Raw genomic sequence first — 56319 nt, forward strand, 5'->3', positions numbered from 1 at the left:
CTCCGACCCGAGCCTCCAGATCCACATAGGAAAACAGCGATCCAGAGCGCTCATCCGACCCGCGCATCAAATGCCCCCAGCCAACTCCTCAAGCCGAGTGAATCACGCCAAACGCCGCCCCGCTACAGACTTTTTCAACAGCCTGCTAGAACTCCGCTCCTCATCCCGACTGCACCGAACCGGCGTATGGACGCCAACGCCGTAAGCCGAGTTGGGAATTCACGCTCTCGCTCCGCGCGGACGGTGGAGCGCGGCGCACGGACATTCTGTCTGGCCATGACCGTCTTGACCCTCGCCGGCCTTCCCTTGGTTCGCCGGGCCTATCGTGGCGTTGCCATCCGTCCGACGACGGCCAGGGCGAATTCCACGAGGTAGGCGTTGAGCATCAGCGACGCCGTGCTGGCTGCGGCCACATCCCTGCTGGCGATGCCCTTGAGGATCTGCTGGTGGAGCCGCTTGCCGCGCGCGATCTCCTGCTGCTCGTCGCGCACATGCATGACCCAGAAGCGCCGCGACAGGGACTGCAGCGGCGTCATCAGGGCCGCGAGATAGGGATTATGCGCCGCCTCGATGATCAGCGCGTGAGTCAGCCCGACCGTTTCTGAATAGTCTTGCAGCGTGAATTCGCCATCAAGCACGGCCGCCAACTTTTCAATCGCGGCAATGTCCTTCTGCGTTGCGCGCGCGCAGGCAAGCTCCACCGCGAGCAGTTCGTTGGCGCGCCGCACCTCCAGGCCGCTGAGCTGATCCTCGATCGAGATGCCGGGGATTTCGATGCCTTTGTTGGGGTGGATCCGCACCATGTAGCTGAGGGCGAGGCGCTGGATCGCCTCCCGCACCGGCGTCCGGCCGAGCCCGGTCAACTCCATCAGATGACGTTCCGAGACCATCGAGCCGGGCTTCAATTCGCCCCGGACGATCAGGCGTTGCAGCACGGCGACGGCTTCTTCCGACTGGTTCATCTCACCCTTCCGCGCCGTGCTGTGTCGCTGCGCAGATCCGCAGCGGCGTTCGATTCCGCCTACCTCATCCGCGCCGGCTTTCCAAACCATTATTCATCCGATATATCGGTCGCATATTATCGATGTTCAATGTCGTCGCCGGAGGAATGATCCTTGAAATACGCCCCCCATCTCGAGCCCAGTCCCTTGCCGTTTTCGCCCTTCAAGAGCTGCACGGTGCCGCGGCCGATCGGCTGGCTGTCGAGCGTCAGCGCGGCCGGCGTCGAGAACATCGCACCCTACAGCCAGTGGCAGAACCTCACCTTCGACCCACCGATGGTGATGTTCTCAGCGAACCAGTATCCAGACGGTCGCCGCAAGGACACGGTCCTCAATGCCGAGGAGACGGGCTGGTTCGTCTGGAACATGGCGACCTTCGACCTGCGCGAGGCCGTGAACATCAGCGCGATGGCCTTGCCCGCGCATGAGAGCGAGTTCGATCGCCTGAACGTCACTCGGGACTATGCCGATAACGCCCGCATTCCGATGGTCAGGGAAAGCCCGGTCAAGTTCGAGTGCAGATATGTCAGCACTCACCGGATCAAAGGCAATTCTCCCGTCGGCTCCATCGATATCATCTTCGCCCAGGTCGAGAAGATCCATATCGATGACGCCGTCATCTTGCCGAACGGAAAACTCGACATCGAGAAGATCAAGCCGATCGCTCGCCTCGGCTATTTTGATTACACGGTGGTCAATGACATCTTCGAGATGCGGGTTCCGGGCGCCGACGGAGACGCGCGGCAAGGGCTGGAAGGACGCTCCACCTTGCGCTGACGGTTTCACCGATTTTTGAACCGAAGAACCAAACAATAAGAGGGGAATTCCATGTCAACGGCCGAGCTATCCCTGGCGGATCGCGCCCCGACTTCACGTCGCATCAAGGATCTGATCGCAGTCAATTTCGGAAATACGCTGGAATGGTTCGATTGGGCGATCTATACGATCTTCGCTCCCTATTTCGCGCTTCAATTCTTTCCGTCGAACGATAAGTCGGCCGCGTTGCTCGCGGCTCTGGCCGTATTCGCGGCCGGTTTCCTGACCAGGCCGCTGGGTGGCCTGATCTTCGGGCTCTATGCCGACCGCGTCGGCCGCAAGCGCAGCCTGACGCTCGCCATGCTGGTGACGGCCGGCGGCAGCGTCGTCATCGCCTGCGCCCCGACCTATGCCTCGGCCGGCCTGTTTGCCTCCGTCGTCCTGCTGGTTGCACGCCTCGCCCAGGGCATCGCCCATGGCGGCGAGATGGGCACATCGGTGACCTATCTGGTCGAGCGCGCACCGGCGCACCTGCGCGCGCTCTATGGCAGCACGTCGTGGATGAGCGTCGTGCTCGGCACGATGATCGCGACCTGCACCGGTCTCCTGCTCAATGCCAATCTCGAACGGGCGGCCCTGGAAAGCTGGGGCTGGCGCATCCCCTTCGCGATGGGGGGCCTGCTCGGGCTCTACGGCCTGTACCTCAGGCGCAAGCTGACGGAAACGGCCAGCTTCGAGAAGAAGCAGAAGCAGGCCGCCAAGACGACGGGCCTGGCCCCGCTTGCACGGAACTGGCGCGGCGTCGCCGTGGTCTTCGGCCTCTCCGCCGGCGGCTCGATCATGTTCTACACCTGGCTGATCTACAGCCCGACCTTCGCCCAGATCAGCCGTGGCCTCGACGCAAAGTCGGCATTGACGGCGAGCCTCATCGCGCAAGCAGTCTTCTTCGCCGCGATCCCGCTGGTCGGCTGGCTCGCCGACCGGTTCGGACGGCGGCCCTTCATCATCCTGTTCGGGCTTGGCTTCATCGCCCTGACCTTCACCCTGGACGGCATGATCACCAACCAGTTCAGCGGACTGCTCTCGGCGATGATCGCGGCACTGCTGATCCTGGCCTGCCTGTTCGGGGTGAACACGGCGGTCTGGGCCGAGGTGTTTCCCACCGAGATCCGGGCGACCGGGGTGAGCGGGCCACTCTCATTGGCGACGGCGATCTTCGGCGGCACCGCGCCTTATGTGAACACCTATCTCGCCCAGCAGGGCCAGCATTCGCTGTTCCTCGTCTATCTCATGGTCGTGTCTGCGATCACCTTGCTGACCGGCTTCCTGATCCCGGAAACCCGGCATCTCGATCTGGACCGGCCGGACACCGGACGCCTGGCCAACAGCCCGCGAGAATGATCCCGGCGATACCGGCCCTGGCCGGAGGGCCAAGGTGAACAAGAGGAGGGCCGCCGATCGCGTGGCCCTCTGCACCGTCTCCGACCAAGCCATCCCGGCCATCGGCAGGCTGTTGCTCACCCCCAACTCAGGAGGCGGGGGCAGGGCGGCCCGACCGAAATCCCGGCACCGCCCGGCTTGGCGATGCGCGCCTTGGGCCGCTGCTCAGGCCGACAGCGTCAACGGAGCCAGCCGCCTGATGAAGTCGGCCTGCGAGCGGCTGCCGGTTTTCGCCAGCACCGCCTTGACCTGGCCGCGAACCGTCTCCCGGCCGACCCCGCGCGACAGCGCGAGCTGCTCGACCGTGCGGCCCTCCAGGAGCCCGCCGGCGACGGCTGCCTCCGCCCGGGTCAGATCGTAGAGCTCACACAGCAGCGAGGCTTCGATCCGCAGGCCTCGGGCCGTCGTCGTGATGACGAGCAGGGCCTGGGCGCGCGAGAAGATATCCCGCGCCAGGCGGCGGACCGGCAGCACATGGACGATGAACGCGGGGCGATCCCCCCGGCAGGGCACCGGGATCGAGCGGGTGTCGCCAACCCGGTCCTGCCCGAGATCGGCGAGCGCCTTTTGCAGCAGCGCGTTCGCACGGGTATCCTCAAGCGCGATCTTGTCCCTTGCCCTGACGACGATCTGCCCGATCAGCGCCTCGAAGCCCGGATTGGCTGCGCAGAGCGCGCCGCCGGCGCCGACCAGGGCAGCCGGAGAACCGGCCTTCTCGAAGGAATCGAGGCTGACCTGGGCGCGTTGCATCTGCAGCTTCGAGGCCAGAACCGCGGCCCGCGCGAGGTGCGGGCGGACGCTGTCGAGCAGTTCAGTCTCGCGGCGGGAGACCGGGCCCAGCTCGAATTTGCGCTCCAGCGTGAAGACGATGGTCTCGCCCGAGGACGAACGCACATGGGTTGCCGTGCCCCAGCCATAGCCCTCTGGCCGCAGGAAATCGCGGTAGAGCGCGGTCTCGGCCAGCTCGTCCTCTGTGAAGAGGTCGTGATCGGTCACGAACCCGGTCCCACCATGCGCCAGAAGGCCGGCCATGCGGGCGTTCCGGTCCATCCAGCCCTGATCCAGGAAGCGCTGGAAGACCGACGAAAACTCCTTGGACGCGACCCAGTTTGTGCCCTGTCGGGAATGCACGAAGAGAAGCCCCCCGGTACAGCCGGCGATCTCCGCCAGCCGCGCGATCGCCGTCGGCCAGACCTCCGGAACGGCGGCGGCCTCATAGAGCATGGCGACCGCATCCCCAAACTCGTTCGCATCCAGCATCGCCGTCCATCCCCCCGCCAACAAGAGTGGAACAGTGCGGGCCATTCCTCAATCGTCTTGGCCGAGACCTGTTGTGGACGCAGATGACGGCCAGGCAGATCGCTGGCCGACAGGACGAAACCTTAGCAGGGAAGACCCCTAATCTGGTCGCGAGAGCGGTCCTCACCTTATTGTGGACGTTGAGATATCGCGCGTAAGGGACTCTGCTGATTCATGTATTCGCATGGCTGCCGGACATGCCTGCAGGTTTGCGGGCCGAACGCTTGCAGCTGACCTTGCGATGCTGGTGGGCAAGCGCTGTGGGCACTTGGCCGAGAATAGCAATTTATTGGCGTGAAGGCGCAAATTGCAGCGCGAAGCGCTGTGTTAGCGCAGCTTCGACAATGAAAATTTACGCTGCGGTCTGTCCGATTTCGCCTGCGCGGATGATCGCGTCCTCAGCCCAAACGATGGACGCGACGATGTTCAACGAGTTTTCCCGTCGGTCGAAGGCGACCAAGATTGCTGGCCGGCTGGAGGCCTTCATCAGCATGCTCAACTCCGCCGCTGAAATCAGCGCCGCGTCTGGTCATGGCGATGCCCGCCGCATGTTCGACAACACGCTGGCATTCTACGCCGCTGTCTGGGCCGCGGCGGATGCCTTTGGGCAATTGCTTCGCGCATCGCCCCAGGAGACGGCGGAGGCCGTGCGGCTGCATATTGGGCGCGTCGCCGATGCCGGCGAGACGTTCGAGCTGATGAAGATGGCCTTCTCGCTGCCGGAGCTTGCCCCGGTTGTTCAGGCCACTGGCTTTGCGATCTTCACGAGCCCTTCCGCCCCGGTTGGCGGTATGGTTTCGCATCGGCTGATCCCGCTCGCCGAGCTGATCGCCAATTTCAAGGGGCGCCCTCGTCTCTCCAGTTGATCCGGTGCCCGGGAACGACGGCACGGCAGGAGGGATCGGAACCTCGGCACCAGGCTGTTCATTCTCGGGGCCACGGCACCGGTGGCAGAACGGGAACTCCATGGCTCGCGGGAACCGCTCCAGCGCGCGCAATCCACTCGGGGGCCAAAGGCGCAGGCGCTACCGCAAGTCGTCTCGCGGTGACGTCCACTAGCCTGCTGGCAGGTGCTGCCAGTATTCGAGGAGAGCGACCGTGAGCACCCCGAGTGTCGCAGACATCACGTAGGACGACTTCAAGACGAGCGGGCCCCTATCGCCCCGAAGCGTGTAGACCACCGCCCCTGCCGCAAGGACGTATGGCACGAGAATGGGCAGGGGCGCGTCGATCAGCCCATAGGCGAACCACAGGAACGGGTAGATCAGGCCAATCAGCAGCTGGACGGCCAGCGCGAGCCCTCGCGATCGAATGAGGACGACCAGCCAGGCCACGGCCAGGATCAAGGCAGGCAGTTCAACCGAGCGATGCATGACGAATCCTGGATGTGCGCGGCGTCAGGCCGGTGCGAACCACGGGGGCTTCATCGTTACAGCAGCGGAACAGGCCCTCACTTTCTCCCCGGTTACTTGGAATTGTCGAGACGATGCAGCGGCCACCGGCCGCGGCTGGTTCGTTCGCCGATATCGGCCATGCTGCCGGCGCACCCCCGCCTATTCGACCGGGGCCCAGCTGCTGTCGGGGTCGTAGCGCAGCAGGCGTTCCGCCATCGCGCTGGTCTTCGGGCCGAGATTTTTCTGCAGCACGACCCCGTTATGTCCGCAGATGAAGGTCATGACGCCGGTCTTGCCCCATTCGGCCGGCCAGGCCACGAGGCCGAAGCCAGCGATCATGTTGCCGTTGACGACATAGGAATGCGCGCCGCCAGGTGCCCAGGGTCCTTGTGCCTTGAGGATGCGAAAGCGATAGCCGGCATAGGTCCGGTTTCCGCGATCCAGCAGGGCCTCGCTCAGGGCGCCCTCGAGGGGGCTGACATCGGCCTGCCCGGTTCTCGGCCAGTACAGCCCGTCCTGCGTGCCTGGCGTCGAGATCAGGTTCTGGGCATATGCGCGCACCTGGTCGCCATCATGGTCCGTGCGGAAATACTCGCGCTGGGCGCCGATATAGGCTTGGCAGGCCTCGATGGCGCGCAGTTCGTTCTCGCCGATGGTGCGGTTGAGGATCTCGTCCCGACCGGCCGCGACATCGAACATCCAGGCCTCGCCGCGCCGCACGATCGGGATCGGGAACTCGAACTTGCGCTTCCCAAGCGTCAGGATCCGATCGGCGTCGCCGCGCGGTGTCAGCGTGACGGATTCCGCCGCAGCCTCGTTGAACCGGTCGAGTCGCTCGCGGTCCAGCGTGGCGTCGCCCGTGCTCAGCACGTCGCGGGCCCCCGGCCCGAAGATCCGATCGAGCACGCCGGGCTCGCGCGCCCGCGCCGCCTCGACCAGCGCAGCGGACGCCGCATCGGGTGAGGGGAAGCTCTGCTGGGCTGCGGCAGAACCCGCCATCAACAGGACAGCGAGCGAGACCGGGACTGAAAACCGAGCGTGATGTGCCATGATCATGTCCCCCAATCAGCGCCGTCCACCGCGACCGCCACCACCGCCCCCGCGGCCACCGCCGCCGCCGATATGTCCACCGCCGCCACGGCCGCCGCCGCCGATGTGAGCGCCGCCGCCGCGACCTCCGCCGCCGATCTGTCCGCCTCCGCCGCCGCGGCCCGCCGGCATGCTGATCTGCCCACGGCTGGCTGCGCCGCGATTGCCATAGGCCGCCGCGCCGCGGCCGGCATCGATGCCGTCAAAGGCGGTCCGGCTTGGTGTCGGGCGAGGTCTCGCGCCCTGCGGCGCCGCAGGGCGCGCCTGTGCCGTCGGAGGCCGGGCCGAGGGCCGCTCGGGGCCCGATGGTCGCGTGGCGGGTCGGCCTGCGTCGGCCTGCGGTCGCCCCTGTCCGGCCCCGCCCTGGGGGCGATCCTGGCCGGGCCGCGCATCGGGACGGTCGGGTTGCTGGGACGGACGCTGGCCGATCATCCCAGCCGCCGCGCCGCCGATCGCGCCTGCCGCCGCACCGCCCAATGCTCCACCGACGCCGCCCGGGCCTCCTGGGCCACCGATGCCGCCAACGCCGCCTGGGCCCCCTGGACCGCCGACGCCACCGATGCCGCCGGGCCCTCCGGGACCACCAACGCCGCCAGCCGGCCCGGGGCCGCCAATGCCGCCAACGCCACCCGGGGCGCCTGGCCGGCCAACGCCGCCTGGGCCTCCCGGTCCGCCAACACCGCCTGGGCGGCCTGGGCCGCCGGGGCGGGCGAGGCCGGGCTTGGAGCCCTGCCCGGGCCGATACCGGTCAGGGTCGGGCCGCCACGGCTTGGTGTTGCCGATGTTGTTCCCGCTGCCGATGGTGTTGCCGCCGCCGATATTGATCTCGTTGCCGATATTGATGTTTCCGCGCCCGGGTGCGCCGGGATAGCCGGGCCGGTAGCCGGGATAACCCGGCCAGCGCGGCGGATAGACCGCGCCGGTGCCCCAGTTCCACGGGTTGTTGTACATCACGGCGCCGACGGCGATGGCCGTCCCGAAGGTCAGGAGCGCGCCCGGGACGGCGGAGGCGACCGGCTCGTAGACGACGCCGGGGTCGTAACTCGGAACATAGATCACCTCCGGTTCCGCCGGCTCGATATAGATGACGTTGCTGGATCCCTCGGTCTTCTGGACGACGGTCTGTTGCGGCGTCGACTTCAGGGCTCCACCCTTTGCCGCCTGGGCTCGGAGATCCTGGATGACGGCCGCGACATCCGTCGGCTGGTAGACGAAGGCGTCGCCGAGATCGCTCGTCCAGTCGAGGTTCTCGTTCATCTGCTTGATCAGGTCGGGAAACCGGATCAGCGCCTTGACGCTGGCATCCCAGTTCATGGCGTCGGCTGCCGTGAAGTCGGCCTTCTCGACGGCCGCCTTGTTGCGCTCGATCCAGCGCGCCGCCTGCACGATATCGAGCGGATAGGCCGAGGCCGGCAACAACTGGGCGAGCAGCGGGTCGGGGTAGAGCGCGATCGGCTTCACCAGCGGCTCGATCTCCGCACGGGTGAAGACCGTGTCCGCTGCCTGCGCCGGTGCAGCCTGTGGCGCTGGTGCGGCCTGCTGGGCGAATGCGGCGCCGAGGCCCGGGAGAAAGACGCTGGCCGGAGCCAGCGCCAGCGCCATTGCGGATAGGGCGATCATTCCGTGTCGCATGCCGTCCTCGCGCTCAAGTATCTGCAACCAAGCCGGTCCATCACCGTCCGGCCCCTATCTGAAACGACCCACATTCACGATCCGGACGCGGGTTCTTCCTCTGACGATCGTCTCCCCGCTTTCGGTCGGTAATTCCTGCTTTCACTGTTCTGCCCGCCCTAGGGGGAGGGCAGAACAGTGAACGTATCCGAAGATTCAATTCACTCAAGTGTTTGGGCGATTTCAAGTGAATCCGGCGTTCTTGCCACGGGCAAGCGCCGGTAGGGGATGAGTTGGTCGATCAGCGTGAGCACGAAGACATCTGGGCCGCCGGCACCAGAACATGTCGGCAGCTTGCGGATTTCGTCTTGGCGGGAGGCTGTCCGGACAGTAGCCAGCCCCCGGGGGGGCGAAACTCGGTCTTCGTTCTGCGAGATTGGGTAGAGGCAGAAACAGGCCGGGGCGCTGCGCCGGCCTGTTTGCAGATCCAGAGTACCCGGCTCAGAACTTGTAGTTCACGCCGACGCGAACGATGCCGCCGCCGCCACCGCCACTGGTGGTCGCGGTATAGATTCCGGCCGGGAGCACGCCGCCCGCGGGGTTTTCGAAGACCCTGGTCTGTCGGCCCTCGCCGGTATCGACGTAGAGACCTTCGAGCTTGACCGTCCAGTTATTGGTGAAGGCGTATTCGACGCCGCCACCGATGGTCCAGCCGGCGTTGCTTGTCGTGTTGCCGGTCAGGGGGTTGCTGTTCAGGCCGCCATAGGCCAGACCACCCGTGATGTAGACCAGGGTCCGATCGAAGGCATAACCGATGCGGGCGCGCACGGTGCCGAAATAGCCGCCGTCACCACCGCCATTATTTGCCCACCAGGTGAATTGCCCCCAGGACATACGGCCGTTCGATCCGACATACTGGATATCGGTCTCGAGACCGTAGACCCATGCGCCGGACTGCCAGTTATAGCCGATCTGGCCACCGCCGACGAACGCGCCGTCGCCGCTATTACCGCCCAGAATTCCGGAAGAGCCAGCTGTCGGCCCGGTAACGGTGATGTTACCCGAGTCGGCCCAGCCCATGCCGGCGTTGAGGCCGATGTAAAATCCGGCCCAGGTGAAGACGGGAGCGTAGACGATCGGGGGAGGCGGCGCTTGGCGGCTGGGAAGATCGGCCGAGAGGGCCGACGTCGCCAGGCAGGTTGCAAGGACGGCGGTGGATACAAGTCCTAATCGCATGGTGTCCTCCGAGGTCAGGGATAGGCCAGTCTATCTGTTGCACATCAAATTGCGGCGGTGAACCCGAGTGGTCGGCCTAATTTACTGATGTATGTCAAATATTCCCGATAGCGACAATTTGATCACTTAGCCAATTATGAACGCGAATGTTCGATGACGTCAGGTCAGTCGATCCGTGATCTTGCCTTAAGGGTCATCGGGGCGGGGATGCTGGAGTGTCTCTGATATCGGCGGTCGCGCAATTCGTATTCGGAGCGGCGATGATTGGTCGAAATGGGGTGGGGTCATCGGGCGCGTGCGAATAATCTTGTGCGAGACGCTGGCCGGGCCCATAACCGGCCTGCCATGAAAGACGCGGACGGTTGTCTCGCCTCAGGCCGCGGCCGCAGGCGGGCCGTGCGTCAAACATGGTGTTCTGGAGCGGCAGGGGGGGCGGCCAGGGGTGGCCAAGGGGGCAGCAAAGACGGTTCATCGATCCAAAGGAGTTTTGCCATGAGCGAAGTCTTCAATCCGGACGTGATCTCTCGTCGACATGCCCTTTCCTTCTTGTGGTCGGCGGCTGCACTGGGCCTCGCAGGGGCTGCCACAGTCCTGACAAGTTCACCTTCCGAGGCCGAGACCGCGGGCATGGATCGACGCGGCGACAGGCGCACCGGGCGCGGGGAGCGACGCGACGTTCGCCGCACCGGCCGCACCGATCGGCGTGAGGAGCGCCGCCAGTGAGTGGTTGCTGAAGGTACAGCGGAAGAGCGGGATACGATGGCGGCCCCTCTGCGCACCATACCTGTGTAGGGATGTGGTCGCCACCGTCTCGCGCGCCATTTGAATCTCAAGCCCGGTGCGGCGCCGCCGCTCACGCCAGCGACGGAAGGTCCTCCGCAGTGCGCGTCACTCTGCCAGCATGATCTCGGCCGCACGCTCGCCGACCATCATCGCCGGAGCGTTGGTGTTGCCCGAGGGGATCGTCGGGAAGATCGAGGCATCGGCGATGCGCAGGCCGCTGAGGCCATGCACCCGAAGGCTGGCATCGACAACCGAATCCGCAGGATCGGGCCCCATCCGGCAGGTGCCGCAGGGGTGGAAGACCGAATAGGCTTGCTGCCGGATGGCGTCGAGCTGCGCCTCGTCATCGGCGCAATCCGGCCCCGGACGGATCTCGCTCTCGATCAGGGCGGCGAAGCTAGGCGCCGATGCCAGGCGGCGCAGGAAGCGTGCACCGGAGAGGATGTCGCGGATATCCTCCGGATCGGAGAGATAGTTCGGCTCGATCACAGGGGCGATATGGGGATCGGCCGAGCGGATCGCGACATGCCCGCGGCTGCGTGGCCGGCAGGGCGAGACGCTGGTGCTGAAGCCGGAGAACGGATCGGGCTTCATCAGGGCGCGTACACCTGGCAGGGCGCGCTCATAGCTCAGCGGCGAGAAATAGAGCTGCATGTCCGGACGCTCGAGCCCCGGCCGCGTCCTGAAGAAGCCGCCGCCCTGATTGACGCTGAGCGAGAGCGGGCCGCTGCGGTGAAGCGCATAGCGCAGCGCCATGCCGATGCGGCCGGGCCAGGAGAGCAAGGCTTCGTTCAGGCTGGGCCGCCTGGACCGGTAGACATGGTCGTAGCAGAGATGGTCCTGGAGATGGGCGCCGACCGCCGGCAGGGCGTGCAAGGGCGTGATGCCATGCTGCGCGAGAAGCGCGGGCGCGCCGATGCCGGAGAGCTGCAGGAGCTGGGGCGAATTGATTGCGCCCGCCGCGACGATGATCTCGCCGGCGGTGCGGAAGCTGACGGGCCGGCCGTCGCGTTGCCCTTCGACGCCGACGGCGCGGCGCCCCTCGAACAGGATGCGCGAGGCGAGCACGCCCGTCTCGACCTTGACGCGCCCGGTCTTGCGGGCCGGGTGCAGATAGGCGCGTGCCGCCGATTCACGCAGGCCGCCGCGCGTCGTGATCTGGTAGATGCCGGCGCCCTCGCAGCTTTCGCCGTTGAGATCGGGGTTGAAGGGCAGGCCGGCCTCTTGCGCCGCCTTGACGAAGATCGGGGTCAGCGGGTGGACGACCGAGGCGATGTCCTCGACATGCACGGGGCCGCCCGCGCCATGCCACTCTGACGCGCCGAGCGCATGGTCCTCCATGCGGCGATAGGCGGCGAGCACCTCGCGCCAGCCCCAGCCGGGATTGCCCATCGCCTCCCAGCCGTCGAAATCCTCGCGCTGGCCGCGCATATAGACCATCGCATTGATCGCGCTCGACCCACCGACGACCTTGCCGCGCGGCTGGTAGATCTGGCGGCCGGCGAGGGCGGGCTGGCTTTCCGTCCGGTACATCCAGTTCAGGCGCGGGTGGTAGAAGGTTTTGCCGTAGCCGATCGGCAGATGCAGCCAGGGGCTCAGGTCGCGCGGCCCGGCTTCCAGCACGAGGATGCGGCCGCGCCCGGCCAATGCGAGGCGCCCGGCCAGCGCGCAACCGGCCGAGCCCGCGCCGATGACGATGACATCCCATTCCTCCAAGATGGACTCCCTGCCGCTTCCGGCGCTGCCTGAACATCAGGCTCGCGATGTGTTTGCATCGGCTTTCCCCGAAAACCGCGATCCACTTTTCGGGCCGATGTCTTAGGTTGGATTGGGCTTGTCGCTAAGGACCATTCTGTTCGAAGCGCCAGTCCAATCGGTGGGGATCAGACCGGCGATCAGGCCCAGGGTCAGGTCGAATTGAGATCGTCGATCGCCTGGCGCAGGCCAAGCACGCCGACCTGGATCTGCGCCGGCGTGAAGCCGCTGAAGCCGAGCACGAGCCCGTCGCGCTCCACCGGCTCCAGGCTGAACCGGCTGATCGGCGCCACCGTGATGCCGCGCCGGGCGGCGGCCTGCGTCACCGCAACGGCATCGAGCCCCTCGCGCAGGAAGCCGATCGTGTGCATGCCGGTATGGGTGGGCACGACGGTGAGAGCGCCCGCCAGATGCGCATCCGCCGCAGCGATCAGCGCCTGGTGGCGCTCCTGGTAGAGCTTGCGCATGCGCCGGACATGGGTGGCGAAATGACCCTCGACGATGAAGTCGGCGACGATGCCCTGCAGCGCCGTCGGCACGCCCGGCGAATAGGCGTCGAGGCAGATGCCGATCTGCTCGGCGAGCTGCGGCGGGGCGACGAGGAAGCCGAGGCGCAGCGAGGGAAACAGCGTCTTCGAGAAGGTGCCGACATAGATCACACGGCCGGTCAGATCGATGCTGGTCAGCGTCGCCATCGGCGCGCCCTGGAAGCAGAACTCGCCGTCCCAGTCATCCTCGATGATCCAGGCGGAACTCGCCTGCGCCGCCTCGAGCAGGGCCAGGCGCCGTTCCAGGCTCATCTTGGCGCCGAGCGGCTGCTGGTGCGAGGGTGTGACGAAGGCGAGCTTGAAATCCGGCGCGCGGCGCAGGCCTGCCTCGACGATGAGCCCGGCCTCGTCGACCGGCACCGGCACGATATCGGCACCCGACAGGATCAGGCTGTTGCGGGCGCCGATCGCGCCCGGGTTCTCGAACCAGACCTTGTCGCCGGGATTGATCAGCGTCGCGGCGAGCAGCTGGAAGGCCTGCTGGGCGCCGGCGACGATGAAGATCTGCTGCCATTCGCAGGCAATGCCGCGGTTGAGCCGCAGATGCGCTGCGATCGCCTGGCGCAGCACCACCTCGCCATGGGGATCGGGATAGCCCAAAACCTGCTGGCGGGCCTTGCGCCAGTGCCGGCCGGAAAGCTTGGCCCATTGCGCCATCGGGAAGGCGTCAAAGGCCGGCATTGCGGTGGTGAAGGCGCGCGGCTGGTGCGGCAGGCGCGTGCCGAACAGTTTTGAGGCGGAATCCATGGCCTGCGCCAGCCTGAGTTTTGCGGTCGGCACGGCCACCGCCGCGGTCACTGGGGCCGGCCGCTCGCTCGCCAGCGCCTGGCTGACATAGGTGCCGGCACCGACGCGGGTCTCGACCAGTCCCTCGGCCGCGAGCCGCTCGAAACTCTCGACGATGGTGGTGCGCGCCACGCCGAATTCCTGCGCCAGCGTGCGCGTCGCCGGCAGCCGCTCGCCGACCTTGAGCGCGCCGCTCAGGATGAGTTCGCGCAAGCCCACGCAGACCTGAACGCTGAGCCCATGCGGCCCCTCGCGATCCAGCACGATCGATTGCAGCAGGACGCCTTCTTCGCGTTTGACCATGTCGCTCCCAGTGATCCTGCCCAAGCCAGCACCGGTCGCGATCTCCGGGATTGGACTGCTGCTTTCGCCAGAATGGACCTTGGGTTCAGTCCAATTCAAGTCCCTTTCTGGGCCCACGCCGCCTGGCAATCGCGCTGGGCCATGGCGATGGATTGGCGGCGGCAATAATGAAGATCACCCGTCTCGAAAGCTTCACGACGCCGGATGTCGGCTTCGTCCGTGCCACCTGCGAGGATGGCAGTCAGGGCTGGGGGCAGTTCTCGCCTTATAATGCCGACATCACCGCGACGGTCTTCCACCGCCAGGTCGCCCGCTGGGCGATCGGCTGGGACGCCTTTGCGGTCGACGACCTCGTCGCGACGATCGGCGAGCGCGAGCACAAGTTCCCGGGCTCCTATCTCTGCCGGGCCCTGACCGGGCTCGACACGGCGCTCTGGGACCTGCGCGGTCGCAAGGAGCGAAAGAGCGTCTGCGAACTGCTCGGCGGCACGCCGCGCCCGTTCCCGGTCTACGCCTCCAGCATGAAGCGCGGCGAGATCACTCCCGAGGCTGAAGCCGAGCGCCTGGCCCGGTTGCGCGACGCCCATGGCTACCGCGCCTTCAAGTTCCGGGTCGGGCGCGAATGCGGCCGCGACCTCGATGAATGGCCCGGCCGTACCGAGGCGATCGTGCCGCAGGTCCGCGCCGCGCTCGGCGACGCGGCGACGCTGCTGGTCGATGCCAATAGCGGCTATACGCCGGCAAGCGCGATCGCGGTCGGCCGTATGCTGCAGGACCATGGCATCGTCCATTTCGAGGAGCCCTGTCCCTATTGGGAACATGCCTGGACGCGTGAGGTCCGCGAGGCGCTCGATCTCGACGTCACCGGCGGCGAGCAGGATTGCGACCTCGCGATCTGGCGGGCGATGATCGACGGGCGCGTCGTCGACGTGGTGCAGCCGGATATCTGCTATCTCGGCGGGGTCGGGCGGATGCTGACGGTGGCGCGCTGGGCGGCCGAGGCGGGCCTGCCGGTGACGCCGCATTCCGCCAACCAGTCGCTGGTGACGGTGTTCACCCTGCATGTCATGGGCGCGCTCGCCAATGCCGGTCCCTATGTCGAGTTCTCGATCGAGGGGCCGGATTATTACCCTTGGGAGCAGGGGCTGCTGCGCAACCCGCCCAAGGCCCGCGACGGCATGGTCGCAATCCCCTCCGAGCCCGGTTGGGGCGTCGAGATCGAGCCCAGCTGGCTGGACCGGGCCGCCTATCACGTGACCGAGGTGTCGGCGTGACCCTCGACCGGGAGAAGCTGGTCGAGGAAGCGCGACGCACCGGCACACTGGCGGGACTGCCGCGCGGGCATTTCATCGGCGGCCGGCTCGTTGCCTCCGTCTCGGGGCGGGAGATGGAGAGTTTCGACCCCGGCCGCGGCGTCCCGTTCGCCAGCGTCGCAGCGGGCTCAGCCGAGGAGGTGGCGGCGGCGGTCGCGGCGGCACGAGCGGCGCTGTCTGGCCCCTGGTCGCAGATGACGCCGGCGGCTCGCGGCGAGATCCTGATGCGGGCGAGCCATCTGCTGCGCGAGCGGGCGGCGCGTTTCGCCGTGGTCGAGACGCTCGATTCCGGCAAGCTGCTCGCCGAATCCGAGGGCGATGTCGGCGGCGTCATCCGTGCCTTCGCCTATTATGCGGGGGCCGCCGACAAGCTGCATGGCGACAGCGTGCCGCTTGGCCCGGACTATCTCGGGGTGACGATCGAGGAACCGGTCGGCGTCGTCGCGCAGATCGTGCCGTGGAACTATCCGCTCTCGACGGCCGCGCGCGGCATCGCGCCGGCGCTCGCCGCCGGCTGCACCCTCGTCGTCAAGCCGGCAGAGCAGACGCCGTTCACCACGCTGATGCTGGCGGAACTGCTGCATGAGGCCGGCCTGCCCGACGGCGTGCTCAATGTCGTCGCCGGCACGGGAGCGGAGGCGGGCGCAGCACTCGTCGCCCATCCCGGCATCGACCACATCACCTTCACCGGTTCGGTCGCGACCGGCCAGCGCGTGATGCGGGCGGCGGCCGAGCATGTCACGCGGCTGGCGCTCGAACTCGGCGGCAAATCCCCCGTCGCGCTGATGGCTGATTGCGAGATCGGGCTGGCGATCGAGGGCGTGCTCGGCGCGATCTACGAGAATGCCGGCCAGATCTGCTCGGCCGGCTCGCGGCTGATCCTGGAGGCACCTATCGCGGACGAGGTTCTCGACCGGCTCGTCGCACGCGTTTCAGCGATGCAGCTCGGCCATGGCCTGGGCGAAGCCGGCATAGGGCCGATCAATTCGGTGCAGCAGCTCGCGCGTATCGAGGCCCATGTCGAGCGGGCGCGCGCGGCCGGCAACCGCATCCTGATCGGCGGCGGCATCGTTCCCGCAGCCGAGTGCGGCAGTGGCTGGTTCTATCGTCCGACCATCATTCTCGCCCGCGGCCCGGACGACCCGCTGGTGCAGGAGGAGATCTTCGGCCCGGTCCTGACAGTGCAGATCGTCGCGGATCTGGAGGAGGCCATCGCGGCGGCCAACGCGACCTCCTATGCGCTGGTCGCCGGCATCTACACCCGTGACCATTCCAACGCCTGGCGCTTCGCGCGCGCCGTCGATGCCGGCCAGGTCTACATCAACGAGTTCTTCGCCGGCGGCATCGCCATGCCCTTCGGCGGTAACCGTAAATCCGGCTTTGGCCGGGCCAAGGGCATGGCGGGCTTGCGCAGCTACTGCAAGCTCAAGAGTGTTGTGGCGCGGCTCTGAACGGGCCCGGGGGGAAACGACGGAATGTCGACTGAGCTGTTTACCGCCGATTTCAAGGCGGCACCCTATTGGTGGGACGGAGTCCCGCGGCCGGAATTGCCCCGCTCGGAGCCGCCGAAACAGGCCGATGTCGTGGTTGTCGGCTCCGGCTATACCGGCCTGCATGCCGCGCTCCAGACCGCCAGGGGCGGGCGCAGCACGGTGGTGCTCGATGCGGAGGCGGCCGGCTTCGGCTGCAGCACCCGCAATGGCGGCCAGATCTCGACCAGCATCAAGCCCGGCCTCGCGGCCCTGGCGCGTCGTCACGGCGAGAAGCGGGCCTTTGCCATTCTGCAGGAAGGCCATCGCTCGCTGCGCTGGATCGCCGAGTTCGTGCGCGAAGAGGCGATCGACTGCGATTTCGGCGTGGTGGGGCGCTTTCACGCCGCCCATTCGCCGGGCCAGTACGAGATGCTGGCGCAGCGCGTCGACAACCAGACCAAGGGCCTCGAAGTGCCCTGCCATGTCGTGCCGCGCACCGAGCAGCGCGACGAGATCGGCTCGGATCTCTATCATGGCGGCGTGGTCTATGCCGGCCATGCCTCGGTCAATCCGGCGCGCTATCACCAGGGCCTGCTGGAACGCGTCCTCGCGGCCGGCGCCGAGCTGGTGCCGTTCTGTCCGGCGACCGCGATCACCCGCCAGGGCAAGGACTTCCTGGTCGAGACGCCGCGCGGCACGATCCGGGCGCGCGACGTCATCGTCGCCACCAACGGCTATACCGGGCCGGCGACCGGCTGGCTGCGCCGCCGCGTCATCCCGATCGGCAGCTACATCATCGCGACCGAGCCGCTGGAGCCGGCGCTGATGGACAAGTTGATCCCGCGCAACCGCATCGTCAGCGATACCCGCAAGGTCGTCTATTACTACCGCGCGTCGCCCGATCGGCGGCGCATCCTGTTCGGCGGCCGCGTCTCCCTGAGCGAGACGGATCCGCGGCGCAGCGGGCCCAAACTCCATGCCGACATGAGCGCGATCTTCCCCGAGCTGGCGCAGACACGGATCAGCCATTCCTGGTGCGGCTTCGTCGCCTATACCTTCGACGAGCTGATGCATGTCGGCCGCCATGACGGGCTCTACTACGCCATGGGCTATTGCGGGGCGGGCGTCGGCACGGCGAGCTATTTCGGCATGCGGCTCGGCCAGCAGGTGCTTGGCCTGGCCGAGGGCAAGACGGCGCTCGACGACCTGCCGTTCCCGACGCGGCCCTTCTACAGCGGCAATCCCTGGTTCCTCGCACCATCGGTCTTCTATTACCGCTGGCGCGATCGCCTGGCCCGATGAGCCAGCAGAATCGTCTCTGCGGATTGGCCTTCCCCAATTCTCAGAATGGACCTTCTGGCCAGACCAATTTCAACAAACTCTGCACGCTCTCAATGGTGGGAAGCTGGGTCGCTACAGCGACTGCGCGACTGCCGCTGGACATGTGCCCCTCAGCTCAGGAGATATGACATGCAGTGCCCGCCGATCCTGCCGTCGCGATCGACCCTCGTCCTTCTCCTGAGCCTGGCCGGAGCGATGCCGGCCCTGGCGCAGGAGCTCACCGTCGTGTCCTTCGGCGGCTCCTATCAGGAGGCGCAGAGCAAGGCGCTGTTCGTGCCTGCCGCCAAGGCGCTGGGCATCAAGCTCAAGGAAGAGACCTATAGCAGCATCGCCGACCTGCGCCTCAAGGTGAAGGCCGGCGCCGTGACCTGGGATGTCGTCGCCAGCGGCTCCGGCAGCGCGGCGCGCGCGGGCTCCGAGGGCATTCTCGAAAAGCTCGACTACAAGGTCATCGACACCTCGAGCTTCGTGCCTGGCACCGCGCAGGATTACTGCGTCGGCGGCGACGTCTTTTCCACGGTTCTGGCCTGGAACACCAAGACCTACGGCGAGAAGGGCCCGCAGAGCTGGGCCGATTTCTGGGACGTCAAGACATTCCCGGGCAAGCGCTCCTATCGCAAGGGCGTGGCGGGTGCGCTCGAGCCCGCCCTGATGGCCGACGGCGTGCCGCCGGAAAAGGTCTACGAGGTCCTGTCGCAGCCCGGCGGCATCGAGCGCGCGATCAAGAAGATCCGCGAGCTGAAGCCGCATATCGCGGTCTGGTGGAGCTCCGGCGCCCAGCACGCCCAGCTCATGAAGGATGGCGAGGTCGACATGATCACCGGCTGGAACGGGCGCTTCGACGTCGCCGCCAAGGACGGTGCCAAGGTCGCCTACACCTTCAACCAGGCGCTGCTCGACTATGACTGCTTCGCCGTCGCCAAGGGTGCGCCGAACAAGGACCTGGCGATGAAGTTTCTGGCCGAGATCAGCAAGCCGCAATACCAGGCCGAGTTCACCAAATACATCACCTACGGGCCGACCAACAAGAAAGCCTACGACCTCGGCACGATCGAGGCGGCCTATGCCAAATCACTGCCGTCGCATCCCGACAATGCCGCCAAGCAGGTGCCGATCGACCTCGACTGGTACACCAAGTTCGAGACCCAGGCCTCGGCAGCCTACCAGAACATGCTGACCGAATGAGACTGGCGGCCGACTCCGGCGAGCGGGAGGCTGCCATCGCGGCAGCCCCGCTCGTCTCACCCGCAGGCAAGGCGCTGCCGATCGCAGTGCGGCGCTTGAGCAAGGCCTATGGCGCCGTCTCGGTGCTCGACGATGTCGATCTCGACGTCAGGCCCGGCGAGTTCCTGACTCTGCTCGGCCCATCGGGGTCGGGCAAGACGACCCTGCTGATGGCGATTGCCGGCTTCCTGCGGCCCGACAAGGGCAGCATCCGCTTCGGCGAGCGCGAGGTCGTCCGGCTTGCGCCGCACAAGCGCGAGATCGGCATGGTCTTCCAGAACTACGCCTTGTTTCCGCATATGGACGTCGCCCGCAATGTCGGGTTCCCGCTCAGGCTGAGGCGCGTGGCGGCGAGCGAGATCGCCCGGCGCGTCGAGGCCGCACTGGAGATGTTCCAGCTCGGCGGCTATGGCGGGCGCAGCATCAACCAGCTCTCCGGCGGCCAGCGCCAGCGCGTCGCGCTTGCCCGGGCCATTGTCTTCGAGCCGCGCATCATCTTGATGGACGAGCCGCTCTCGGCGCTCGACAAGCAGCTGCGCGAGCGCATGCAGATCGAACTGCGCCAGCTCCATGACCGGCTCGGCACCACCACCGTCTATGTCACGCATGACCAGCGCGAGGCCCTGACCATGTCGGACCGCATCGCGGTGCTCGATCGCGGTCGGATCGCGCGGATCGACACGCCGCGTGCGATCTACGACCAGCCCGGCAGCCGTTTCGTCGCTGAGTTCATCGGCGAATCCTCGTTTCTCGATGTCGCTGTCGCCGATGGCATCTGCCGGGCGGCGGGCGCCGTCATCCAGGCGCCCAAGGTCCCGGCCGGGCAGCGGCACTGCGTGATGATGCTGCGCCCGGAACGGCTACGCATCCTCGACGGCAGCGAAACCGAGGCGATGAACCGCTTCGAGGGCACGGTCCAGAGCGCGATCTACCAGGGCGACACGCTGCTGCTGCAGCTCGTGCTGGGCGATGGCAGCCTGGTCAGCCTGCGCATGGCGACACGGGGCGACGATGCCGCGCCGCCGGCACGCGGCACGCCGATCGCGGTCGGCATCGCCGTCAGCGACACCGTCCTGCTGGGCGACGAGGGGAGGGCGCGCAAGTGAGCGCGCCCGGGCTCAGCATTGCCGGCGGGGCCGGCGACGATTTCCATGCCGCGGCGCTGCGCCGCGACCATTGGCGCGAGCGGTTCGGGCTGGCGGCGCTGGCCGCGCCTGCGCTGCTGCTGGTCACGATCACGGTGCTGCTGCCGGTCGGCTGGCTCTTCGGCCTGTCTTTCCTCGACGATGCCGGCGCACCGAGCCTGGAGCATTACCGGCGCATGCTGGCCGAGCCCTCCTATGGCCGAACTTTCCGCACGACCTTCGAGATCAGCCTGCTGACCACGGCGATCTGCATCCTGCTCGGCTATCCGCTCGCCTATTTCCTGTCGCAGCTGCCGCGGCGCGCCGCCAATCTCTGCATGATCGCGGTGCTGCTGCCGTTCTGGACCTCGCTCCTGGTGCGCACCTATGCCTGGCTGGTGCTGCTGCAGCGCCGCGGGCTGATCAACACCTGGGGCATGGAGCTCGGCCTCTGGAGTGAGCCGCTGCAGCTCGTCCACAATGTCGCGGGAACGCTGATCGGCATGGTCCATATCATGCTGCCCTTCCTCGTCCTGCCGCTCTACGGAACGATGCGGGCGATCGACCGCGACCTGCTGCGGGCGGCCTCCAGCCTCGGCTCGACCCCGGCTCACGGCTTCTGGACCGTGTTCTTTCCGCTGTCGCTGCCCGGTCTTGCCGCGGGCTCCGCGCTCGTCTTCGTGCTCTGCCTCGGCTTCTACGTGACGCCGGCCATGCTCGGCGGCGGCAAGGTGACGATGGTCTCGAACCGCATCGCCAACGATATCGAGCTGTTCTTCAACTGGGGGGCGGCGAGCGCCCTCGGTGTCGTGCTGCTGGTGATCACGCTCGTCGTACTCGTCCTGGCCGCCCGGCTCTCGCGCGGCGCCGGCCTCTTCGGCGCGGGGCATTGAACATGAGCTGGTTCGATCGCCCCGCCAGCGACACGCAGATCACGCACCGGTCGCGGCTCTGGCTCTACGGGCTCGGCGTGCTGGTGCTCGCTTTCCTGGCCCTGCCGACGCTGATCGTCATCCCGATGTCGTTCTCCCAGTCGCAATACCTGGAGTTTCCGCCGCGGCAATGGTCGCTGCGCTGGTACGAGGCGTTCTTCTCCTCGCAGAGCTGGATGGCGGCGACTGGGACCTCGCTCAAGGCCGGCATCTGCACGGCGCTCGTGGCGACGCCGGTCGGCACGCTTGCGGCCTATGGGCTGCATGTCTCGCGGCTGCGCTTCGGCGGGGTCGTGATCCTGGCGCTGCTGACGCCGACGATCGTTCCGGTCATCCTCGTCGGCGTCGCGTTGTTCTATGCCTTCGTGCAGCTCAAGATGGTCAATTCCTTCCTCGGCATCGTGCTCGCGCACACGATGCTTGCCGTGCCGATCGTGATGATGATCGTCGGCTCGGCCCTGAAGAGCTTCGATCTCGACCAGGAGCGCGTTGCCCGCAGCCTGGGCGCGACGCGGGCGCAGGCCTTCCTCCAGGTGACGATGCCCCAGATCGGCTTCGCCATCGTCACCTCGGCCCTGCTCTCCTTCCTGACCTCCTTCGACGAGGTGGTGGTCTCGCTCTTCGTCTCCGGCGGCGACAACTCGACGCTGACGCGCGCGATGTTCATGGCGCTGCGCGACCAGATCGACCCGACCATCGCGGCGATCTCGACCATCATGATCGTGATCACCTCGCTGCTTCTGGCGGCCTCGCAACTGCTGGGCAAGGCGGAGAAATAAAGGCAATGGAGTCAATCCTTTGCCGGTAGATTTGGCGCATGCCTGCCGACTTGGCGAGACCGTGACAAGCTGAGCGGCGCGCCCTATTCATGACAACCTGAACTTGCGGCCGACCAAAGCAGCGCAACGCTGCCGGCCATGATCGGGATGGGGGCATGGGGGACGCACCGGATTGGGTGAAGGGCGGCGTCCTGCGTCGCGGCCTGGCCTTCCTGATCGATCTTGTCGTCGTGATGATCGTCACCCAGGCACTGGCGGCCGTCCTGTTCCCGCTCTCGAACGGGGCGCTGATCGACGGCTCGAGCTTCATGACGGACTGCCGGCCCGCGCAAGGCCGCCCCGCGACGATCGAGATCCCGGCCGGCTTCCGGCCGACTTCAGAGAGCATCTGCACGAAATCGCTGTTGGAGCAGCCGACCGCCCGGTTCTACACGCTGTCGCGGCAGGAGACCGGTTCAAGCGTCACGACCTCGCTCAGCTATGCGCTGAGCGCTGAGGATCAGATGACGCTGGCCTTCGACCTGTCGGTCCTGCAATGGCCGCTGCTGGCGCTGATGCGGTGGCTGCTGGAGGTCCGCGGCGTGCCGAGCCTCGGGCGCCATCTCTTGTCCCTGCGCGTCCTGCCGCGATGGGACGAGCCGGTCGCTGCAGCAGAGATCCGCGCCGCGCTCGCCCGGCGCTACAGTCTGTTCGCGCTGCCCGGCGTGGCGCCTCTGGCAATGGCACTCCTGCTGTTCGCAGCCCTTCGCTCAGGGGTGCCGCTTCCGAACGATCTGGCATCCATCCTGGGCTTCCTCGGCAACCTGCCGCTCGCCATGGCGGCGATCGCCGCCTTGTACGCGATCGCGCGGGGGCGCGATGCCTTCTACGACGAAGCCGCGGGAACCACGGTGCTCCGCCTCGTGAACGGGGCCAGGGAGGTCGCATCTGAGCAGCCTCCTGGTGCAGAACCTGGCATTTCGGACGACGCTTCGCGGAAAGCCGCGCTGTCCGCCGGTCTCCGGCCCATCCCCTGGGCGACGCTGGCGCTGGCGGCTCTCCTCATCCTCGTCTTCATCGGCGAACTGGCCGAAACCTATGTCCGGTCCCAGAGCCTTGGCGTCACCGGCGTGACCATCGTGCTGTTCGGCGGCGTCTCCAGCGAACTCGCCATTCAGGCCGGGCAATGGTACCGGCTGGTCCTCGCCATGTTCCTGCACTGGAGCGCGGCGCATCTGATCGGCAATGTCGTCATTCTCGCGCTTGCCGGCTGGTTCCTGCAGCCGGTTCTCGGGAGGGGCTGGCTTCTCGCCATCTTCCTGCTTGGAGGGCTTGCGGGGGCTCTCGGTTCGATCCTGGTGAACCCGGCAATCCTGATTGGTGCCGGGGCTTCCGGCGCGATCATGGCCGTGATCGCTGCGGGCCTCGTGGTGAGCCTCCGGCTTGCCGACGATGCCCGCCGGCTCTGGCTGCAGGCATTCTGCGTCGCGATCCTGCTCGCAACCTTCCTCGCCGGCGGCAGGCTCGCGGCTGGAGAGCTCGACCATGCCAGCCATGGCGGCGGTGCTCTTGCCGGGGCCATGCTCGGCGCCCTGATCCTGCGGTCCTGGGATGCCGGGACGCGGCGTCCGCGCTGGGCCCGCCCCGCGCTTGCAGTCGCACTCGGCCTGACAGCCTTGACATTCCTCTCGATTCCGCGCGCGGGCTTTGGTGACGTCGCCCTGGCGCGGTTGACCATCCCGCCGGAGCAAGTGCCAAAGACCGATGCCGAATGGTTCGCACGCTCCGCCGAGCTCGTTCGCCAGTATCCGCGCGATCCGCGCAGCCATCTCGCCCATGCCGTCGCGGTCGGCAACGACAAGGCTGCGCGCGAGAGGGCCTTGACGCTGGTCAGCAGGACCCAGGCGGCCCTGTCCCCGGCCGGTCTTCCCGAGGTCGAGCAGAACGCCTTCCTTGTCGTGGGCGAAGCGCGGCGCAAGGCGCGAGACTGGGAAGCCGCGCGCGACCTCTTCACACGCGCGAGCGCCACAACGGCGCCGCCTATGCCCGCGATCTATGGCTGGCGCGCACAGACTGAACTCGCGCTCGGCTTGCTTGACGCGGCGCTTGAAGACGCAGAAGTCCAGGTTCGCCTGCAACCATCCAGCACCCAGGCGCTGGTCGATCTGGCTGGTATCTTCGACGCCATGGGCCGGCAGCGCGACGCGATCACTAGGATCGATCAGGCGCTCGCCATGGAGCCGGACAATGCCGGCATACTGCGCTATCGCGGCTGGCTTGCCTTCTTCGACGGCCGGCCCAAGAAGGCCATTCAGGACCTGGAACGGGCTCTCACGCTGAAGCCCGAAGACGCCTATGCCGCCCTGTGGCTGCACATCGTCTCCGCACGTTCGGGGCGAGGGGGGCGGCTCGCCTCGGCGGCCAAGGGGGTCGACATGACTGTCTGGCCAGCCCCGATCATCCAGTTCTATCGCGGCGAGATCGACCGCAACGTCTTGCGCGCGGCAACGCAGAGCCGAGACCCGATCACGCATGGCGAACAGACCTGCGAGGCGAATTTCTATCTCGGCGAATGGCACCTTCTGGAGAATGCCAAGGCCGAGGCCGACCCGTTCATCTTCTATGCGGCCACGAGTTGCCCGAAGACCTTCGTGGAATGGGCGGCCGCCCGCACCGAGCGCCGCCTGATCGAGCGGTGAGGGGCGCGGGACCTGGGGCGTTTGCAGGTCCAGGCGGGACGCGGTGGAGCGCCGGCTAAGCCGGAGACCGAGCAGAATGCCGGCTCGCGCCTCGTTGCAGCGGTCTGGCGGTTCACCTCGATACCGGTTCCATGAGCTCTTCGTGGACCAGCTCCAACTGCTTGCGATTGACGCGGGACCATCTGGCATCCGGCGTTCGGTTCCTGAATTGCGCCCGGAGCAAATCGAGCGACGCTCTTTCATTGTCCGTCAGCAATTCCTGACAGGCGACGGCCCTCTCGAGAGCATTCCGTGCTCGCGCCGTTGCCCGCGCGGAGCGGCTTCGGCTGAAGAGTTTCGCAAGGAGCAAGAGCGCCGGGGGATGGGAAGGGGCCTTATAAAGCCAGTACTTCGCCTCGGCTTCGGAGCCTGAGGCAAGTCGCAATTCCGCGAGCCGGAGGCAAGAGGCCGGATCGCCCAAGCTCGCGGCTCGCTTGAGCCAAAGGACCGCCTTGTGAGGGTTGGGCGCCCCGCCAATGCCGTGCTCCACGAACGAGCCGTACATTGAAATCGCGGGACGATGCTCGGCATCTGCGGCCCGCTTCATCATCCGGCGCGCGATCTGCGGTCTGCCGGACGCCAAATGCTGCATGGCCGCGGCAAAGACGCTGGCGGGATCGCGGGTGGTCAAGGGAGCACCGGGGAGCATGAAGTCGAAGCCTTGCTGGGGGACATCGAGCGGGGTTCGAAACCCGCTGCTGGCATTCGTGCTCGGGATTGAACCCCGGTTGCCGCCAGACCGACTTGCTGCGTTCCCTGTCCTTCCAGAGATGCCGATGTCCCCGCGCCAATGCTGTCTCCACCGGCAATAGCCGTCAAGATCAGTCAGTGTTCCCTCGGACGACTTCCCCATTTGCGTAAGGGGGCGCATGAGGCCAGTTCATGTCCGTAGCCTTCATCTTTGGCAGGCGAAGCTGTTCGACGTCCACGACTGGCCGAAAGAGGGCATTCCACCGGGTATCTGTGCGCAAAGCCAGGTAGTTGGACGCTCCCTGGCCATAGTCCGGGGTCAGCAGGGTCGTCGTCCTCGGCCCGCCGCACTTTCTCTTGGCTTCTGCTGCGGCGAACAAGTCTTCACGTACGCCGTCTATAGAGAGATCGATAATCTCCGACCGCTGTTCATAGAATGAGATATCGGAAGGCAGCCAGGCGAAGACTTTGATGCCGTCGAACGAGCGGGACAAAATCACGACGGCTCCGGGAATGGCATGGACCCGCCGCGAGAGAAATTTGCAGAGGCGATAACCCGGGGGGAGCTTTAGCTCCCAGCTCCAACTGCCGCCCTTCCGCTCTAGGCCCGGAAGCGCTGCTAGAACGGGCTGTGCTCTGTGCTTGGCGAAATTGAAGCCGTCCTGAAAGTAGGGCGCTGTCACGAACGATCTTTGCCTGCAGTTGCCCTGCGCTGAGCAATCCCCGCCCGTGCGGGCGTAGAACGCGGACGTGATGACGTCCCGGACGAGAACTGTTTCCGGGGCTTGCGCTGACGCGGGCGAGAGATTGGCCGCGGAGATCATCGTGATGCAGGAGATGAGGAGCGCAACTCGCATTCACCGATACCGCTTTGGAACTGGATGTCGCTCGCCCAATCCTACGGGCAGAAAGCTCATACTCAAATGGCGCAGAGCGTCGGTCGCCTATGGGGCCACGCACTGCCCCCAGTCGTTCGTGGAATGGGCGGCCGCCCGTACCGAGCGCCGCCTGATCGAGCGGTGACGGACGCGGGCCAACCATTCGTCGCGTCGCCACATTCGGCAGTTCAGGAGAAACGGCTGCGAACCGTTTCGATGGTCGGAGGCCCCGATCTCGTCAGACCGAGATCCACTTCTCATCCGACACTGCTGCGCGCCCTTCATCCCTGAGCTTGAGCAGATGCGCCGCCACATTGCGCTCGGCGGCGCGGCGCAGCCAGGGATCGGTTTGCGAATAGAGCCGATCGACGAGATCCCAGGTTCCCAGCGGTCCGGCTTTTAGCGCATCGGCAATGGCGTTCTCGCGCCTGAGGCGATGCTCCAGCAGCTCGGCGACATAGGGCTGCGGATTGGGCAGCGGCGGCCCATGCCCGGGCAGATACAGGCTGTCGTCGCGCGCCAGCATCAGCCGTAGACTGGCCACGTAATCGGCCATGTCACCGCCCGGCGGCGCGACGATGCTGCTCGACCAGGACATGACGTGGTCGGCGCTGAACAGGATCCCGTCCCGGAAGGCAAAGCAGAGATGGTCGGAGGCGTGTCCGGGCGTGTGGATCGCCGTCATCCCCAATGCGGTGTCGCCGTCCTTCAGCAGGATATCGGGGATAAAGGCGTCATCGGCGCTGAGATGGTAGGCGTATGTCTTCGCGCCGGTGCGGGCCTTCAGGCCGGCGGTCGCGCCGAGATGGTCGGAATGGGTGTGACTCAGCACGATCGCAGAAACCGCACCGCCCGTGGCGCGCAGGATGTCGTCGAGATGCCCGGCATCGTCGGGGCCGGGATCGAGAACCACGAAGCCGTCGCCATCCTCGATCAGATAGGTATTGGTGCCACGATAGGTCATCAGGCTCGGATTATTGGCGACGATACGGGAGATGCCGGGGACAACCTCCATCGGCCGGCCACGCGGCGGCTCCGGTTCAGTCAGAAAGGCCAATATCCTATCCTTCGCTGGGGCGATGCAGACCGAGCCCCGTCCTGCTCGCTCTTACGCGATGTCGAAGGCAGGAGAAATTGCGCGCAAGGTATAGCGGGGTTCTGCCTCTCGGTGATCGTCTCGGATGCCATGCTCCTCGTCGGGAGCGCGGATGACCGCAGCTTCCAGCATGCGGCATTCGCCCATGGCGATCCGGTGATCGGACAAACCGGCTCGCCACCAGGCAGTCAAACCAGCGCGCTCAGGCATTCTCCAGCATCGTCTCGGTGTGGAGCGCGCATTTCCAGGATTGGCCGTCCCTGACCCATGTCGTGCTATCCGCGCATTTCATGTCCATGGGTTTGCCCTTCATGTCGCCCTTCTGATGCACCTTGTAGGCGATGACGGCGACTTCGTCGGTCGGCATGATCACATCGACATCGCTGAGCTTGAAGCTCCGCAGCGTCCACCGGCCTTCTTCCGTCATGGCTTCATACTTGGCGGGGTCGATCTTCATCGCCCCCATCGGGCCGGTGATCAGACATTCCTCGGCAATCATCGATTTCGCGAGCTTTGCATCCTTGTCGACCATGGACTGCCAGAAGCGCGTCTCGAGATCGATGATGGTTTGCTTGTCTCCGGACATGGCTGTTCTCCTTCTGGGAAGAGAACGAGCATCGGTGGAGCAGGTTCCGGGAAAGGGGGCGCCGCCCGCTGCCCGCCCACCGTTGCATCGTCATGGCTCACAGGCCTCGCGCAGATCGCCGGCGGATGAGCGTCCAGGCGAGCAGAAGTCCGACACTGATGGTGATCGCAGCATAGATCGCCGGTGCGGGATTGCTCAGCGTGCTCTTCGAACCTGCCCAGGCGACGATGAAGGCAAAGGGTATGACGCCGACGCAGTAGCCGAACAGGAAACGTCGAAACCGCATCCGGGTCATTCCGGCAATGGTGCAGCTGAGCTCGGGCAGGATCGGCAGCGCCTGACACGCAAACAGCGTGAGCAGATCGTTCTTCGCAAAGGCTCGCTCGATCTCCGCGAGCTTTTCGCCATCCTTGAAAAGCCTGGCGAGGACGGGTCTACCAAAGCGGCGCCCCATCCCATATCCGCCGAGCCCCAGCAGCATCAGCCCGGTGGTGGCGGAGGCTCCGCCCAGGAGCGGGCCCATCGCATATCCCGCGATCAGGATCGTCGTCATCGTGGGCACTGCAATCAAGAGGTCGATCGCCAGCAGGAGGACGACACCCGCCCCCAGATAGAGCGGATTGATCTCCTTCGCGGCCTCGATGAAGGCCAGCGCACTGCGCTCGGAGACCAGACCTGTCGATTTGACGATGAGCGCGGTTGAAGCGAACGCGAGCGCAAGGACAAGCGCGACTTTCAGAAGCCCCTTCATGAGCCGCGCATCATCCTGCGACTGAGCCCGGGCGCCAGCCTGGATGTCAGCGGCAAGAGCCTCGCCTTTCCGACATGGATTTCCGGCCGCGCACACCTGACGCCCGCCAGGATCGCCTCCGCGGCATCGCGAGCCGATATCTTTCCGCTGCCGCGCCCCGCTGTCATCGGGGTCTCGACCAGGGGAAGGATCGCCTCGATCACCGCCACCCCGTCCGTTTCGAGCTGGTACCGCAGGCTCTGGGAAAAGCTGTGCAGCGCCGCCTTGGTCGCGCAATAGAGCGCCGTCCGCTGCTTCGGGAGGAGAGCCAGTCCCGAGGAGATATTGACGATCGCGGTGCCCATGCCCTGCCGTCTCAGACCCGGCAGAAATGCGTGGGTCAGCAAGGCCGGGGCCAGCAGGTTGACCGCAATTTCGGCGTCCATCTGCAGGGGATCGAAATCGGGATCGGTCAAGGCGACGGGATATTGGAGCGCCGCATTGTTGATGAGCACGCTCAGATCGGCATGGCGCGCCGCGATATCGGCTGCCACCGCCCTGACGGCCGCAGGATCGGCCAGGTCGATATCGATCGCCTCCAGTCCGTTGCGCGGCTCGAGCCGGCTTGCGCTTCGTGCCAGCACAATGACGGAGTGCCCGGCGGACAGGAGCTTTTCCAGCATCTCGGCTCCGATGCCCGAGGTGCCGCCCGTCAGAACGACTTTCGAGGATCGAGAAAGCGGGGTACGCATTCCGATGTCTTGTCTCCTTTGTGTCTGTCGTCGATCCTCCTGCCATGCTTTCGAGCGTTCCTGATGAACCCGGGTTTAGATGAGCGAGGTTCTCCGGCCGGCCGACTCCTGAGTCAGCTCCGGGAACTTGCTTTGCAGGACAAACTTTGGGGCGACAGGCTCTGGACCGCCAGGGCTTGTCCCAAGGGCCATGTCCTGTTCGATCCGGACAATGCGCCGGCCGATCTGTTCATTCTCACGGAAGGGCTCATCAAGCTGGTCTACGTCACGCCCGAGGGCGATGAACGGATCAAGAGCTTCATCGCCGATCAGGGCCTGTTCGCGGCAGAGGGCAACGGGCCGGCCTTCGGCGCACGAACGCTCGAACCATCGACAATCATCCGGGTTCCCCTGCCATGGTTGCAGCAGCGGATCGCCGAGAACCCGTATCTGCAGCGCGCTTACGGCCAGTTCGCGGATTGGGTGAGGCAGCGCAAATCGCGGCGCGAGCAGGCCTTGCTCTGCGATTCCGCCGCAGAGCGATTTCGGGCCATGCTAAGGCTGGAGCCGGGCTTGTTGAGCCGTCTCTCCCAGGGAGATATCGCGCGCTATCTCGGCATCACGCCCATCGCCTTCAGCAGGATCAAACGGCGCCTGAGCGCAGCTGAGTGACGGCATTGCACGCCGGAACTGTGACGTTCAGCCATAGCCTCGCAAGCAATCTGCGGCAGCGGCGGTTCGAATTCGGCATCCCGGGCCGTCCTGCCGGCTCCGGCGCCAAGCGTAGTTCCATCGACAGCGATCGCGCTATGCTGACCGAAGGTTCGCAGGGCCGGGTTCCCGGTTCCACAGCGTCTCACCCACGTGGGCTAGCCTGCCCGGGGGCGTAAAATCCGCCCGGCGCGCCTGATCGATGGATGTCCTGGCCTTCCAAGCGCTGCCTGACCGCGCTGCTAATGCGATGTCAGGACATGCCGTCAGGTGGCAAGCCGTTTCGACGCAAAAGACGTCAGGTGGTGATCAGAGAAGCTGGAGGGAGCCTGCCGCTGTCTTGCCGCGTTCGGTTTTCAAGTCGAAAGCGACCTTCTGTCCTTCGGTCAGAGTCATCATGCCGGCCTCTTTCACGGCTGTGATGTGTACAAACACATCCTTGCCGCCGTCTGAAGGCTGAATGAACCCGAAACCCTTCTCAGTATTGAACCATTTCACGTTTCCCGTCGCCATAGCCGCATCCTCTGAAGATTGCGTCTTGCGGGCAGGCGGATGCTCGATCCGACGACCCGGCGAAAGAATTGACCGAAAAGACAAGGTTGTCGAGACCAAACGTGAAGCGTCACTGGCCGACGATTACAACCGGTTTATCATCACAACTGTGAGTTGCCATCGAATGGCGCTGATGCATCAATATACACCTCCGGTAGTGCTGGATCGATCATACCCAGCGCCGACGCGCGATCCTTCCAAGGACGATGATCTTTGCGCCACGCGCAACCTGCGTCATGACCTGCCGAAGAGCAGGTTCCGAGGGAGGCGGACGTCTATCGCCCGCCGGTATCGCTCACGATTGCTCTGATCTCGCGTGCGACGGCAAGGAGCGCCCCGTCCCGACATCACCGCGTGCCGTATCCGCGAGCAAGGTCGCGGCATCCCTGAAAGCCTTCAGTGCCGTGTGTATCGCTGAGTTGAGCGGTACCGTCGCCTGATACTGCCCTATCTCGCGCCGGGCGCTCTCGACCAGGGCGAGGAGTTTCTCCGCGTCATAGGGCGAGAAATGCCTCTGTGTGCGCGTCACCATCATCCGATCCTCTTCCACGGCGCGCGACGGCGCACAAAACCCTTCGAGACCAGCCGCTCGGCGTCGGCGGCCAGGACTGCGAGATCATGCAGGAGCATGCGGATCGCCTCGCGCGCGTCGCCCTTGGCCTCGCAGAGCACCGCGTCGATATCCTGATCGGTGATGACCGTGATGGTCCCCTGATCGTCTGGCATATTTCATTCTCTCAATGAGAACAAAGATGGAACATTCTGCGATTGGGGAGTCAAGCAACCCGGCCGTGTACCGGCGGCTTCTGCCCGGAGAAAGTCGGGCTTGTCGCGTACGGGCGCTCTTGGTGGATCCGTTGCGTTCTGCTGCGCTCCCTGGCTGGTGCGCCAGCATTCCGCGCATTCGCGTGGCGCCCACGCCCACGCGCTAGTGATGGCTGGAGCCATCGTAGGGCTGCTCCCGAATGAGCTTCAGTTCGGTGGCGAGGATATCGGGTGACGCGTTGGCATCGGTCCCGAAGGCCCGCCGCAGCCAGCCATTGGCGTCGATCAGAACCTGCGCGGGCGGCTCTCCGCCGCCGGTCAGTTCCGCGAGCGCAGTGGCCAGCGGCTCCGGGTCCTCGACCGGACAGCGGGCCGCCGCGCCGTCAGCCTGGACCTGCGCGGTCGTGCCCTCGATCCACAGGCGCAGGACCCGACCATCGCCCGGAGCCAGGATGACGCCCTCTTGGCAGCCGGCGACGAAACCTGGCATGCGGGCGGCCCCGGCAAAGCGCATCTCGGAGCGGTCATAGATGCGTGCGCCGGCGCGCAGCCGGATGAAATCGATCAAGGCCCAGATCTCGGCATCGCCGAGCCCGGTTGCCGCCGGCATCGGCCCGGCGCCGTGGCGGATCGACCAGAACAGCTCCCCGCCCGGGCGGCCCGCGATCAGCGGCGCCGAGAGGTCCGGAGGCCAGACCGCCTGCGCGACCGCGACCGGCCCGCGGCCGCGCGCGTCGAGGCCATGGCAGCTCGTGCAGTCGCGCTGGAACAGCGCGCGACCGGCCGCTATCGAGCGCGCGGAATAGCCGGTCGGTGAGAGCTGAAAGCTCGTCGGCACCGCGGCGACGACATAGGGGCGCCATGGCGGCACCTGGATATAGACCAGTGCTGCGGCTCCAGCCGCGAGCGCCGGCCAGCGCAGCTTGCGCAGCACGACGGCTAGGATGAAGAGCGCGGCCGTGATGGCGATCGGGCCGAGCAGGCGCAGGAGCCCGTCGCGCAGATAGGCATCGTCCCACAGGCCCGGAATAGGTCGCAGCGGCAAGGGCCAATCCGGCTGTTCGTGGATACCCGGCGGCTGGCTTGCGAGCGCGGCGGCAGCCGCGACCATGGCAAGCCCGACCCCCGTCTCAAGGGCGAGAGAGCGACGCAACCCGCGTATCGACCCGCCGGCCTCCGCCTGCAGTACGAAACGGAAGCGGTTGGCGCTCGCGATCCCGAGCAGAACCGCAAACAGGACGAGCTTGAGCAAGGCGAGCCGCCCGTAGTTCGTGCCGAGCGTCGCCGCCAGCGTGCCGAGAAGCGCCTGCACCTGCATCAGCGAGGTTACGGCAAGCGTCAGCACGCAGGCGAGGCCGAGCGGTGTGAAGCGGCGTGCGATGGCAGCCGCCTGCGAGGGCAGGAGAAAACACGTCGCGAGCAGCGGCAGCAGCGCGCCGAGCCAGAGCCCTGCAGCCACGACATGCAGGCCAAGGGCGATCGTGACCCAGCCGTCGGTTGCCGCGCCATGGCCGAGCCCGCCTTGCAGGAAGGCGGCCGCTGCGAGAAGGGGCAGGGCGAGCCAGCGGCCGCGTCCCTCGCTGCGTAGCATCCACAGCGAGACGACCAGCAGGGCGAGGCGCAGCAGCAAGGTCCCGCCGAAGAGGGTCTGGAGGATGGCGAGCGCCGCCTCCCGGCTCGCGACGGCGTTCCCCAGCATGGCGCTGCCCTGGAACCAGAGCCAGGCGCCGCCGCTGACAAGGGACAGCACGACGCCGGCCCGGCTGAACCGGGCCAGCCTTCGCAGCAACGAGGTAGCCTCCGGCGAGGCGCCCAATCGTCCCCACGCCAGCAGGCGAAAGGCTTCGGTGCCGAGGCTGGACAGCAAGGCGGCGAGATGGAGCCAGCGGATCGCCGGCAGTGCCGCCTCGATGAAGGCAGTCACATCAGGGCCTGACGGTAAACTGGTACCGCCCGGTGACGCGATGGGTATCGACGGAGATCGCCGCCCATTCGACCGTGTACGGGCCCGGCGCCGTCGCTTTCAGGCGGATTTTCAGCGCCTTGCCGTCGCCCGCCACGGCTTCCGCCGGCGCGAGCTGGACCTCGTGGCCCTGCGCGTCGCGCACGGTGATGCTGCTGAGCTTGACCTCGAGGGCCTCGGTGAAGCCGAGCACGATCTCGGCCGGGGCGGCGACGGTCGCGCCCTCGGCCGGCGACGCGGTCCTGAGATGGGCATGGGCGAAGGCTGGCGAGGCGGCGAAGGTCGAGGCCGCAAGAACGAGGGCGAGCGTGAGCCCGGTGACGCGAGACATGAATAGGGTCCTGTGATGGAGAGAGGGCTTTCGCCTGGCGATCACCAGCTGGCGTCGAGCCCGAGATGGGCGAGAGCCTGCCCGCGCAGTTCTGCAAGGCGTGGGTCGCCGCGATGGCGGGGATAGGGGAGGTCGTTGACGATCTCGGCCTTGATCCGGGCCGGGCGCTCGCTCAGCACGATGACGCGCTGGGCCAGGAACAGCGCCTCTTCCACGTCATGGGTGACGAGCAGCGTGGTGAAGCCGCGCTGGCGCCAGAGCTCGGCGATCTCGGTCTGCATCGCGATCCGCGTCAGAGAGTCGAGCTTGCCCAGCGGCTCGTCGAGGATCAGCACGCTGGGATCATTGACGAGCGCCCGCGCCAGAGCTGCGCGCTGCGCCATGCCGCCGGAGAGCTGGCGCGGAAAGGCCCGTTCGAACCCGGCGAGACCGACCGTCCGCAGCGCATCGTCGACGCGGCTCTTCTGTGCGGCGAGCAGGCCGCGCGCCTCCAGCCCGAGGGCGACATTCCTCCAGACGGTGCGCCAGGGATAGAGCGTCGGGTCCTGGAAGACGACGACGCGGGACGGGTCGGGCGCCGTGATCAACTCTCCCGCGGCTGAGATCCGGCCCCGCGAGGGCTGTTCGAGCCCGGCGACCAGCCGCAGCAGCGTCGACTTCCCGCAACCGCTCGGGCCGAGCAGGGCGACGAATTCGCCGGCCCGAACGTCGAGGTCGATATCGTCGAGCACCGGCAGCGGCCGGCCTTCGAGATCGAAGGCATGCGAGACACCGGCGATCGCGAGATCGGCTCCTCGCGCGGCCGGCGCGGTGCGATCGGCAGCGAATGTGAGTGGAGCGGCTACCATTTCACCACGTCCTTCTGCCAGCCGAGCAGCCGGTCGCGCGCGGCGAAGAGCAGCGTGATCAGGCTCGAGAAGATCAGCGCCATGACGATCAGCGCGCCATACATGTTGGCATAGGCGGCCCAGCCCTGGGCCCATTGCAGGTAATAGCCGAGGCCCGATTTGACGCCCATCATCTCGGCCGCCACCAGCACCGAGAAGGAGGCGCCCAGCCCCATGAACAGGCCGACGAAGACATGCGGCAGGGCGGCCGGGATCGCGACCTTGAAGATCAGGAACGAGCGGCGGGCGCCGAGCGTGCGGGCGACGTCGTAATAGGCCTTGTCGACGCTGGCGACGCCGGACCAGGTCAGTACCGTGACCGGGAACCACGTGGCGAGCGCGATCAGGAAGATCGCCGCCGAAAAGCTCGAGGGAAAGAAGAAGAAGGACATCGGCAAGAGCGCGGTCGACGGGATCGGCCCGAGGAAGCGCAGCACCGGGTGGACCCAGTAGCCGAGTCCGCGCGACCAGCCGATCGCGACGCCGGTGACGAAGCCGGAGATCGTGCCGAACGCGAAGCCGAGCGCGAGCAGCCGCAGCGAATGCAGCACGCTTTCGCCCAGACGCGGCCAGTCCTCGGCATAGACCTCGACCAGCGCGGAGGGCGGCGCGAAGAAGGGAACCGGAAGCAGGCCGAGCTTGGCCGTCAGCAGGTCCCAGATTCCGACGAAGAGCGCGAGCACGACGAGCCAGGGCGCAGCCCGGCCGAGCCGCGAGCCGAGCGGCGGCCAGACGGCGCCGATCGTCGTGGCAATCGCCAGCAGGACCGCCCATGCGACGAGGCCGAGATTGGTCTGGTCGACATAGAGCGGTTCGGCGAAGCCGACCTTCCTGTTCGCGAGCAGGGTGACGGACGCGGCGACAGCGGTCCAGGCCAGTGTGGCAAGGGCGCCCCGCGCCAGCACCCAGCCATCGACCTGCAGGGGCGGCCGGTCGAAGGTTGCCGCGGAGCCTGTCTGTTCAAACGGCGACATTGGGCACGATCTTCTGCGCGAAGGCCTTGGCGTCGGTGCTCTTGCGGATCACGTTGACGAGCTTCAACTGTTCGGTGAACAGCGCGACATCGTCGCGCAGCGCCGCTCCGGTGGAGTGGTGGTCGTGGGTGTGGCTGCGCAGGATTGCCGCCACCGTCTCGGGCGTCACCTTTGCCGGGACGAAGGGGGCGAAGATCTCGGCCGTCTTGTCGGGATTGGCAGCTGTCCAGGCCTGGGCCTCGACGATGGCGCGGGAGACCGCAGCTGCGACCTGGGGCTGGTCGCGGATCAGGGCGCCGCGCAGGCCGAGCACGCAGCAGGTCGACTTGGCGTATTGGCCCTCGAGATTGGTGGCGAGTTCGACGAGCTTGTCGCGCTCGCGGATGAGATAGAGATGCGGGTCGTCGCCGGCCAGCGCCTGGACCTCGCCCTTTTTCAGCGCTTCGCCAAACAGGTCCTGCGGGTACTGCACCCAGCTGACATCCTTCTCCGGATCGAGGCCGATCTCGGCGAGGCGGATGGCGAAGAAGTTGCGCACGGGGCTCGCCGGGTCGGTGACGGCGACGGATTTGCCCTTCAGGTCCTTCAGGCTGCCGATGCCGGCATTCTCGGCGACGAGCAGTCGCATGCAGCCGCCATGGGTGCCGACGGTCAGGCCGACATCGAAACCTTGTTCGAGGGGCTTCAGCCAGCGTAGCGCCATGCCGATGCCGCCATCGGCATGGCCGGTGGCGATCGCCTGGAGCAGCGCATCTGTCGGCCCGCTGAAATTCACCGGTTCGACCGCGATGTTGTATTTCTCGAACAGGCCCTGCTTCAGCGCGACCGAGATCGGCGACTGGCAGACGGCCGTCTGGCCCCAGGCGAGCTTGATCGTCTGGCGCTGCGCCAGCGGTGCGGCCTGGGCTAAGGCGTGATGCCCGGCGAGACCGGCAAGCGGCGCGGCGGCGAGTGCGGCGGCTCCGCGCAGGAGCGCGCGGCGGGTGGGCTGGCTGGTGACAAGGCTCATATTTGCTCCTTTGCCGCTGCGGTGAGCGGCTACGTGCAGGGAGGGCGAGAAGATCAGGCGGCGGCGCGGCTGGCCGGGACGCGTTCGACGGTTCCATGCACATCCGTGCCGCGCCGGAGCAGGTTCAGGATCGGGCAGAAGCGCTCGACTGCGGCGTTGAGGGCGTCCAGATCGGTTGCATCGGTGGTCAGCCGCACCGTGTAGGAGAGGTCGTGCGGGTAAACTGGCACCGTCTCGAAACCGGGCGTGCCGGCGCGGGGATCGAGCTGGCCCTGCACCTCGACGGAAACATCCCGCAGATCGATCTGCTGGTCGGCGGCCTGGATCAGGTAGGTGTGAGTCAGGCAGCTGGACAGCGCGCCGAGCAGCAGTTCCGGCGAGCTCGGGCCGAGATCGTAGCCGGCGAAATCCGGCGGGCTGTCGCTGACGACCTGGAAGTCGCGGATCCGGATGCGCCGGACGCCGCTGCGCCCTTCGGCCGTGGCCCGGGCTTGCAGCCGCTGCGGCCGGGCCTCCGGCGTGCGGGCATGAGCCTTGCGGCGCAACAGGGCGTCGCGCTTCTGGGCGAGGTATTCGGTGAGGTCGGACATGGTTGGCGGCTCACGGATGGGAAAGGGCTGGGGAGAGGGGCTTGCCTCGATTTCGCGCGTTCGCCCGGCCGCTGTGCCGCTGGAGAACGGCGCATCGGAGACATCACGAAATCCAGGGGGAGGTCGTTCGGGCAGCGGCAAGACCGCGTCCCGCTTCAAGGGCCGATGCATCGGGAGACCGCTGTCGCGGTTCTGTCCGCGGCAGCGACGAGCGCCCGCCTAAAATTCCGAAATCATAGCCTTCGACGGCAAGGGGGCTGCCGGCCGATCGTTGTCAGTTCAAGCGGGAAGGGCATTCGCGTCTCCAAAGCAAGAGAGGAGCCCACGAGCGATCGTGGTGCTTTTAGCGTTGTTGACGCGGCGCAAGCTACTCCAGCAAATCCCGCGGTGAAGACGTTAGGATTACTCTTCACGTTCAAGATTATTGCTCAGATGATTATTTGTATCAATGAAACAAACTGTGCGTTTTGATTGCGGAAAGGCGATGATTTGTTCCTGTTCGGGGCTGTGGTGACGAAAATCAGGTTCCTCAAATCCCGCCGCCCCGAATCCTAGTAGGCTGCAGCGGCGACCGGGAGCGAGGGCGGGCTCGCCGTTTCCGTCTGCGCGACGGTTGGGCCGAGCTTGGGCGGGCTGAGATAGCGTTCGCCGCTATCGGCAACGATGGCGACGATCGTCTTGCCCGCGTTTTCGGGGCGCCGGCCGAGTGTGGCGGCGGCAAACAGCACCGCTCCCGACGACGTGCCCGCCAGGATGCCTTCCTCCTGTGCCAGCGCCCGGGCGAACTCGCGGGCCTGCGCCGTGTCGGTCACGATGACCTCGTCGACGACGGCAGCGTCAAAATTCTCGGGCAGGTACGCGACCTCGACATCGGTCACCTTATGGACGCCCTCGATGCTGTCGGGGTAGGGCGTCTCGGCCGAGGGGATCGAGGCCGCGCCGGGCTCGACGACGACGACCTTCACGCCGGGCTTCTGCGCCTTCAGGAAGCGGCCGGTACCGGAGATCGTGCCGCCGGTACCGACCGCGGCTACGAAGATGTCGACCTCGCCCTTGGTCTCGCGCCAGATCTCCGGCCCGGTCGTTTCGTAGTGAACGCGAGGGTTTGCCGGGTTTCCCCGCTGGTTGGTGTAATACGCATCGGGATTCTCGCGGCGGACGCGGTCGATGATCGCGTGGATGGCGCCGGTTTCCAGGAATACGCTGTTGTCGATCAGGACGGTTTCGGCGCCATATTGGTGAAGCAGCCTGATCTTGTCTTCGCTGATCGTGTTCCGCAGGTAGAATTTCGAGCGGTAGCCGCGGGCCGCTGCCAAGGCGGCGAGGCCGATGCCGGTATTGCCGCTGGTGAGATCGACGATGAGCTGGCCGGGCTTCAGCGCCCCCTTCTCCTCGGCCTCGCGAATGATGCCCCAGGCCGTGCGGTCCTTGATGCTGCCGGCCGGGTTCAGATACTCGATCTTCGCGAAGACGCGGGAGGCGATCTCCAGCCTTTCCGCAAAGCGGCGCAGCTCCAGCAGCGGCGTGTTGCCGACCAGCGCTGCAAAGTGGTCGTTCTGCGTTCCCATGATGCTCTCACTCCCAGGAGAGGTGGCGCATGCCACCGAAGACCGGCGCGATGGCCGGTCGCCTATGTTCGGCAGCCGTTTGCCCCTGATTGGCAGGCGCTGCGGCGTGCAGCGTCATGCTGCCGGCGAGACTGCGTCTGCGCCGCTCAAGCCGCTGCTACCTGTGCCGTCGCCGCGCGATGGGCCGCCAGCCTGGCCGCAATCTTCGCCTCCTGCTCGGCCTTGACGATGGCGACGCGGGCCGTCGCTTCGTCGAGCGATGCGGCCGGGGGATAGATCGCTGTGCTGCCGGCGGTGCCGGCCTTCGCCCCGATATGTTTTTCAAAGGGCAGGGAGCGATAGAGCGTCGGGTCGACTGTCGTGTCGAAGAGCGGCCGATAGCCGAGCGACAGATACAGGCCCGTCGCTTCCGGCTGCCGGAACCCGGTGGTGAGATAGGCCCGGGTGTAGCCGAGCTCGGCCGCCGCCTCTTCGAGCGCGAGCACGATCTGCCGTGCCAGCCCCTGCCGCCGCAGATCGTCCCGCGTCCAGATGCGCTTGAGCTCGGCTGTCTCGTCGTCATGGCTCATGAAGGCGCCGCCCGCGATGGTCTCGTCGCCGCGCCGCAGGAGCAGGAAATCTCCCAAAGGCGGGGCGAAGGCCTCTGGGGGGTAGCGCAGGATCTCGGTGCGCGCGCCGCCTGGCCTGCTGTTGGCCCCGTATCGGCCGTCGTACTCGGCAACAAGCCCTTCGATCAAAACCTCTGCTATCCCACCAAAGGGAGACGATCGCACGATCAAGTCAGTCATGGCACGGTTCCGGAATTTGTCGTTGAGCGGGAATAAGCGCCCATGGCATTCGTATCCGAACCGGTTGCGCAATCAATACTGTCGGTGCAATAAGTATATTTGGCTATACTGAGGGTGATTTGGAAATCTATAGTTCCCCAATCGGCGGGCGAGACGGAAGGAATTTATCCGCCTCGCGATCAGCGCGCCTCGGCGCCAGCAGCTCAGTTCGTGAATGCGGCGAGCCGGGGGAGGTCGAGGCCAAAGCGCTCGCGCAGGCTGGTTTCCTCGTAATGTCGGCGGTACAGCCCTCGCTCCTGAAGCACGGGGATGACGAGATCGACGAAATCGTCGAGCCCGTCGGGCATCGAAGCCGGGATCAGGTTGAAGCCGTCTGCAGCGCCCTGCTCGAACCATGATTGCAGGTCGTCGGCGATCGTCTGGGGCGAGCCGATGATGATGCGATGGCCATGGGAGGCGATGGCGAGCGCTGCGAGTTCGCGCAGCGTGTAATTCTCGGCGCGCGCCTTGTTCAGGAGCAGGCGCACCCGGCTCTCGCCATGGATGCGTTCGCCCGGCTCCGGCACGGGCCCGTCGAGCGGATGGCCGGACAGGTCATAACCCCAGCGCCCCGACAGCTGCCGGATGCCGGCGGCGATGTCGGTATGCTCCTGCATCGCCGCGAATTTCTCGCGCGCCTCGGCATCGGTCCGCCCGACGATCGGCATGATTCCGGGTAGGATCGGGAGGCTGGGTGCCTTGCGTCCGGCGGCTTTCGCTGCCTCGCTCAGCGCCTCGCGATAGACGTGGGAGTCGGCGATCGTGTCCTGCGCCGTGAAGGCGAGATCCGCCTCGGCGGCCGCGAGCCCGATGCCGTCGCGCGAGGAGCCGGCCTGGATGATGACGGGGTGGCCCTGTGGCGGCCGCGAGATGTTGAGCGGCCCGCGGACCGAAAAATGCGGGCCCTGATGCGCAAGCAGGCGCACCCGCTGCGTATCGAGGAACGTGCCGGATTTCCGGTCCATGATGAGGGCATCATTGGCCCAGCTGTCCCAGAGGCCGCGTACGACCTGCACGAACTCCCCTGCGCGCTCATAGCGGGCGGCGTGATCGGGCAGGGCAGTGAGGCTGAAATTCTCGGCCGCCCGGTCCGATTGGGTGGTGACGACGTTCCAGCCGGCGCGGCCATGGCTGATATGGTCGAGCGATGCGAGCTGCCGCGCCACGTTGTAAGGCTCAGCGAAGCTGGTCGAGATCGTGCCGACGAGGCCGATCTTCGAGGTCGCAACCGCCAGCGCCGAGAGAAGGGTCAGGGGCTCGAGCCCACCGGCCTTGCCCTGCGCGCCGGGCTCCGGGCCAGCCAGGTTGTCCGCCACGAAGAACATGTCGAACAGTCCTTCCTCGGCCTTGCGGGCGATCCGGATCGCCCAGTCGATATCCTCGGGATGGCCCTGCGCGGTGTCTTGCCGCCACGCCGCCGGATGCCGGCCGATCGGCTGGTGGAACAGGCCGAGATGGAGCCTGCGGGGCTTGCGTGCGTTCTGGTCGACGATGGTCATGGAGTTCTCAGGCAAGTGAACGGAGGGGGCCGCGCTCAATCGAGGCGCGGATCGAGATGGTCGCGCAGCCAGTCGCCGAGCAGTATGACTCCGAGCACGGTCAGCGTGATCGCGATGCCGGGGAAGGTCGCAACCCACCAGCTGGTCGCCAGGTACTGGCGTCCCTCGCTCAGCATCTGCCCCCAGGAGATCTCGGGCGGCTGGATGCCGAAGCCGAGGAAGCTGAGGGAGGATTCCGCCAGGATAACGGTGCCGACATTCATGGTCGAGACGACCACGAAGGAGGACAGGATATTGGGCAGGATGTGCCGCAGGATCAGGCCGAGCGGGCGCGCGCCGATCGACCGCGCCGCCGCGACATAGTCCATTTCCTTCACGCTGAGCACATCGGCCCTGACGATCCGCGCGCAGCCGACCCAATTGGTCGCGGCGATGACGACGACAAGTGGCACCAGCCCCGTTCCCGCGACGAGGGCGACGACAAGCATGAACAGCATCGTCGGGATCGCCAGCATCGCGTCGATCACGCGCATGACCAGCGCATCGACCCTGCCGCCCGCCATGCCCGCGAGCAGGCCGAGCGAAAGGCCGATCAGGCTGGAGAGGGCGACGGCGGCAAGGCCGACCGTCAGCGAGGTGCGCGCCCCGAAGATGATGCGGCTGAGCAGGTCCCGCCCCTGGCTGTCGGTACCCAGCAGATGTCGCGGATTGCCGCCCTCGAGCCAGGCCGGCGGGAGCAGCTTCAGCGAAAGGTTCCGCCGCAGCGGGTCGAGCGGCGCGAGATGGTCGGCGAGCAGCGCGGTGACGGCGATCGCGGCGACGATGGCAAGGCCGGCGAGGCCCGCCTTGTTCGACAGAAGCGAGCGCAGCACGCGCGGCAGGCGCGGGATACGGGGAAGCGGGAGGGATATCTGCATCGTTTTCATCTCGGGTCGATCAATGCCGCAGGCGGGGATCGATCAGCCGGTAGAGGGCGTCCGTCGTCAGGTTGATCGTCAGAGCCATGATGGTGATGACGAACACGGCGATCTGGATGACCGCCATGTCCTTGGTGTAGACCGCCTGCACGACGAGCTGGCCGAGACCCGGCCAGGAGAACACCGTCTCCGTGACCAGAGCCCCGCCAAGCAGCGCGATGGCATGGAGGGAGGTCATGGTCAGGGCCGGGATCAGCGCATTGCGCAGGCCATGGCGGAGGATGATGAGGATCTCCGGCACGCCCTTGGCCCGGGCGGTCCGGATATAGTCCTGGCCCATGACCTCCAGCAGGCTGGACCGGATCAGTTTGGTCAGCTCGGCGGCAAAGCCGGTGCCCAGCGTCAGCGCCGGCAGGATCAGATGCGCGAAGCTGCCGCTGCCGGAGACCGGAACCAGCCGGAGCCAGACGCCGAAGACGAGGATCAGCATGATGCCGACCCAGAAATTCGGCATCGCCTTGCCGAGGATCGTCACGGCGGAGATCGCGAAATCCGGCATGCTGTTGCGCTTGAGCGCAGCGAAGATGCCGGTCGGCAGGGCGATGAGGATCGCGACGACGAGGCCGCCCGCCGTCAGCGTCAGGGTTGCCGGAATGCGTTCGAGCACGACCGGCAGGGCATCGGTGCCGTAGCGATAGGAGACGCCGAAATCCCCGGTCAGGATATTGCCCATGTAGCGGAGATATTGGACATACCAGGGCCGATCGAGCCCCCACGCCGCGACCAGCGTGAGGCGATCGTCTTCGCTTGCATCCTCCGGGATCAGCAGCGCCGAAGGATCGCCTGTCAGATAGACCAGCACGAAGACGATCAGCGAGACGATGTAGAGCACCGGCACGAATTGCAGCAGCGCCTTGAGGGGAGAGCGTCCGCTCATGGGCGCGAGACGTCCTCGGCCGCGATCATTTCGTCGAAGCGCCCGGTATAGATGATGCGATCGCTGACGCCGTAGATCGATTGCGGGAAGAGCAGGCCGATGCGGACGCGCTGTTCGGCGACGATTTGCTGGCCCTGCTGCGAGATGGCGATGCGGTCGGCCTCGCTCTTCGCCTGGCGAACGGAGGCGGCGAGCTTCTCGAAACTCTCGTCCGACCAGTCGTAGTGACGCTTGAAATTGTCGACGAAGAGGGTCGAGGCGTCGGTGTAGGAGCCCATGCCCCAGAGATAGAGCTCGCCAAAACCGTCGCCGACGACCTTGTTATTGTAGACGGTCCAGTCGAGCACCTCGACCTGCGCGCGGAAGCCGGCATCCTCGAGATAGCCGGCGACCGCCTCGACGATCTCGCGATCCTTCACATAGCGGCCGCTCGGCGTGCTGATCTTGATGGCGGGACGCTTGCGGTCGCTGTAGCCCGCCTCGCGCAGCAGCGCCTTCGCGCGTTCCGGATCGAAGCGGATGTCGCGGCTCAGCTCCGGGGCGAAGCCCGGGATCGCCGGCGGGAAGAAGCCGCGCGTCGCCCCGCCATGCCCTTCCAGCACCTGCTGCACGATGGCATTGCGGTCGATGGCGAGGTCGATCGCCTCGCGGACGCGCGGATCGCCCGTGACGCGGTCCTTGCCGGTGCGGACATGCAAAGCGAGGTTGCGCGCGATGTCGAAGGTGATGGCGCGCGTGCCCTTGTTGTCATTCAGGCGCGCGATGTCTTCCGGCGGAACGTTCACGGCGATATCGACGCCGCCGGTCAGGAGCTCGGCCACGCGCGTCGTGGTTTCCGGAATCGAGCGGATGAGGACGCCATCCCATTTCGGCGTGCCGCCCCACCAGCGCGGGTTCTTCGCCAGGACGACGCGGTCGGATTTGACCCATTGCTTGAAGACATAGGGCCCGGTGCCGACCGGCTGCTTGAAGAACTCGTCCTTGCCCGCCTTCTCGAACGCCGCCTTGGGCAGGATGCCGGCGCCGTTGCCGACGAAGGCGTGCAGCAGCAGCGTATCGGGCCCGTCGGTTTCGATCCGCAGGGTCGTGTCGTCGGGGGCTTCGACCGCTTTGATCCGGCGGAACTTGCCGGAACTGATCAGCTTCTTGTCCTGCTGCGACCGCTCGATTGTGAACTTGACGTCCTGCGCGGTGAATTTGTCGCCGTTGTGCCAGTAGACGTCGTCGCGCAGCTTCACCGTCCAATGGATATTGTCATCGCTGCTCCAGGAGATGGCGAGACGCGGGGTGAAGCGCAGTTGTCCCTGGCTGAAATCCTTGTTGACGAGGTAATCGTAGATGTTCACCAGCGCCGACTCGGTGCTGTTATTGCCGTGATTGGCCGGGTCGAGCGAAAGGATGTCGTTTCCTTGCGCGATGGTCAGCGTTTCGGCTGCGGCTGATTTCTGAGGACCTGCAAAGATCAACGCTGCCGACATGGCCAAGACCGGCCAGCGGATCAAAGCGAACAGACTCATGGAAGCAACGCCTTTGCCTTCGAGAACATTGGGATGGCGCCAAATTAGCGTGCGCTATCCGGAAAAGGTCTTCAAATGCACGGCGATATCGACAGAGATCCTCTCCGATTATCGGATGGCGCAGAAGTTTTGTTGTCGGCACGGTGTCCTGCGCGCTGCCGGGACGCCCGGAGAATCCAACGACCGAATCCAGGCAAGCGAGGCTGCGGTCGACAGGTTTGAAGCGGCGCGGATGCGCTCGGCCGGGAGGGGGACCCGGCTATAATCTGCACCTGAAGCTCATGCTCGTCGGCCGCTGCGGATGGTCGCGCTGGGGCAGGCGCTCAAACTCCGCAGATGTGAAAGCGGCCGGGTTCCGACCGGCCTTCGTTCCGCGGGGCGTCAGCGCTTCCGTGCCACGAGGAACGGCCGGGCATCCCGGCCGCGCGAGGCGTGGTGCTCGCGCCCGATCATCTCGAACCCCGCGGCCGCGATCTCGCGTTCGAGCTCGTCCGTGCTGAGAAAGCTGACTGAGGGCGCCTTGCCGAGGCGCTGCATCAGGGGCACGACGAGGCGCAGGAGCAGGTTCATCTCAGACAGGCATGGCGTCTTGGAGATGAAGATCCCGCCCGGCTTCAGCAGCCGATGGACGCCGGCCAGGGCCGCCTCCCGCGCCGTGATCAGATGCAGCACATTGAACCCCAGCGCGACGTCGAATGTCGCGTCAGGCTCCGAGATCGCAGCCGGCGTCGCGACCTCGAACGCGACATTGCCGCAAGCTGCGGCCTCGGCCTTGCCCCGGGCGATCGAGATCATCTCGCCGGAGATATCCGTCGCCACGATGCGCCCGACATGAGGCGCGAGCCTCAGCGCCGTGGTGCCCGTGCCGCAGCCGAATTCGAGGACCGTATCGCTGCCCCCAAGATAATGCCGCGTGCGCTCCAGCGTGCGCTCGTAGCCTGCCATGTCCGCGATCGGACCGGCGGCGTATTTCCGCGCGGCCCGGTTCCAAAAGCGCGTATCATTCGCAATCTGTGCCATGGCCGCCCCCATGCCGCTCTCTAGCACAGGCGCAGTCAGTCTGGCCTGTCGCCTGTCGGCACGATCGTATCGCTCGTCACTCCGCAGCCAGCGAATGATGGCGGCGGCGCAGTTCCGGATGCTCCGAAAAGGGCTGCAACGGCGTCATCCAGCGCCGAAGCGTGTCGGCGGCGTCGAGTTTCGCGACGAAGGGGTCATTGCCATGGACCGTCCAGGCGATCGTCGCGCTGAGCTCCAGCAGCCCCCAGGCGCCCGCTGGCTGCGGCATGGTGGTGAAGCTTTCGGTCAGCGATTGCAGCGTCAGATGCGGGATTCCGTCGACGATCGTCAGCGTGTTCCAGTGGACATGCCCGGCGAGGCAGACGACCGGAGCCCGGGCCTGACGCAGCACGGCGCGTGCGCGCTCGGCACCGGGATAGGTCGAGAATTCGGGATTGCGCTCGAAATAGTAGTTGCCGGTCTGGGCGTGGCCGGAAAGCGGGACATGGCTCATGATCGCGAGCGGGCGATCGGCGGCGTTGACCGTCGCGGCGAGCCAGAGCAGGTCGGCCTCGGTCAGGATGAAGCCGCCCGGGCGGTGGATCCGTGAATCCGCCGCCCAGAGCACGAGGCGCCAATCGCCCAGATCGATGGTCCGATGGCCGAGCGGCTGGCGCAGGATGGCCTCGTTCTCGGCGACGCTCAGGTGATCGCGGTCATGATTGCCGCAGAGATGGAAGCGCGGCGCGGCGATGGCAGAAAATGCATCCGCCACCTCCTGCTCCAGTCGCAGGTCGGTCGCATGGTCGCGGTCCGAGATGCGGTCGCCGAGATCGATGACGGCATCGGGCTTCGCGTCCTCAACGAAGCGGCGGAACTCGGCCATGAGCGGCAGGGCCTGGCTGCCCATCTTGGTGAAGCTGTTCTCACCGTGATGGATATCGGCGACGATTGCGAGGCGAAGGGAGGCGGGGCGAAGAGGCTTGGCCATGGCTGGGCTCACGATGCGAAGGACGAGGGCGAAAACGGAGGGGCCGGCCCGGGCCGACCCCTCCCGGTTGGTTCAGCGGGCGGCGAGCGTCACGCGGCCGGCACGGAAGTCGAGGACATAGGGGATGTGCCCGGGCAGGGGCCGCCAGGCGAGCGAGCGCTTCATGCCGTATGACTCGTAGGGCTGATAGAGTGGCAGCACCGGCGGGTCGTTCTTGATCGCCTGCATCAGATCGGCATAGGCCTTCTTGCGCTCGCCGAGGTCGGTCGAGAAGCGGAAGCGCTCCCACAGCGCGATATAGGCGTCGTCAGCCTTGAAGCGACCTTCCGAGGCGGAATTGCCGGTCGGAGCCCACATGATGCCGAAGGCGCCCGCGGGATCCGGGAAATACATCGGGTTCGACCAGGCGCGCGCCATCATGGTCGGATCGGAGCCGGTCCATTGCTCGGTGACGTTGAGCTGGGTCTTGACGCCGATGGCGGCCCACATCTCCTGGATCGCCTGCGCGGCGAGCAGGCCATTGGTGTAGTAGGCGGCCTGAACGTCGTAGCGGATCGGGGTGCCGTCATAGCCGGCTTCCTTGAGCAGGGCCTTGGCCTTGGCCGGATCGTACTCGAAGGTGGCGAGCTCGGGCATGTAGAGCTGGCCGAACTGCTGGAAGCTATGGCTCGTCGGCACCTTCGCCTTGCCGAACCAGAGCGCCTCGTTCAGCGTCTTGCGGTCGATGGCGTAGGAGAGCGCCTGGCGCAGCTTCGGATGGGCCATCTTCGGGTTCTGCGTATTGAAGATGACGACGTGAAAGAGCGGCGTCTGCATGCCCTCGACCTTGAGCTTCGCGTCCGAGGCGATCGGCTCGAGCTGGTCCGGCGGGACATTGGTGATCAGGTCGACCTCGGCATTCTTCAAGGCCGTCAACCGGCCCGAGAGTTCCGGGATGCGTTGCACCGTGACCTTCTGGAACGGCGCCTTCTCGCCCCAGAAGCCGTCGAAGCGCTCATAGACGAGGCGCTGGTTCGGCACGAATTCGGTGATCTTGTAGGGGCCGGTGCCGACGGGCTTCAGCGCGAAGGCCTCGAAATCGGCCGGCTCGGCGACGTTCGGATCGCCCGTCAGGGCCATGATGTATTTCTTAGGTACGATCATGCCCTGCTGCACATTGAGCAGGGTCTCGAACAGCGGTTCGGGCTTCGTCGCGGTGATCCGCACGGTCTCGGCATCGACCGCCTCGACCTTGGCCATGTTGGGCAGCGTGTCGCGCTTGCGCACGCTATAGGGCGCAAAACTCGCGTTGATGATGCGGTCGAAGGAGAAGACCACATCCTCGACCGTCATCGGAGCGCCGTTGTGGAAGGTCACGCCCTGGCGGATCTTGAGTTCGATCTCGGTCGGAGAAACCTGCTTCCAGCTCGTGGCGATGCCCGGCTGCCAGACGCTCTCGGCGCGGGTGGCGTCCTTGCCGATCAGCGGGTCGAAGGCGTTGAAATAGAACTGCGAGCCGACATTGGAGAAATCGCGGCCGGGATCGAGCCAGGGCGCCATGTTCTGCACGCCGACCTTGAGCTCCTGGGCGCGAGCAAGCCCGGTCAGGGCGGTTGTCGCGAGCGCGGCGGCGAGCGCGGTCTTCAGCAAGGTCTTGAGCATCAGTTCAGCCCTTTCGGTTGGAGCGAAGGTGGTTCGGCAGGCAAGGTGGAGGCGGCGCGTCAGCGTTCGCGCAGGCGCACGTCGAAATGGTCGCGCAGGAAATCGCCGAGCAGCATGGCGGCGAGGCTCACGAGCACGATCGCCGCAGCCGGCACCACCACGATCCAGGGTGCGGAGGCCATGTAGTCGCGCCCCTGGCCGACCATGGAGCCGAGCGTGGCAGTGGGGGGCTGGACGCCGAGCCCGAGGAAGGAGAGGGCGGATTCCAGCAGGATCAGGTTCGAGAAGTTCAGGCTCGCCATCACCACGACCGGCGAGACGATATTGGGGATCATGTGGACGGTCGCGATGTGCCAGCGAGTCGCTCCGGCGGCTCGGGCCGCCTCGATGAAGGGCAGTTCCCGCAGGCCGAGGACCTGGGCGCGCACAAGCCTGGTGAAATGGGCCCAATAGGCGATGCCCAGCACGCCGATCAGCACCGCGACATCGGTTCCCGCCAGCGCAACCACGAGGAGCGCGACGAGCGTGAAGGGCAGTGACAGCTTGATGTCGACGAGCCCCATGACCAGCGCATCGACCCGGCCTCCGAGTTGCCCGGCGACGAGCCCGAGCGCGACGCCGATGACGAGCCCGATCAGCGTTCCAAACAGCGCGAGCGCCAGCGTCAGCCTGAGGCCGTACAGACAGCGCGAGAGCAGATCGCGGCCGAGTTGATCGGTGCCGAGCCAATGCGCCGGATTGGCGCGCTCGAAACCGAGCGGGGGCCGCAGCCGCGCCAGCAGTTTCTGCTGGTCGGGGTCGAAGGGCGCAAGCACGGGCGCGAGCACCGCCAGGAGGACGAGCACGAGCGCCAGAAGCGCGGCCGCGACGACCAGGGCGTTCATGCCGGCCGGACGCGCGAAGCGCCGGCGCGGCTTGTGCTGCGGGGCAAGCACGATCTTGGCACCTGCAATTTTGGCGTCGAGGGTATCGGTCATGACCGCTCAGGCTCCAGCCAGGCGCACGCGCGGATCGACCAGCGCATAGGCGAGATCGACCAGTAGGTTGACGACGATGACGGCGGAGGCGACGACGAGGACGCCGAATTGCAGGACGGGATAGTCGCGGCGCAGCGTCGCTCCGACCAGCAGGTCGCCGACGCCGTTCCAGGCGAAGACGGTCTCGACCACCACCGCTCCCGAGACGAGCGTGGTGATTTGCAGGCCGAGCACCGTGATGACCGGGATCAACGCGTTGCGCAGGCCGTGATGGAGAATGATGCTGCTCTCGGCGAGCCCCTTGGCCCGGGCCGTGCGCATATAGTCCTGCGAGAGGACGTCGAGCATGGCGTTGCGAGTGTAGCGGACCAGCGCCGCGACGAAATAGGCCGAGAGCGCGACCGTCGGCATGACGTAATGCGCGAGTGTGGCCGAGCCGGCGCTGGGCAGCCAGTGCAGCGTGTAGGAGAAGACCAGCAGCAGCAGGATGGCGAGCACGAAATTCGGGATGGCGTAGCCGAAAAGGGCCGTGAAGAGCACGGCGCTGCCGCGCCCCTGGCCGCGCCAGACGGCAGCCAGGATACCGGCCGGCACGCCGATGCAGATCGTAAGCGCCAGGGTCGCGACCAGGAGCGAGGCGCTCTGCCAGAGCCGTTCGGTGAAGATCGTCGCGACCGGCCGGCGCTCCATCAGTCCCAGGCCGAAATCGCCTGAAAGAAGCGAGCGCCAGAACAGCCAGTACTGCTCGGCGACGGAACGATCGAGCCCCCAATAGGCAATCATCTCGCGGCGCGAGGCGGCATCCAGCCCTTCCGGCATCAGGAAGTCGATCGGGTTGCCCGTCAGGCGCGTGGCGAGGAAGACGACCGAGGCGATCACCCAAAGCGTGATGCCCATGCGCAGCAGCCGGCCTACGAGGAATTCAAGCATGTCTTCCTCCTGCCTGGAGCCGCCGGACGTCGCCCTGCATGCCCGGCCTCAGTCGTGGCCCGTGCTGCGACGGGCTCGTTCTAGGCTGTGCTTCATGACAGGATGATGAAATAATCTCATTCGATATTGAATTTGACACTGAATTTATCTCAGTTCATGGACGAGCCTCACTTGCTGTCAGGGTTTGGATTCGCGCCATGGGCTCGCTTCACGGCATTCAGGGGTGTCTCGTCGATCTCGACGGCACCCTGGTGCGCGGCCGGCAGATGCTTCCCGGCGCAAATGCCTTTCTCGAAAGCCTGGACGGCCGTTTCGTCATCGTCTCCAACGATGCCGAGCATACGCCGCTCGAATTGTCGCGTGCCCTGAAGCGTCTTGGCCTGACCATCGCGCCGCGCCGGATCGTTCTTGCCGGCTCGACCGCGCTCGACGAAATCGCGCGCCGGCAGCCCCGGGCCCGCATCTCCATGATGGCTAGCAAGAGCCTCATGATCCATGCCCGCGACCGCGGCCTTGTCCCGGTGCAGGAGCGGCCGGACATCGTCTTTCTCGGACGCGACCGGCATTTTTCCTATGAACGCCTGATGCTTGCAGCCAATGCGGTACGCGGCGGCGCCGAGCTCGTCGCTGCCAATCCCGATCTCGTCCATCCCGGCCCGGATGGCGCGGTGGTGCCGGAGACCGGTGCATTGCTGGCGGCGCTGCTCGCCTGCACTGGCCCCGTGCCGTACCGCATCATCGGCAAGCCGGAACCCGCCTTGTTCGAGGCCGGCCTGGCGCTGCTCGGGCTGTCCAGGAATGCGGTGCTGATGGTTGGGGACAACCCGGCGACCGATGGTGAGGGCGCACGGCGCCTTGGCCTGCGCTATTTCGAGCTTCGCGACGGGGTCTTCCCCGCCATCGCGGCGAATGCGCCTTGTCGTGACCCGGCCGGCATGCTGGCCTTCCCGGCATGACGGCGTCGAATCGCAATCCCGGACCGGCCCAGGCCGCCCCCGGCGAACCAGGCACCGAAAGGCGCAAGGGCACCGGCACGCCCGGTCTCGAGGGGGCACTCGAACGCCTGCAGGCGCTGCGCGCCAACCTGCCGCCCAAAGCTGCCCGCATCGCCGATTTCTTCATGACCCATGCCGCCGAGGTGGTGCATATGTCGGTCACCGAAGTGGCCGAGCGCACCGGCGCGAGCGAAGGCAGCGTCATCTCGCTCTGCCAGCAGCTCGGCGCGCGGGGCTTCCAGCAGGTCAAGATCGCGCTGGCGCGCGATCTGGTGCAACCGGTTCAGTTCATCCACGAGGATCTGGCCCGTTCCGACGACACCGGTGCGGTGATCGAAAAGATCTTCCGCAGCGATCTCCAGGCCCTGCACGACACGATGAAGGTGCTCGACACCACGGCGATGGAGGCCGCGGTCGCCGCGATCCTGAAGGCGCGCCGCGTCGAGCTCTACGGCATCGGCAGCGCGGCCCCGATCGCCGAGGATGCCAATTACCGCCTGCTGCGCATCGGCATCGAGGCGAAGGTCGTGGTCGATTCCCATGTCCAGGCGATCAGCGCCTCGTTGACCGGGCCTGACGTGGCGGTGATCACCATCTCCCATTCCGGCAGCACGCTCGAGACGGTTGCAGCCACGAAACTTGCCAAGGAAGCCGGCGCGACGACGATCTGCATCACCAATTTCGGCAAGTCGCCGCTGCTCGCCCATGCCGATATCGTGCTGCACACGATGGCGCGCGAAACGCAGTTCCGCACCGAGGCGATGACGAGCCGGATCGCACAGCTTGCCATCATCGACGCGCTGATCGCCTGTGTATCGCTCGCCGATTACGACAAGGCCCTGGCGACGATCGGCAAGACCTTCGACGTCCTGTCGAGCAAGCGCTTCTGAGCCGGGGGCAGGGGAACCTCATCCCACGGGCGGACCTATCGCGTTTGCCGCGACAGCCTGCCCTCATAGGGCACACCCAGCCCTTGCGGTTGAAGCTGCAATGTTGTGCTGGATGTCCAGACTTCGAAGCAGTCCTCGCCTCGCGCTGATTGCCAGCAGAGCGCGTCGCCCTTGACGAACCAGCGGAGATCCAGCCGGCGGCTCATCGCGTATTCCGTGAGGTTGCCGCCGGGCTGGAAGCTGTAACGCCAGTGCACGCCGTCACTGAATTCCTTTCCTGACATCAAGCGCTCGATCGCTGTGCCGTGAATGCGCCTGAAGCCTTTCAGCTCGGGGCGATGCTGCGCCCATGTCGTCGAGATCTGTCCGGCGGCTGCCAGTGCGAACAGGGGGAGGTCCCATCTTCTCATGCGCTTCAAGATCTCCGGTGGCGCGTGAGCTGCCGGCCGCCTGCAGCCTAGGCTCCAAACGCCAGGACCGCGTCGGCCGCGAACAGGTGCGTGGCCGGCCGCTAGATCGATCCCGTGACGAATCCATAGAGGACCCCAAGGACAGAGCATGCCGCCAGCACCCCGATCATGCCGACCTTGAAGCGAAACACCGCCAACAGCGCGCCAATTGTCAGGATCAGAGACGGGATGTTGACGGAGCTGAGCACAGGCACGTCGAGTGTCACGCCAAGCCCATGAACCTCGCGCAGCTCTGAAAACAGCACGTGGAGCGCAAACCAGATCGCGAGATTGAGAATGACGCCCACGACAGCGGCGGTGATCGCCGACAAGGCGGCGGACAGGGCTTTGTTGCTGCGCATCGTCTCCATGAAGGGCGCGCCGAGGAAGATCCAGAGAAAGCAGGGGACGAAGGTCACCCAGGTGGTGAGCAGGCCCCCGAGCGTGCCGGCAAGGAGGGGATGAAGCGAACCCGGTGCCCGATAGGCCCCCATGAAGCCCACAAACTGGGTGACCATGATCAGCGGACCGGGTGTCGTCTCGGCCATGCCGAGCCCATCCAACATTTCGCCTGGCTTCAGCCAGCCAAAGTGCTCGACTGCCTGCTGCGCGACATAGGCGAGCACTGCGTAGGCGCCGCCGAATGTCACCATCGCCATCTTGGAAAAGAAGACCGCAATGTCAGCGAAGACATTGCCTGGCCCCAATAGGGCCAGCAGCCCGAGAACCGGCAGAAGCCACAGAAGCAGACCAACCCCGGCGACCTTCAGCGACCAGCTGAGTGGCGGGCGAGCGTGAGCCGGAACCTCGTCGCCGAGCGCCGTATCGGCATCCGCGACCTGCGTGCCGCCGAGCTTGCCGTGCCCGTTGCCCGTCAGGAACGCTGTGAAGCCTGCGCGTCCGCCGATATAGCCAATCAGCCCTGCGGCCAGAATGACCAGTGGAAACGGCGCTTGAAAGAAGAAGAGCGCGACAAAGGCCGCGGCGGCGAGCCCAATCAGGACGTTGTTCTTGAGCGCGCGTCGGCCGATCCGGGAGACCGCCTCGAGCACGATGGCGAGGACCGCCGCCTTCAGGCCGAAGAAAAGCGCCTGGACGGCTCCGACATTGCCGAAGATCGCGTAGATCCAGCTCAGCGCCATGATGGCGATCGCACCCGGCAACACGAACAGGATTCCGGCGACCAGCCCGCCCTTGGTCTTGTGCAGAAGCCAGCCGATATAGATCGCCAATTGCTGCGCCTCGGGGCCGGGCAGCAGCGTGCAATAGTTGAGCGCATGCAGGAACCGGGTCTCGCCGATCCAGCGCTTCTCCTCGACAAGGATCCGGTGCATCACCGCGATCTGCCCGGCCGGGCCGCCAAAACTCAAGGCGGCCACACGCACCCAGACCCGCACCGCGTCCCCGAAGGAAATGCCATGATCCGGCCTGTCGCTCTTCGAGGTCGGCGTCGCGACATAGCTGTCCAGATTGGCCATGGCCCGGTCCTTCCGATTATCCGCGCTTGGAGCGGAAATACTGGTAGAGGTTGTCGAAGACGGCAGCGCCCTGCGCGATCCGCTCCTCATCGCCCGCGTTCGCCATGGCGACGCCGGCGATCAGGCTGGATATGCCCGTCGTTTCCTCGCGGCCGAACTTGCTGTCCTTGAGATCGATATCGTGGACGATCTCCGCGATGGCCTGCAGTGCCGGATCGGCTATGCCGGCACGGATCAGCAGCACTTCGAAGCTGCAGCGATCGCCCTCATGGGTGATCTCGCCTTCGAACATGTCAAAGCGCAGCTCGCCCGGTTTTGGGACATAGCCCTTGCCCGCCACGAAGCGGATGACGGCATCGGGGTCGATGAAGCGACGGATCAGCCAACTGCAGGCGATGCGATCGACATACACGTCGCGGCGCGTCACCCAGGTTCGCCCCTTGAGCTCGGCGATCGGGTCTGCCCCTTTTGGTGGGTGCTTGCTCATGACCTTCTCCTCCGTGACCCGGGCTTCGAGCTCGGCGAGCAATCCTTCGACGGCAAGGCGGCCGGTGGCACCGAAGAAGTCGATCGATACGAGTTCGGCGAGGCGCTTGCGCATGCGACCGAGCTGCGTGCGGGCGTCCGCGCGCTTCTCCGCACTCGCTTCGGTGTCGAGGCCAGCGCTGAGATCGCGGGCGTCCTTGGCGATGTCCGCGTAGTCGCTGTCACGCGCAGCATCGAACAAGGCTCTGACCTGTGCGTCCGACAGGCCATCGATGAGGCGCGCCTCGCACACCATCGCTTCGCCGCCGCCGTCGATGATCTCCTTCAAGAGCCACTCGAAATCCTCCTGCGTCTCGGCATTGGCCGGCAGCGCATAGACTGTGCTCTTGACCGCAACCGCACCGATACCTTGCAGCCGCCGCCAGATTTTCACCCGAAAATAGGCTGGCTTGGTCGGCAGTTGATGGATCAGAAGCAGCCAGCGCTGCTCTGTCCCGGTTTCGTCGCCGCTCATGAATTCACCGTCAGCGCAGCTCCTGGGCTCTGCCGGACGCTCGGGTTGGAGCTGATCGATAATCGCGCAGCAACGAGGCGGGCAATTTCAGCCGGTGCCTGGTCCGGGATGGCGAAGACGGAGCTCACATTGATCTCGCAGAGCACATAGCTGTCTTCTCCCGACGCCGTGCGCGGTCCATAGAGGAAGTCGGCATCCCAGATGATCGGCAAGGAACCGGGCTCGATACCGAGCACCGCCATCATCTGCGGCGTCCAGTCAGCCTCCATCCTGATCCTCAGGGTCTGAAACGGCTCTGCCGAGGCGGGATGCATGATCCGGGGACCTGGCTGTGCCGCTTCTGAGTCCGGTCCTTCGGGCGGGGGTGGGATCAGCGCCTTGATGAACTGGTGGCCGAAGCCCACGACCTTGTCGCCACCCATGTAGCAACGGATCATGCCGTCCGGCAGCCGGGGTTGGAACGGCTGATCCACGATGCAGCCACCGGGCGCGAAATACGCCTCGCAACGCGCCATGAAGTCCTCCAACGGGAGCTCTTCCGGCACGCTGCCGCGTCGCGCATGCAACACCCGAACCGCCGCCGCTGCACCGGGAAGCGGATCGATCCGTTCGACCTTCCACACACCCTGGCCCCCGTTGCCGCGATTCTGCTTCAGCACCCGCGGACCGGCCGTTCGCAGCTGCTCAGGGAATGCCTCGCGAAACGCCGCGTAGGATCCGTAGAGATGGGTGTCGGTGCCCCATCCGAGATGCTTCGTGCGATGCAGGACCTGCTTCACACCCATTTTGAGAATGACGTCGGGATGCGCACTCACCCAGGGGCCGCGTGTTGCGACGTCGCGCAGTATCGGGTCGAGCACTGCGCGTGTCCTCCCGTCATGGATCGGATCGACCCAAACGAGCACGCCGTCCACCCTCAGGAGTTGATCGCGGACCTCGTCCGCGAACTCCTCATCGAAGACCGCCGGTTCCGCGTGAATGCCAATCGCGGCGAGTTCCTCGAACACGCGATGAAAGCGGTTGTCCTGGGGTGTCGCCGCGCGTCGCCCCTCGCGGTCACCGCGCCAGACCACTGCCACTCCAGGCATCGCCATTTTCCCTCTCGTTTCCTCCGGGGCACACGTCCTCTGGGGACGCTTCAAGCTTGTCCGCGCTTGGCCGCGACCGCTCCGATGCCTTCTGCTGACGCCGGGTTTCCTCGGGAAACGGCCGCCGGCAGATGAATCAGGCCAACCAGCAATGCTCTGCCCCAGACTCCTCATCATTCATGAGCGTACCGTATCATCGAAATTGTCAAGTGCAACAGTT

General features: G+C 66.1%; 53 protein-coding genes. 15 read left to right on the plus strand and 38 right to left on the minus strand.

What is annotated here, in order from left to right:
- Positions 1-320: 320 nt before the first annotated feature.
- Positions 321-962: a GntR family transcriptional regulator gene (locus AB4118_RS18250; protein ID WP_441491073.1), complete on the minus strand. Its 642-nt coding sequence runs from the start codon at positions 960-962 to the stop codon at positions 321-323.
- A 153-nt stretch (positions 963-1115) separates the two neighbouring features.
- On the opposite strand from AB4118_RS18250, the gene AB4118_RS18255 reads away from it, so the two are divergent.
- Entirely contained in the window at positions 1116-1778 is a 663-nt protein-coding gene (locus tag AB4118_RS18255) for a flavin reductase family protein (protein WP_441491074.1), read from the plus strand.
- Positions 1779-1829: 51 nt separating this feature from the next.
- Entirely contained in the window at positions 1830-3158 is a 1329-nt protein-coding gene (locus tag AB4118_RS18260; protein WP_441491075.1) for an MFS transporter, read from the plus strand.
- Positions 3159-3362: 204 nt separating this feature from the next.
- On the opposite strand, the gene AB4118_RS18265 is transcribed toward AB4118_RS18260, so the two are convergent.
- Positions 3363-4457 carry a helix-turn-helix transcriptional regulator gene (locus tag AB4118_RS18265; RefSeq protein WP_441491076.1) on the minus strand — a complete coding sequence of 365 codons (1095 nt, stop codon included), beginning with the start codon at positions 4455-4457 and terminating at the stop codon, positions 3363-3365.
- A gap of 263 nt (positions 4458-4720) precedes the next feature.
- On the opposite strand from AB4118_RS18265, the gene AB4118_RS18270 reads away from it, so the two are divergent.
- Positions 4721-5362: a hypothetical protein gene (locus tag AB4118_RS18270; RefSeq protein ID WP_441491077.1), complete on the plus strand. Its 642-nt coding sequence runs from the start codon at positions 4721-4723 to the stop codon at positions 5360-5362.
- A 189-nt stretch (positions 5363-5551) separates the two neighbouring features.
- Here the strand turns inward: AB4118_RS18270 and AB4118_RS18275 are convergent, their stop codons facing one another.
- The 4 genes from AB4118_RS18275 to AB4118_RS18290 all read right to left on the minus strand — a co-directional run bounded on the left by AB4118_RS18275 (position 5552) and on the right by AB4118_RS18290 (position 9826).
- Positions 5552-5869 (minus strand): hypothetical protein, encoded by a 318-nt coding sequence (locus tag AB4118_RS18275; protein WP_441491078.1) that lies wholly within the window; start codon positions 5867-5869, stop codon positions 5552-5554.
- 180 nt (positions 5870-6049) lie between these two features.
- Complete coding sequence (locus tag AB4118_RS18280) at positions 6050-6940, minus strand: DUF2950 domain-containing protein (RefSeq protein WP_441491079.1); 891 nt, start codon at positions 6938-6940, stop codon at positions 6050-6052.
- 15 nt (positions 6941-6955) lie between these two features.
- Positions 6956-8599: a DUF3300 domain-containing protein gene (locus AB4118_RS18285; RefSeq protein ID WP_441491080.1), complete on the minus strand. Its 1644-nt coding sequence runs from the start codon at positions 8597-8599 to the stop codon at positions 6956-6958.
- A gap of 492 nt (positions 8600-9091) precedes the next feature.
- Positions 9092-9826: an outer membrane protein gene (locus AB4118_RS18290; RefSeq protein ID WP_441491081.1), complete on the minus strand. Its 735-nt coding sequence runs from the start codon at positions 9824-9826 to the stop codon at positions 9092-9094.
- Positions 9827-10318: 492 nt separating this feature from the next.
- Between AB4118_RS18290 and AB4118_RS18295 the strand changes: the two genes are divergently transcribed.
- Positions 10319-10549, plus strand: a complete 231-nt coding sequence (locus tag AB4118_RS18295) for a twin-arginine translocation signal domain-containing protein (protein ID WP_441491082.1) — start codon at positions 10319-10321, stop codon at positions 10547-10549.
- A 165-nt stretch (positions 10550-10714) separates the two neighbouring features.
- Here AB4118_RS18295 and AB4118_RS18300 read toward each other — a convergent pair whose 3' ends face one another.
- Both AB4118_RS18300 and pdxR read right to left on the minus strand, forming a co-directional pair.
- Complete coding sequence (locus tag AB4118_RS18300; protein WP_441491083.1) at positions 10715-12325, minus strand: GMC family oxidoreductase; 1611 nt, start codon at positions 12323-12325, stop codon at positions 10715-10717.
- Positions 12326-12516: 191 nt separating this feature from the next.
- Positions 12517-14001, minus strand: coding sequence for a MocR-like pyridoxine biosynthesis transcription factor PdxR (gene pdxR / locus AB4118_RS18305; RefSeq protein WP_441491084.1), 1485 nt, complete (start codon positions 13999-14001; stop codon positions 12517-12519).
- 167 nt (positions 14002-14168) lie between these two features.
- Between pdxR and AB4118_RS18310 the strand changes: the two genes are divergently transcribed.
- From AB4118_RS18310 to AB4118_RS18345, 8 genes are all read left to right on the plus strand, one after another.
- Positions 14169-15275, plus strand: a complete 1107-nt coding sequence (locus AB4118_RS18310) for a mandelate racemase/muconate lactonizing enzyme family protein (RefSeq protein ID WP_441491085.1) — start codon at positions 14169-14171, stop codon at positions 15273-15275.
- Entirely contained in the window at positions 15272-16765 is a 1494-nt protein-coding gene (locus tag AB4118_RS18315; protein ID WP_441491086.1) for an aldehyde dehydrogenase family protein, read from the plus strand. Before AB4118_RS18310 ends, AB4118_RS18315 begins: the two co-directional genes overlap by 4 nt.
- A 24-nt stretch (positions 16766-16789) precedes the next feature.
- Entirely contained in the window at positions 16790-18088 is a 1299-nt protein-coding gene (locus AB4118_RS18320; RefSeq protein WP_441491087.1) for an NAD(P)/FAD-dependent oxidoreductase, read from the plus strand.
- 168 nt (positions 18089-18256) lie between these two features.
- Complete coding sequence (locus tag AB4118_RS18325) at positions 18257-19312, plus strand: ABC transporter substrate-binding protein (RefSeq protein ID WP_441491088.1); 1056 nt, start codon at positions 18257-18259, stop codon at positions 19310-19312.
- Positions 19309-20457: an ABC transporter ATP-binding protein gene (locus tag AB4118_RS18330; protein WP_441491089.1), complete on the plus strand. Its 1149-nt coding sequence runs from the start codon at positions 19309-19311 to the stop codon at positions 20455-20457. Before AB4118_RS18325 ends, AB4118_RS18330 begins: the two co-directional genes overlap by 4 nt.
- Positions 20454-21368 carry an ABC transporter permease gene (locus tag AB4118_RS18335; RefSeq protein WP_441491090.1) on the plus strand — a complete coding sequence of 305 codons (915 nt, stop codon included), beginning with the start codon at positions 20454-20456 and terminating at the stop codon, positions 21366-21368. The genes AB4118_RS18330 and AB4118_RS18335 overlap by 4 nt, the downstream gene beginning before the upstream one ends.
- Positions 21369-21370: 2 nt before the next feature.
- Positions 21371-22186, plus strand: coding sequence for an ABC transporter permease (locus tag AB4118_RS18340; RefSeq protein WP_441491091.1), 816 nt, complete (start codon positions 21371-21373; stop codon positions 22184-22186).
- Positions 22187-22341: 155 nt separating this feature from the next.
- The gene (locus AB4118_RS18345) at positions 22342-24864 is read left to right on the plus strand and encodes a rhomboid family intramembrane serine protease (protein WP_441491092.1); all 2523 of its coding nucleotides are present in this window, start codon (positions 22342-22344) and stop codon (positions 24862-24864) included.
- Between the two features lie 112 nt (positions 24865-24976).
- On the opposite strand, the gene AB4118_RS18350 is transcribed toward AB4118_RS18345, so the two are convergent.
- From AB4118_RS18350 to AB4118_RS18375, 6 genes are all read right to left on the minus strand, one after another.
- A complete protein-coding gene (locus AB4118_RS18350; protein WP_441491093.1) occupies positions 24977-25534 on the minus strand; it encodes a tetratricopeptide repeat protein in 558 nt (185 codons plus the stop codon).
- A 190-nt stretch (positions 25535-25724) separates the two neighbouring features.
- Positions 25725-26276: a hypothetical protein gene (locus AB4118_RS18355; protein ID WP_441491094.1), complete on the minus strand. Its 552-nt coding sequence runs from the start codon at positions 26274-26276 to the stop codon at positions 25725-25727.
- A gap of 433 nt (positions 26277-26709) precedes the next feature.
- Entirely contained in the window at positions 26710-27528 is an 819-nt protein-coding gene (locus AB4118_RS18360) for an MBL fold metallo-hydrolase (RefSeq protein WP_441491095.1), read from the minus strand.
- Between the two features lie 241 nt (positions 27529-27769).
- Positions 27770-28153: a nuclear transport factor 2 family protein gene (locus AB4118_RS18365; protein WP_441491096.1), complete on the minus strand. Its 384-nt coding sequence runs from the start codon at positions 28151-28153 to the stop codon at positions 27770-27772.
- A gap of 97 nt (positions 28154-28250) precedes the next feature.
- A complete protein-coding gene (locus AB4118_RS18370) occupies positions 28251-28904 on the minus strand; it encodes a TVP38/TMEM64 family protein (protein ID WP_441491097.1) in 654 nt (217 codons plus the stop codon).
- Positions 28901-29635, minus strand: a complete 735-nt coding sequence (locus AB4118_RS18375) for an SDR family oxidoreductase (RefSeq protein ID WP_441491098.1) — start codon at positions 29633-29635, stop codon at positions 28901-28903. Before AB4118_RS18375 ends, AB4118_RS18370 begins: the two co-directional genes overlap by 4 nt.
- A 132-nt stretch (positions 29636-29767) precedes the next feature.
- Here AB4118_RS18375 and AB4118_RS18380 point away from each other — a divergent pair, with 132 nt between their 5' ends.
- Positions 29768-30286 (plus strand): Crp/Fnr family transcriptional regulator, encoded by a 519-nt coding sequence (locus tag AB4118_RS18380; RefSeq protein WP_441491099.1) that lies wholly within the window; start codon positions 29768-29770, stop codon positions 30284-30286.
- Between the two features lie 348 nt (positions 30287-30634).
- On the opposite strand, the gene AB4118_RS18385 is transcribed toward AB4118_RS18380, so the two are convergent.
- The 20 genes from AB4118_RS18385 to AB4118_RS18480 form a co-directional block, all read right to left on the minus strand.
- Positions 30635-30838 carry a cold-shock protein gene (locus AB4118_RS18385; RefSeq protein ID WP_069881900.1) on the minus strand — a complete coding sequence of 68 codons (204 nt, stop codon included), beginning with the start codon at positions 30836-30838 and terminating at the stop codon, positions 30635-30637.
- A gap of 334 nt (positions 30839-31172) precedes the next feature.
- Positions 31173-31409, minus strand: coding sequence for a hypothetical protein (locus tag AB4118_RS18390; RefSeq protein ID WP_441491100.1), 237 nt, complete (start codon positions 31407-31409; stop codon positions 31173-31175).
- The gene (locus AB4118_RS18395) at positions 31409-31603 is read right to left on the minus strand and encodes a hypothetical protein (protein WP_441491101.1); all 195 of its coding nucleotides are present in this window, start codon (positions 31601-31603) and stop codon (positions 31409-31411) included. The genes AB4118_RS18390 and AB4118_RS18395 overlap by 1 nt, the downstream gene beginning before the upstream one ends.
- Positions 31604-31805: 202 nt before the next feature.
- Entirely contained in the window at positions 31806-33566 is a 1761-nt protein-coding gene (locus AB4118_RS18400; RefSeq protein ID WP_441491102.1) for a CopD family protein, read from the minus strand.
- A gap of 1 nt (position 33567) precedes the next feature.
- Complete coding sequence (gene copC, locus AB4118_RS18405) at positions 33568-33936, minus strand: copper homeostasis periplasmic binding protein CopC (RefSeq protein ID WP_441491103.1); 369 nt, start codon at positions 33934-33936, stop codon at positions 33568-33570.
- 41 nt (positions 33937-33977) lie between these two features.
- A complete protein-coding gene (locus AB4118_RS18410) occupies positions 33978-34784 on the minus strand; it encodes an ABC transporter ATP-binding protein (protein WP_441491104.1) in 807 nt (268 codons plus the stop codon).
- Positions 34778-35797 (minus strand): ABC transporter permease, encoded by a 1020-nt coding sequence (locus AB4118_RS18415; RefSeq protein ID WP_441491105.1) that lies wholly within the window; start codon positions 35795-35797, stop codon positions 34778-34780. Before AB4118_RS18415 ends, AB4118_RS18410 begins: the two co-directional genes overlap by 7 nt.
- A complete protein-coding gene (locus AB4118_RS18420) occupies positions 35784-36806 on the minus strand; it encodes an ABC transporter substrate-binding protein (protein WP_441491106.1) in 1023 nt (340 codons plus the stop codon). Before AB4118_RS18420 ends, AB4118_RS18415 begins: the two co-directional genes overlap by 14 nt.
- Positions 36807-36859: 53 nt before the next feature.
- On the minus strand, positions 36860-37396 hold the full coding sequence (locus tag AB4118_RS18425; protein ID WP_441491107.1) for an OsmC family protein: 537 nt from the start codon (positions 37394-37396) through the stop codon (positions 36860-36862).
- A gap of 551 nt (positions 37397-37947) precedes the next feature.
- Complete coding sequence (locus AB4118_RS18430; protein WP_441491108.1) at positions 37948-38964, minus strand: PLP-dependent cysteine synthase family protein; 1017 nt, start codon at positions 38962-38964, stop codon at positions 37948-37950.
- Between the two features lie 146 nt (positions 38965-39110).
- Positions 39111-39752 carry a GNAT family N-acetyltransferase gene (locus AB4118_RS18435; RefSeq protein WP_441491109.1) on the minus strand — a complete coding sequence of 214 codons (642 nt, stop codon included), beginning with the start codon at positions 39750-39752 and terminating at the stop codon, positions 39111-39113.
- A gap of 203 nt (positions 39753-39955) precedes the next feature.
- Entirely contained in the window at positions 39956-41290 is a 1335-nt protein-coding gene (locus tag AB4118_RS18440; RefSeq protein WP_441491110.1) for an LLM class flavin-dependent oxidoreductase, read from the minus strand.
- A gap of 35 nt (positions 41291-41325) precedes the next feature.
- Complete coding sequence (locus AB4118_RS18445; RefSeq protein WP_441491111.1) at positions 41326-42207, minus strand: ABC transporter permease; 882 nt, start codon at positions 42205-42207, stop codon at positions 41326-41328.
- Between the two features lie 19 nt (positions 42208-42226).
- Complete coding sequence (locus tag AB4118_RS18450) at positions 42227-43144, minus strand: ABC transporter permease (protein WP_441491112.1); 918 nt, start codon at positions 43142-43144, stop codon at positions 42227-42229.
- Positions 43141-44661 (minus strand): ABC transporter substrate-binding protein, encoded by a 1521-nt coding sequence (locus tag AB4118_RS18455; protein WP_441491113.1) that lies wholly within the window; start codon positions 44659-44661, stop codon positions 43141-43143. Before AB4118_RS18455 ends, AB4118_RS18450 begins: the two co-directional genes overlap by 4 nt.
- 381 nt (positions 44662-45042) lie before the next feature.
- A complete protein-coding gene (locus AB4118_RS18460; RefSeq protein ID WP_441491114.1) occupies positions 45043-45681 on the minus strand; it encodes a class I SAM-dependent methyltransferase in 639 nt (212 codons plus the stop codon).
- A 76-nt stretch (positions 45682-45757) separates the two neighbouring features.
- The gene (locus tag AB4118_RS18465; protein ID WP_441491115.1) at positions 45758-46651 is read right to left on the minus strand and encodes a metallophosphoesterase family protein; all 894 of its coding nucleotides are present in this window, start codon (positions 46649-46651) and stop codon (positions 45758-45760) included.
- A 72-nt stretch (positions 46652-46723) separates the two neighbouring features.
- Entirely contained in the window at positions 46724-48292 is a 1569-nt protein-coding gene (locus tag AB4118_RS18470) for an ABC transporter substrate-binding protein (protein ID WP_441491116.1), read from the minus strand.
- A 59-nt stretch (positions 48293-48351) separates the two neighbouring features.
- Positions 48352-49269 (minus strand): ABC transporter permease, encoded by a 918-nt coding sequence (locus AB4118_RS18475; protein ID WP_441491117.1) that lies wholly within the window; start codon positions 49267-49269, stop codon positions 48352-48354.
- A gap of 6 nt (positions 49270-49275) precedes the next feature.
- The gene (locus AB4118_RS18480; protein ID WP_441491118.1) at positions 49276-50199 is read right to left on the minus strand and encodes an ABC transporter permease; all 924 of its coding nucleotides are present in this window, start codon (positions 50197-50199) and stop codon (positions 49276-49278) included.
- 197 nt (positions 50200-50396) lie between these two features.
- Here AB4118_RS18480 and AB4118_RS18485 point away from each other — a divergent pair, with 197 nt between their 5' ends.
- Together AB4118_RS18485 and AB4118_RS18490 are read left to right on the plus strand one after the other, a co-directional pair.
- Entirely contained in the window at positions 50397-51155 is a 759-nt protein-coding gene (locus tag AB4118_RS18485) for an HAD-IIA family hydrolase (protein ID WP_441491119.1), read from the plus strand.
- The gene (locus tag AB4118_RS18490) at positions 51152-52084 is read left to right on the plus strand and encodes a MurR/RpiR family transcriptional regulator (RefSeq protein ID WP_441491120.1); all 933 of its coding nucleotides are present in this window, start codon (positions 51152-51154) and stop codon (positions 52082-52084) included. The genes AB4118_RS18485 and AB4118_RS18490 overlap by 4 nt, the downstream gene beginning before the upstream one ends.
- A 35-nt stretch (positions 52085-52119) precedes the next feature.
- Here AB4118_RS18490 and AB4118_RS18495 read toward each other — a convergent pair whose 3' ends face one another.
- The 4 genes from AB4118_RS18495 to AB4118_RS18510 all read right to left on the minus strand — a co-directional run bounded on the left by AB4118_RS18495 (position 52120) and on the right by AB4118_RS18510 (position 56105).
- A complete protein-coding gene (locus AB4118_RS18495; protein ID WP_441491121.1) occupies positions 52120-52494 on the minus strand; it encodes a hypothetical protein in 375 nt (124 codons plus the stop codon).
- Positions 52495-52595: 101 nt separating this feature from the next.
- Complete coding sequence (gene chrA / locus AB4118_RS18500; protein ID WP_441491122.1) at positions 52596-54011, minus strand: chromate efflux transporter; 1416 nt, start codon at positions 54009-54011, stop codon at positions 52596-52598.
- A gap of 16 nt (positions 54012-54027) precedes the next feature.
- Positions 54028-55011: a chromate resistance protein ChrB domain-containing protein gene (locus AB4118_RS18505; RefSeq protein ID WP_441491123.1), complete on the minus strand. Its 984-nt coding sequence runs from the start codon at positions 55009-55011 to the stop codon at positions 54028-54030.
- Entirely contained in the window at positions 55008-56105 is a 1098-nt protein-coding gene (locus AB4118_RS18510; RefSeq protein WP_441491124.1) for a Cj0069 family protein, read from the minus strand. The genes AB4118_RS18505 and AB4118_RS18510 overlap by 4 nt, the downstream gene beginning before the upstream one ends.
- Between the last annotated feature and the right edge of the window lie 214 nt (positions 56106-56319).

Origin of the sequence: Allobosea sp. 2RAB26 (genome assembly GCF_052115465.1) — a bacterium.
Taxonomy (GTDB): domain Bacteria; phylum Pseudomonadota; class Alphaproteobacteria; order Rhizobiales; family Beijerinckiaceae; genus Allobosea.

Bases quoted from the DNA above. Each gene is read 5' to 3' on its own strand.
- AB4118_RS18250 (WP_441491073.1), bottom strand. From the start codon at position 962: ATGAACCAGTCGGAAGAAGCCGTCGCCGTGCTGCAACGCCTGATCGTC.
- AB4118_RS18260 (WP_441491075.1), top strand. From the start codon at position 1,830: ATGTCAACGGCCGAGCTATCCCTGGCGGATCGCGCCCCGACTTCACGT.
- AB4118_RS18265 (WP_441491076.1), bottom strand. From the start codon at position 4,457: ATGCTGGATGCGAACGAGTTTGGGGATGCGGTCGCCATGCTCTATGAG.
- AB4118_RS18275 (WP_441491078.1), bottom strand. From the start codon at position 5,869: ATGCATCGCTCGGTTGAACTGCCTGCCTTGATCCTGGCCGTGGCCTGG.
- AB4118_RS18280 (WP_441491079.1), bottom strand. From the start codon at position 6,940: ATGGCACATCACGCTCGGTTTTCAGTCCCGGTCTCGCTCGCTGTCCTG.
- AB4118_RS18285 (WP_441491080.1), bottom strand. From the start codon at position 8,599: ATGATCGCCCTATCCGCAATGGCGCTGGCGCTGGCTCCGGCCAGCGTC.
- AB4118_RS18290 (WP_441491081.1), bottom strand. From the start codon at position 9,826: ATGCGATTAGGACTTGTATCCACCGCCGTCCTTGCAACCTGCCTGGCG.
- AB4118_RS18295 (WP_441491082.1), top strand. From the start codon at position 10,319: ATGAGCGAAGTCTTCAATCCGGACGTGATCTCTCGTCGACATGCCCTT.
- pdxR (WP_441491084.1), bottom strand. From the start codon at position 14,001: ATGGTCAAACGCGAAGAAGGCGTCCTGCTGCAATCGATCGTGCTGGAT.
- AB4118_RS18310 (WP_441491085.1), top strand. From the start codon at position 14,169: ATGAAGATCACCCGTCTCGAAAGCTTCACGACGCCGGATGTCGGCTTC.
- AB4118_RS18320 (WP_441491087.1), top strand. From the start codon at position 16,790: ATGTCGACTGAGCTGTTTACCGCCGATTTCAAGGCGGCACCCTATTGG.
- AB4118_RS18325 (WP_441491088.1), top strand. From the start codon at position 18,257: ATGCAGTGCCCGCCGATCCTGCCGTCGCGATCGACCCTCGTCCTTCTC.
- AB4118_RS18330 (WP_441491089.1), top strand. From the start codon at position 19,309: ATGAGACTGGCGGCCGACTCCGGCGAGCGGGAGGCTGCCATCGCGGCA.
- AB4118_RS18340 (WP_441491091.1), top strand. From the start codon at position 21,371: ATGAGCTGGTTCGATCGCCCCGCCAGCGACACGCAGATCACGCACCGG.
- AB4118_RS18345 (WP_441491092.1), top strand. From the start codon at position 22,342: ATGGGGGACGCACCGGATTGGGTGAAGGGCGGCGTCCTGCGTCGCGGC.
- AB4118_RS18365 (WP_441491096.1), bottom strand. From the start codon at position 28,153: ATGTCCGGAGACAAGCAAACCATCATCGATCTCGAGACGCGCTTCTGG.
- AB4118_RS18370 (WP_441491097.1), bottom strand. From the start codon at position 28,904: ATGAAGGGGCTTCTGAAAGTCGCGCTTGTCCTTGCGCTCGCGTTCGCT.
- AB4118_RS18375 (WP_441491098.1), bottom strand. From the start codon at position 29,635: ATGCGTACCCCGCTTTCTCGATCCTCGAAAGTCGTTCTGACGGGCGGC.
- AB4118_RS18385 (WP_069881900.1), bottom strand. From the start codon at position 30,838: ATGGCGACGGGAAACGTGAAATGGTTCAATACTGAGAAGGGTTTCGGG.
- AB4118_RS18390 (WP_441491100.1), bottom strand. From the start codon at position 31,409: ATGGTGACGCGCACACAGAGGCATTTCTCGCCCTATGACGCGGAGAAA.
- AB4118_RS18395 (WP_441491101.1), bottom strand. From the start codon at position 31,603: ATGCCAGACGATCAGGGGACCATCACGGTCATCACCGATCAGGATATC.
- copC (WP_441491103.1), bottom strand. From the start codon at position 33,936: ATGTCTCGCGTCACCGGGCTCACGCTCGCCCTCGTTCTTGCGGCCTCG.
- AB4118_RS18410 (WP_441491104.1), bottom strand. From the start codon at position 34,784: ATGGTAGCCGCTCCACTCACATTCGCTGCCGATCGCACCGCGCCGGCC.
- AB4118_RS18415 (WP_441491105.1), bottom strand. From the start codon at position 35,797: ATGTCGCCGTTTGAACAGACAGGCTCCGCGGCAACCTTCGACCGGCCG.
- AB4118_RS18420 (WP_441491106.1), bottom strand. From the start codon at position 36,806: ATGAGCCTTGTCACCAGCCAGCCCACCCGCCGCGCGCTCCTGCGCGGA.
- AB4118_RS18425 (WP_441491107.1), bottom strand. From the start codon at position 37,396: ATGTCCGACCTCACCGAATACCTCGCCCAGAAGCGCGACGCCCTGTTG.
- AB4118_RS18430 (WP_441491108.1), bottom strand. From the start codon at position 38,964: ATGGGAACGCAGAACGACCACTTTGCAGCGCTGGTCGGCAACACGCCG.
- AB4118_RS18435 (WP_441491109.1), bottom strand. From the start codon at position 39,752: ATGACTGACTTGATCGTGCGATCGTCTCCCTTTGGTGGGATAGCAGAG.
- AB4118_RS18440 (WP_441491110.1), bottom strand. From the start codon at position 41,290: ATGACCATCGTCGACCAGAACGCACGCAAGCCCCGCAGGCTCCATCTC.
- AB4118_RS18445 (WP_441491111.1), bottom strand. From the start codon at position 42,207: ATGCAGATATCCCTCCCGCTTCCCCGTATCCCGCGCCTGCCGCGCGTG.
- AB4118_RS18450 (WP_441491112.1), bottom strand. From the start codon at position 43,144: ATGAGCGGACGCTCTCCCCTCAAGGCGCTGCTGCAATTCGTGCCGGTG.
- AB4118_RS18455 (WP_441491113.1), bottom strand. From the start codon at position 44,661: ATGAGTCTGTTCGCTTTGATCCGCTGGCCGGTCTTGGCCATGTCGGCA.
- AB4118_RS18460 (WP_441491114.1), bottom strand. From the start codon at position 45,681: ATGGCACAGATTGCGAATGATACGCGCTTTTGGAACCGGGCCGCGCGG.
- AB4118_RS18465 (WP_441491115.1), bottom strand. From the start codon at position 46,651: ATGGCCAAGCCTCTTCGCCCCGCCTCCCTTCGCCTCGCAATCGTCGCC.
- AB4118_RS18470 (WP_441491116.1), bottom strand. From the start codon at position 48,292: ATGCTCAAGACCTTGCTGAAGACCGCGCTCGCCGCCGCGCTCGCGACA.
- AB4118_RS18475 (WP_441491117.1), bottom strand. From the start codon at position 49,269: ATGACCGATACCCTCGACGCCAAAATTGCAGGTGCCAAGATCGTGCTT.
- AB4118_RS18480 (WP_441491118.1), bottom strand. From the start codon at position 50,199: ATGCTTGAATTCCTCGTAGGCCGGCTGCTGCGCATGGGCATCACGCTT.
- AB4118_RS18485 (WP_441491119.1), top strand. From the start codon at position 50,397: ATGGGCTCGCTTCACGGCATTCAGGGGTGTCTCGTCGATCTCGACGGC.
- AB4118_RS18490 (WP_441491120.1), top strand. From the start codon at position 51,152: ATGACGGCGTCGAATCGCAATCCCGGACCGGCCCAGGCCGCCCCCGGC.
- AB4118_RS18495 (WP_441491121.1), bottom strand. From the start codon at position 52,494: ATGAGAAGATGGGACCTCCCCCTGTTCGCACTGGCAGCCGCCGGACAG.
- chrA (WP_441491122.1), bottom strand. From the start codon at position 54,011: ATGGCCAATCTGGACAGCTATGTCGCGACGCCGACCTCGAAGAGCGAC.
- AB4118_RS18505 (WP_441491123.1), bottom strand. From the start codon at position 55,011: ATGAGCGGCGACGAAACCGGGACAGAGCAGCGCTGGCTGCTTCTGATC.
- AB4118_RS18510 (WP_441491124.1), bottom strand. From the start codon at position 56,105: ATGGCGATGCCTGGAGTGGCAGTGGTCTGGCGCGGTGACCGCGAGGGG.